This is a genomic window from Moorena sp. SIO4A1, from assembly GCF_010672065.1.
Lineage (GTDB): Bacteria > Cyanobacteriota > Cyanobacteriia > Cyanobacteriales > Coleofasciculaceae > Moorena.
The window spans coordinates 1-57,671 of the sequence record NZ_JAAHHX010000031.1 but is presented as its reverse complement, the minus strand read 5'-3'; the positions used below and the strand labels follow the sequence as shown (position 1 = coordinate 57,671).

Annotated in this window: 54 protein-coding genes (1 of these 54 running past the window's edge); 24 read left to right on the top strand and 30 right to left on the bottom strand. The window is 43.1% G+C overall.

Features of this window, described 5'->3' with window-relative positions; translation table 11 throughout:
- Positions 1-1,129, bottom strand: the 5' portion of a protein-coding gene (locus F6K53_RS20630; RefSeq protein WP_293070985.1) for an aspartate aminotransferase family protein. Its footprint begins 230 nt before the window's first position; only the first 1,129 of its 1,359 coding nucleotides appear in the window; it begins with the start codon at positions 1,127-1,129; its stop codon lies beyond the left edge, outside the window.
- A gap of 337 nt (positions 1,130-1,466) precedes the next feature.
- Positions 1,467-2,369: an ATP-grasp domain-containing protein gene (locus tag F6K53_RS20625; RefSeq protein ID WP_293081854.1), complete on the bottom strand. Its 903-nt coding sequence runs from the start codon at positions 2,367-2,369 to the stop codon at positions 1,467-1,469.
- Positions 2,370-2,707: 338 nt separating this feature from the next.
- On the opposite strand from F6K53_RS20625, the gene F6K53_RS20620 reads away from it, so the two are divergent.
- The 14 genes from F6K53_RS20620 (at position 2,708) to F6K53_RS20555 (ending at position 15,754) form a co-directional block, all read left to right on the top strand.
- Positions 2,708-3,844: an alpha-hydroxy acid oxidase gene (locus F6K53_RS20620; protein WP_293021038.1), complete on the top strand. Its 1,137-nt coding sequence runs from the start codon at positions 2,708-2,710 to the stop codon at positions 3,842-3,844.
- 251 nt (positions 3,845-4,095) lie between these two features.
- Positions 4,096-4,971, top strand: a complete 876-nt coding sequence (locus tag F6K53_RS20615; RefSeq protein ID WP_293021037.1) for a transporter substrate-binding domain-containing protein — start codon at positions 4,096-4,098, stop codon at positions 4,969-4,971.
- 97 nt (positions 4,972-5,068) lie between these two features.
- The gene (locus F6K53_RS20610; RefSeq protein WP_293040349.1) at positions 5,069-5,935 is read left to right on the top strand and encodes a M48 family metallopeptidase; all 867 of its coding nucleotides are present in this window, start codon (positions 5,069-5,071) and stop codon (positions 5,933-5,935) included.
- A gap of 28 nt (positions 5,936-5,963) precedes the next feature.
- Entirely contained in the window at positions 5,964-6,287 is a 324-nt protein-coding gene (locus F6K53_RS20605; protein ID WP_293081849.1) for an alpha-hydroxy acid oxidase, read from the top strand.
- A gap of 499 nt (positions 6,288-6,786) precedes the next feature.
- The gene (locus tag F6K53_RS20600) at positions 6,787-7,332 is read left to right on the top strand and encodes a hypothetical protein (protein WP_293021033.1); all 546 of its coding nucleotides are present in this window, start codon (positions 6,787-6,789) and stop codon (positions 7,330-7,332) included.
- 44 nt (positions 7,333-7,376) lie between these two features.
- Entirely contained in the window at positions 7,377-7,694 is a 318-nt protein-coding gene (locus tag F6K53_RS20595) for an alpha-hydroxy acid oxidase (RefSeq protein WP_293021032.1), read from the top strand.
- A gap of 553 nt (positions 7,695-8,247) precedes the next feature.
- A complete protein-coding gene (locus tag F6K53_RS20590) occupies positions 8,248-9,153 on the top strand; it encodes a hypothetical protein (RefSeq protein ID WP_293081846.1) in 906 nt (301 codons plus the stop codon).
- Positions 9,154-9,198: 45 nt separating this feature from the next.
- Positions 9,199-9,651 (top strand): phosphatidylserine decarboxylase, encoded by a 453-nt coding sequence (locus F6K53_RS20585; protein ID WP_293021030.1) that lies wholly within the window; start codon positions 9,199-9,201, stop codon positions 9,649-9,651.
- Entirely contained in the window at positions 9,651-10,124 is a 474-nt protein-coding gene (locus tag F6K53_RS20580) for a CDP-alcohol phosphatidyltransferase family protein (RefSeq protein WP_293021028.1), read from the top strand. The genes F6K53_RS20585 and F6K53_RS20580 overlap by 1 nt, the downstream gene beginning before the upstream one ends.
- Before the next feature lie 465 nt (positions 10,125-10,589).
- The gene (locus F6K53_RS20575; RefSeq protein ID WP_293040362.1) at positions 10,590-10,784 is read left to right on the top strand and encodes a hypothetical protein; all 195 of its coding nucleotides are present in this window, start codon (positions 10,590-10,592) and stop codon (positions 10,782-10,784) included.
- Positions 10,785-11,262: 478 nt separating this feature from the next.
- Entirely contained in the window at positions 11,263-12,282 is a 1,020-nt protein-coding gene (locus F6K53_RS20570) for a DUF3179 domain-containing protein (protein WP_293040358.1), read from the top strand.
- Positions 12,283-12,480: 198 nt separating this feature from the next.
- Complete coding sequence (locus F6K53_RS20565) at positions 12,481-13,245, top strand: glycosyltransferase family 2 protein (RefSeq protein ID WP_293081842.1); 765 nt, start codon at positions 12,481-12,483, stop codon at positions 13,243-13,245.
- A 13-nt stretch (positions 13,246-13,258) separates the two neighbouring features.
- Complete coding sequence (locus F6K53_RS20560) at positions 13,259-14,842, top strand: glycosyl transferase family 2 (RefSeq protein ID WP_293081840.1); 1,584 nt, start codon at positions 13,259-13,261, stop codon at positions 14,840-14,842.
- 60 nt (positions 14,843-14,902) lie between these two features.
- The gene (locus F6K53_RS20555) at positions 14,903-15,754 is read left to right on the top strand and encodes a DUF547 domain-containing protein (RefSeq protein ID WP_293081837.1); all 852 of its coding nucleotides are present in this window, start codon (positions 14,903-14,905) and stop codon (positions 15,752-15,754) included.
- Between the two features lie 191 nt (positions 15,755-15,945).
- Here the strand turns inward: F6K53_RS20555 and argJ are convergent, their stop codons facing one another.
- Together argJ and gatB are read right to left on the bottom strand one after the other, a co-directional pair.
- A complete protein-coding gene (argJ, locus tag F6K53_RS20550) occupies positions 15,946-17,187 on the bottom strand; it encodes a bifunctional ornithine acetyltransferase/N-acetylglutamate synthase (RefSeq protein ID WP_293071834.1) in 1,242 nt (413 codons plus the stop codon).
- A gap of 314 nt (positions 17,188-17,501) precedes the next feature.
- Positions 17,502-18,989 carry an Asp-tRNA(Asn)/Glu-tRNA(Gln) amidotransferase subunit GatB gene (gene gatB, locus F6K53_RS20545; protein WP_293021016.1) on the bottom strand — a complete coding sequence of 496 codons (1,488 nt, stop codon included), beginning with the start codon at positions 18,987-18,989 and terminating at the stop codon, positions 17,502-17,504.
- 742 nt (positions 18,990-19,731) lie between these two features.
- Here gatB and F6K53_RS20540 point away from each other — a divergent pair.
- Positions 19,732-19,947 carry a hypothetical protein gene (locus F6K53_RS20540; protein ID WP_293021015.1) on the top strand — a complete coding sequence of 72 codons (216 nt, stop codon included), beginning with the start codon at positions 19,732-19,734 and terminating at the stop codon, positions 19,945-19,947.
- A gap of 218 nt (positions 19,948-20,165) precedes the next feature.
- On the opposite strand, the gene F6K53_RS20535 is transcribed toward F6K53_RS20540, so the two are convergent.
- Complete coding sequence (locus F6K53_RS20535) at positions 20,166-21,389, bottom strand: LL-diaminopimelate aminotransferase (RefSeq protein WP_293081834.1); 1,224 nt, start codon at positions 21,387-21,389, stop codon at positions 20,166-20,168.
- Positions 21,390-21,494: 105 nt separating this feature from the next.
- Between F6K53_RS20535 and tnpB the strand changes: the two genes are divergently transcribed.
- Entirely contained in the window at positions 21,495-22,703 is a 1,209-nt protein-coding gene (gene tnpB / locus F6K53_RS20530; protein WP_293021012.1) for an IS200/IS605 family element RNA-guided endonuclease TnpB, read from the top strand.
- A 225-nt stretch (positions 22,704-22,928) separates the two neighbouring features.
- Here tnpB and F6K53_RS20525 read toward each other — a convergent pair whose 3' ends face one another.
- The 5 genes from F6K53_RS20525 to F6K53_RS20505 form a co-directional block, all read right to left on the bottom strand.
- Positions 22,929-23,255 (bottom strand): thioredoxin domain-containing protein, encoded by a 327-nt coding sequence (locus F6K53_RS20525; RefSeq protein WP_070394815.1) that lies wholly within the window; start codon positions 23,253-23,255, stop codon positions 22,929-22,931.
- Positions 23,256-23,620: 365 nt separating this feature from the next.
- Positions 23,621-23,974, bottom strand: coding sequence for a DUF1257 domain-containing protein (locus F6K53_RS20520; RefSeq protein ID WP_075902645.1), 354 nt, complete (start codon positions 23,972-23,974; stop codon positions 23,621-23,623).
- A 155-nt stretch (positions 23,975-24,129) separates the two neighbouring features.
- Positions 24,130-25,656 (bottom strand): AAA family ATPase, encoded by a 1,527-nt coding sequence (locus F6K53_RS20515; RefSeq protein WP_293021007.1) that lies wholly within the window; start codon positions 25,654-25,656, stop codon positions 24,130-24,132.
- A 117-nt stretch (positions 25,657-25,773) separates the two neighbouring features.
- Entirely contained in the window at positions 25,774-26,121 is a 348-nt protein-coding gene (locus tag F6K53_RS20510; RefSeq protein ID WP_075902649.1) for a hypothetical protein, read from the bottom strand.
- A 676-nt stretch (positions 26,122-26,797) separates the two neighbouring features.
- The gene (locus tag F6K53_RS20505; RefSeq protein ID WP_293081831.1) at positions 26,798-27,532 is read right to left on the bottom strand and encodes a DUF2993 domain-containing protein; all 735 of its coding nucleotides are present in this window, start codon (positions 27,530-27,532) and stop codon (positions 26,798-26,800) included.
- Between the two features lie 162 nt (positions 27,533-27,694).
- Between F6K53_RS20505 and F6K53_RS20500 the strand changes: the two genes are divergently transcribed.
- The gene (locus F6K53_RS20500; protein ID WP_365939959.1) at positions 27,695-28,450 is read left to right on the top strand and encodes a pseudouridine synthase; all 756 of its coding nucleotides are present in this window, start codon (positions 27,695-27,697) and stop codon (positions 28,448-28,450) included.
- Between the two features lie 31 nt (positions 28,451-28,481).
- The gene (locus tag F6K53_RS20495) at positions 28,482-29,270 is read left to right on the top strand and encodes a RodZ domain-containing protein (protein WP_293021004.1); all 789 of its coding nucleotides are present in this window, start codon (positions 28,482-28,484) and stop codon (positions 29,268-29,270) included.
- Positions 29,271-29,696: 426 nt separating this feature from the next.
- On the opposite strand, the gene malQ is transcribed toward F6K53_RS20495, so the two are convergent.
- From malQ to F6K53_RS20475, 4 genes are all read right to left on the bottom strand, one after another.
- Positions 29,697-31,211: a 4-alpha-glucanotransferase gene (malQ, locus tag F6K53_RS20490; RefSeq protein WP_293081827.1), complete on the bottom strand. Its 1,515-nt coding sequence runs from the start codon at positions 31,209-31,211 to the stop codon at positions 29,697-29,699.
- 73 nt (positions 31,212-31,284) lie between these two features.
- Complete coding sequence (locus tag F6K53_RS20485) at positions 31,285-31,422, bottom strand: hypothetical protein (protein WP_293021001.1); 138 nt, start codon at positions 31,420-31,422, stop codon at positions 31,285-31,287.
- Positions 31,423-31,467: 45 nt separating this feature from the next.
- On the bottom strand, positions 31,468-33,825 hold the full coding sequence (locus F6K53_RS20480) for an NACHT domain-containing NTPase (RefSeq protein WP_293020999.1): 2,358 nt from the start codon (positions 33,823-33,825) through the stop codon (positions 31,468-31,470).
- 204 nt (positions 33,826-34,029) lie between these two features.
- Positions 34,030-34,311 (bottom strand): hypothetical protein, encoded by a 282-nt coding sequence (locus F6K53_RS20475; RefSeq protein ID WP_293020997.1) that lies wholly within the window; start codon positions 34,309-34,311, stop codon positions 34,030-34,032.
- A gap of 174 nt (positions 34,312-34,485) precedes the next feature.
- Between F6K53_RS20475 and F6K53_RS20470 the strand changes: the two genes are divergently transcribed.
- Complete coding sequence (locus F6K53_RS20470) at positions 34,486-34,812, top strand: hypothetical protein (RefSeq protein WP_293020995.1); 327 nt, start codon at positions 34,486-34,488, stop codon at positions 34,810-34,812.
- 243 nt (positions 34,813-35,055) lie between these two features.
- Positions 35,056-35,442 carry a hypothetical protein gene (locus F6K53_RS20465; RefSeq protein WP_293047109.1) on the top strand — a complete coding sequence of 129 codons (387 nt, stop codon included), beginning with the start codon at positions 35,056-35,058 and terminating at the stop codon, positions 35,440-35,442.
- A 184-nt stretch (positions 35,443-35,626) separates the two neighbouring features.
- Here F6K53_RS20465 and F6K53_RS20460 read toward each other — a convergent pair whose 3' ends face one another.
- From F6K53_RS20460 to iscB, 3 genes are all read right to left on the bottom strand, one after another.
- Entirely contained in the window at positions 35,627-36,436 is an 810-nt protein-coding gene (locus F6K53_RS20460) for a hypothetical protein (protein ID WP_293020993.1), read from the bottom strand.
- A 254-nt stretch (positions 36,437-36,690) separates the two neighbouring features.
- On the bottom strand, positions 36,691-37,491 hold the full coding sequence (locus F6K53_RS20455) for a type 1 glutamine amidotransferase (RefSeq protein WP_293020992.1): 801 nt from the start codon (positions 37,489-37,491) through the stop codon (positions 36,691-36,693).
- A gap of 81 nt (positions 37,492-37,572) precedes the next feature.
- On the bottom strand, positions 37,573-38,859 hold the full coding sequence (iscB, locus tag F6K53_RS20450; protein ID WP_293071583.1) for an RNA-guided endonuclease IscB: 1,287 nt from the start codon (positions 38,857-38,859) through the stop codon (positions 37,573-37,575).
- Between the two features lie 552 nt (positions 38,860-39,411).
- On the opposite strand from iscB, the gene lgt reads away from it, so the two are divergent.
- Positions 39,412-40,290: a prolipoprotein diacylglyceryl transferase gene (gene lgt, locus F6K53_RS20445; protein WP_293021074.1), complete on the top strand. Its 879-nt coding sequence runs from the start codon at positions 39,412-39,414 to the stop codon at positions 40,288-40,290.
- A 434-nt stretch (positions 40,291-40,724) separates the two neighbouring features.
- Here lgt and proX read toward each other — a convergent pair whose 3' ends face one another.
- The 6 genes from proX to pstS all read right to left on the bottom strand — a co-directional run bounded on the left by proX (position 40,725) and on the right by pstS (position 49,514).
- The gene (gene proX, locus F6K53_RS20440) at positions 40,725-42,746 is read right to left on the bottom strand and encodes a glycine betaine/L-proline ABC transporter substrate-binding protein ProX (RefSeq protein WP_293020988.1); all 2,022 of its coding nucleotides are present in this window, start codon (positions 42,744-42,746) and stop codon (positions 40,725-40,727) included.
- A 164-nt stretch (positions 42,747-42,910) separates the two neighbouring features.
- Positions 42,911-44,128, bottom strand: a complete 1,218-nt coding sequence (locus tag F6K53_RS20435; protein ID WP_293020986.1) for a glycine betaine/L-proline ABC transporter ATP-binding protein — start codon at positions 44,126-44,128, stop codon at positions 42,911-42,913.
- Between the two features lie 117 nt (positions 44,129-44,245).
- Entirely contained in the window at positions 44,246-44,962 is a 717-nt protein-coding gene (locus tag F6K53_RS20430) for a Uma2 family endonuclease (RefSeq protein ID WP_293046751.1), read from the bottom strand.
- Between the two features lie 724 nt (positions 44,963-45,686).
- Positions 45,687-46,508, bottom strand: coding sequence for a Uma2 family endonuclease (locus tag F6K53_RS20425; protein ID WP_293071584.1), 822 nt, complete (start codon positions 46,506-46,508; stop codon positions 45,687-45,689).
- Between the two features lie 4 nt (positions 46,509-46,512).
- The gene (locus F6K53_RS20420; RefSeq protein WP_293081824.1) at positions 46,513-48,465 is read right to left on the bottom strand and encodes an iron uptake porin; all 1,953 of its coding nucleotides are present in this window, start codon (positions 48,463-48,465) and stop codon (positions 46,513-46,515) included.
- 29 nt (positions 48,466-48,494) lie between these two features.
- Complete coding sequence (pstS, locus tag F6K53_RS20415) at positions 48,495-49,514, bottom strand: phosphate ABC transporter substrate-binding protein PstS (RefSeq protein ID WP_293071956.1); 1,020 nt, start codon at positions 49,512-49,514, stop codon at positions 48,495-48,497.
- A 456-nt stretch (positions 49,515-49,970) separates the two neighbouring features.
- Between pstS and F6K53_RS20410 the strand changes: the two genes are divergently transcribed.
- A complete protein-coding gene (locus tag F6K53_RS20410; protein WP_293071955.1) occupies positions 49,971-50,468 on the top strand; it encodes a hypothetical protein in 498 nt (165 codons plus the stop codon).
- Positions 50,469-50,482: 14 nt separating this feature from the next.
- Here the strand turns inward: F6K53_RS20410 and F6K53_RS20405 are convergent, their stop codons facing one another.
- Both F6K53_RS20405 and F6K53_RS20400 read right to left on the bottom strand, forming a co-directional pair.
- Positions 50,483-50,653 (bottom strand): hypothetical protein, encoded by a 171-nt coding sequence (locus F6K53_RS20405; RefSeq protein ID WP_293020977.1) that lies wholly within the window; start codon positions 50,651-50,653, stop codon positions 50,483-50,485.
- A gap of 49 nt (positions 50,654-50,702) precedes the next feature.
- Positions 50,703-51,182 (bottom strand): substrate-binding domain-containing protein, encoded by a 480-nt coding sequence (locus F6K53_RS20400; RefSeq protein ID WP_293071954.1) that lies wholly within the window; start codon positions 51,180-51,182, stop codon positions 50,703-50,705.
- A gap of 461 nt (positions 51,183-51,643) precedes the next feature.
- Here F6K53_RS20400 and F6K53_RS20395 point away from each other — a divergent pair, with 461 nt between their 5' ends.
- Both F6K53_RS20395 and F6K53_RS20390 read left to right on the top strand, forming a co-directional pair.
- Positions 51,644-52,141 (top strand): hypothetical protein, encoded by a 498-nt coding sequence (locus tag F6K53_RS20395; RefSeq protein WP_293071953.1) that lies wholly within the window; start codon positions 51,644-51,646, stop codon positions 52,139-52,141.
- A gap of 9 nt (positions 52,142-52,150) precedes the next feature.
- Entirely contained in the window at positions 52,151-54,301 is a 2,151-nt protein-coding gene (locus F6K53_RS20390; RefSeq protein WP_293071952.1) for an NACHT domain-containing protein, read from the top strand.
- A 23-nt stretch (positions 54,302-54,324) separates the two neighbouring features.
- Here the strand turns inward: F6K53_RS20390 and F6K53_RS20385 are convergent, their stop codons facing one another.
- The 5 genes from F6K53_RS20385 to F6K53_RS20365 all read right to left on the bottom strand — a co-directional run bounded on the left by F6K53_RS20385 (position 54,325) and on the right by F6K53_RS20365 (position 57,514).
- Positions 54,325-54,507, bottom strand: coding sequence for a hypothetical protein (locus F6K53_RS20385; RefSeq protein ID WP_293071951.1), 183 nt, complete (start codon positions 54,505-54,507; stop codon positions 54,325-54,327).
- Between the two features lie 34 nt (positions 54,508-54,541).
- On the bottom strand, positions 54,542-55,162 hold the full coding sequence (locus F6K53_RS20380) for a hypothetical protein (protein ID WP_293071950.1): 621 nt from the start codon (positions 55,160-55,162) through the stop codon (positions 54,542-54,544).
- A gap of 439 nt (positions 55,163-55,601) precedes the next feature.
- A complete protein-coding gene (locus tag F6K53_RS20375; RefSeq protein WP_293071949.1) occupies positions 55,602-55,727 on the bottom strand; it encodes a hypothetical protein in 126 nt (41 codons plus the stop codon).
- 60 nt (positions 55,728-55,787) lie between these two features.
- On the bottom strand, positions 55,788-57,143 hold the full coding sequence (locus tag F6K53_RS20370; protein WP_293071948.1) for a serine hydrolase: 1,356 nt from the start codon (positions 57,141-57,143) through the stop codon (positions 55,788-55,790).
- A 230-nt stretch (positions 57,144-57,373) separates the two neighbouring features.
- On the bottom strand, positions 57,374-57,514 hold the full coding sequence (locus F6K53_RS20365; RefSeq protein WP_293071947.1) for a hypothetical protein: 141 nt from the start codon (positions 57,512-57,514) through the stop codon (positions 57,374-57,376).
- Positions 57,515-57,671: the final 157 nt, after the last annotated feature.

The window sequence follows — 57,671 nt, the reverse complement described above, 5'->3', positions numbered from 1 at the left end:
TATTCAAAAATGTTGGTTGAACTATCAATTCTAAATTCTCACAATTGCGAATATAGTCCGCCGCGTAGCTAGCGAGTTCAAACAAGCGGTCAACTCTTGCTTCATAACCATTTTGGCCATAGTATTTCCAGGCTAGCCACAGCTTAAGGGCATCTACTTTCCGCCCACACTGCAAGGACATAGTTCCCAGATTATAGGCACTATCTTCGTCATCGTGGAAGATATAGTGAGTACCTTGACTAGAACAAGCTTCCAATAAAGTCCCTGGTTGTTTAACTAGAATAGCTGAACAAATCAAGGGCACGCCCATGAGTTTGTGAGCATCCCAAGTAAAAGAATCTGCTAAGGAGCTACCTTGCAACAGATGCTTGTGCTGGTTGCTGAACAAAACCGGAGCACCCCAAGACCCATCCACATGTAGCCAGAGTCCATATTTGCTGGTAATTTCTGCAATTGAGGGCAACGGATCGAATGCACCGGCAACGGTAGTGCCCGCAGTAGCTGTCACAAAGAAAGGTGTTTTTCCTTCACTTAGGCTTTGTTGAATAGCAACGTCTAATTGTTGCGGGCACATGCGCTGATCGCCATCGGATTTGACTTTAACTACATTGTCTATGCCCATGCCCAACAAATTTGCGGCTTTGAAAAAGGAATAGTGAGCCTGATCGGATATGAATGCTACTAGCTGGTGATTTCCCAATCCCTTGTTTTTGGCTTCGGGTAGGAGTTTGTGTCGCGCACAAAGCATGGCGACCAGATTAGCATTACTCCCTCCTGTAACCATCAACCCCTCACCTTGAGGAAAGCCGATCAAGTCGTTGAGAGCCTCAATCAATTTAATCTCGATCAGCGTGGCTACTGGAGCAACTTCATAGGTATACATAGAAGTATTAGCAGTACTAGTTACCATTTCTGCTAATAATCCAGTTATTTCAAATCCACCCCAAAGCTGGTTGAAAAATTTGTGGCTACTAGTCCGCACGCTGTGGTCGAGGTACGATTCAATAATCGGAATTAAATCGGCTAAGGGAACTCCGTTTTCTGGTAAGCTTAAATCGAGTTTTTCCTTAAGGGTTTGAGGGTTTTTATAATCTATTACCTTGGTGTCGGTATTTTGATTTTCCTGCAAATATTTAAGGAGTTTATCAACAGTTAAGTTGATTATTTTTTCAAACTCGATCTAAATTTAATATTTAGTATAATTGCTGATTTGGTGGAATTGATAAGGGTGCATATCCTAAAAGCTGTTTGACCCGGTGGGTGGAATGGGCATCTTGCCCGTTACAATTTTCGGGCGTGCTGTCCCAACGGTGACGACGAAGCATAAAATGAGGGATCGCCCGTCCCTAACGGGTGCATCTCATTTTTGCTGTTTGAGCTAGTGGTGCGTTACGGGACGGACTATCCGAACAATGGCTACCGAGAAAATGAGGGATCGCCCGTCCCTAACGCACCCTACCCAAGTATCAAAGTGATACCAAAACTTCGGCAAGTTTCCTCTTCGTGCTAGCGAATACTTGATGTTGTTGATTGTCCCAAATGCTAACACGAGAATTAAGCTCGATGATTTTCGGTTGACCGTTAACTAGGGCAAGATCAATGCCATAAAACCTGGTACCGTACTGTACCATATGTTTTTCAATTTGTTCGACTAGATCTAAGACAGTGCTAGGGATAAGCTCTATTTCTACAACACGCATCTCGCCTCCTTCAGTCACGGATGCTACTAATTTTCCTGAAGCTGGAGTACGTACTATAGAGTGAACAATTTCCCCGTTGAGGAGTGCTACACGAAAGTCATGAACACCATTGACAATACCGGGTATACCTGAGCGTGAATCGAGAAACTCTTGCACTAAGAAGGGATAGGGGCAATCCTGCTTCTTTAAGAACTCATCGTCTCCAATGTGGACATTTCTGGCTTCAAGACCATCTAATGGCTTGACAACTTTATATTGCCCTGGTATATTAAGGAGCGCATCAAGAAACTCTTCTTGGCTGTTAACAAGATAGGTTTGGGGAGAATAGTCACTAAACAGCTGAAAGGTTTTATATTTGTTGGTGCAAATTTCGTTAATTTCCTGACAGTTAAGAACTGGGATAGTTCCATCAGAGCTAAACAATCCTTTATCGAAAATGACATCAGCTTTGACAGGACCGGTTTCTATCACTTCTCCATCTCGTAATTCCCAACTCTGGGCAAATTCTCCTGACCCTAGATAGGAAGATTGGTGACGAACAACACGAAAATTGGCACCACAGGCTTCTATTGCTTCACCAAGTTGGGCAATGTGTCGTATGTACTTTTTTTTAGTAAATGGGTAGGCAAAGGTGCCAGCTTCATCAAAAAAGACAGCAACAGTTTTCAAGGTTTACCTCAAACTGGGCATCAACCAAAAATTATAGCAATTTTTATTTATTGTCTTGTGGAATTGAGCTAAAAGCCTGTAAAATTAATCCCACAGCCGGTCAGGTGCATTACTGACAAGGGTGCCAGATGTCAACCTACCCTTTTGAATTAAGAATTTAGAATTAAGAATTTAGAATTCAACCTTCAACCTTCAACCAACCTCCAACCTTCAACCAACCTCCAACCTTCAACCAACCTTCAACCTTCAACCAACCTCCAACCTCCAACCTCCAACCTTCAACCAACCTCCAACCTTCAACCAACCTCCAACCTTCAACCTTCAACCAACCTTAAACCTTGAATCAACCCATTAATCTATTTGAATACGAAGCCCTAGCGCCGCAGTATCTATCTCCCATGGCACTGGATTATTACGCTAGTGGTGCTTGGGATGAAGTAACACTGCGAGACAATCGTGCAGCGTTTGAACAGATAAAACTCCGTCCTCGGATGTTGGTGGATGTTAGTCAACGAGATTTAAGCACACAAATCCTAGATCAGTCTCTGCCCATACCGATTCTGGTTGCTCCGATGGCATTCCAGTGTCTGGCCAATCCAGAGGGTGAATTGGCAACAGCAAGGGCTGCTGCTGAGGTAGGGGCAATCATGGTGTTGAGTACGATGTCCACCAAACCGTTAGAAGCTGTAGCGCTAGCTGGGAAACATCGACAACAGGAGAAAGGCAAAAAGGCAGAGGGGGAACAGACCGATATCCAAAATCCCTCATGGTTTCAGCTGTATGTCCATCGCGATCGCACTCTCACCCGTAGACTGGTGGAACGGGCGGAGGCAGCTGGTTTTAGTGCCCTTTGTCTGACCGTAGATGCACCAGTGTTGGGGTGTCGAGAAAGGGATCGACGCAATCAATTTACTCTACCGGTAGGGATGGAACTGGCTAATTTAGCGACAATGACCGGTCTGGAAATTCCCAAAACTGCAGGAGAATCGGGTTTATTGAGCTATTTTGCCCAGCAAATTGATCCAACACTGACCTGGCGGGATCTGGAATGGTTACAATCGATCACTACTCTACCGGTGTTGGTCAAAGGCATTTTGCGAGGAGATGATGCTCTCAAGGCATTGGACCATGGAGCAAAAGGAATCATTGTATCGAATCATGGGGGTCGGCAACTGGATAGTGCGATCGCATCCATCGATGCCTTACCCGAAGTGGTCGCAGCCGTGGGAAATCATCTACCAGTATTAATCGATGGGGGTATCCGTCGAGGAACTGATGTGCTCAAAGCTTTAGCCTTGGGTGCATCAGCGGTGTTGGTAGGTCGTCCGGTATTATGGGGATTAGCTGTAGCAGGAGTTGCGGGAGTACGCCATGTCTTGCAATTGTTACGGGATGAATTGGATATAGCGATGGCGTTGAGTGGCTGTACTAAGGTCAAGGATATTGACCGTAGTTTGGTGAAAATTAAAGATTGACTATATGATTAATAAATTAATCACAGCTTATAATACCTGATGACTAAGCCAAATAGCTTAGGAATATCAATCAATTGGCTGAAGTTATAGCAAGACTGCGTATGTTAATTTTCATAAAAAAGGTTATTATTTATTGGTAATACTTTGATACTATTCCCCTAAATTCCTAGCACTTATCAAGGTTAGCGTCAGGGTTAGATAAGCTTTGAGCGATTTATCAAGCAATTATTAGTCTGAAATCCGAAAAAGAAATGAGTAATAAACTAGCCACTATCACCGTTAGTATTATCTTATCTTTAACGTTTACCTCAGCCAGTTTAGCTGAAACAGTCTTGTCAGAAATTAAGCGCACTGGTGTTTTAAAAGTAGGAATTAGAGAAGATGCCGCTCCCTTTGGTTTTCTAGACGACCAAGACAAATTGCAAGGCTACTGCATGACTAAAATGTATGTTCTAGCCAACTATTTTGGTGAAGTACTCAATAGACCTGTTCGGTTAGAGCCAATTCCATCTGTTCTAGACGAAGACTCTCCTAACAATCGTTATGGGATGGTAGCCAATGGCAAGGTACATCTAGATTGTGGACCCAATACGATCAAAAGTGCTCCACCACTATCAGGAGTTACTTACTCCACTGCTTTTTATTTTTCCGGGACACATTTTCTAATCAGACCCGAAATGAAGGGTATATTCAATCCTGAAACTTCCCTAGCTGGTAAAAAAATTGGTGTCCTTCCTGGTTCAAATACACATCCCTTAATCTCCAGTACCTACCCATTAGCTGAAATAGTAGACACTCGTTACAGAGGCTCTAACGGTCGAGAATTGGCTCTGAGAGATGTTGTCGAACGGGATATTGATGCTTTTGCCAGTGATGGCATGCTTTTAATGGCAGAAGCCTTAAGACAAGGGCTGACATTCCAGGATTTTACCTTAATTCCTGACCGACCGTTAAGTTGTGATTTTTACGGAATAATTTTACCGGATCAGGATATAGAATGGAAGACAATAATTGATAAATTTATTACTAACTTAAGGTGGGAGATAATTTTGGAAAAATCCTTGGGTGTTGAATCTATTTATTACCAAGGTCTACGACAAGCTGCTTATGAAAAATGTGCTAACTAAATCGCTGACTGCTGAAAGCTGACTGCTGAAAGCTGACTGCTGAAAGCTGAATAATGAATACTTACAAGCCTATTTTTGATTATTCAAATAGACGACTATGTTAAACCCATTCTCTTGGATTAAGCGTGCTTCCCATCGTCGATGGTTTTACCTGCTGATTCTGGTAGTTGTGGGACTGGGTCTAGGGGTAGGGTTACCCAATACCTCATCAGCATTTGGCTCATGTGGGTTAGATGGTGATGCAGGAATTGAGATAATTCAGTTAATCACCATTTCTGATCAACAAGAAGTAGAGCTGGGTAAGTGTTTGAATCAACAAGAAGTTGATCAAGGGCTGGAGATTTATAGCGATCGCAAAATCACTGAATACGTCCAAGACATTGGTCAGAGATTAATCCCCTATAGCGATCGCCCCAATTTTCCCTATACCTTTCAAGTAGTCAAGGACAACACTATAAATGCCTTTGCCTTGGTGGGTGGCTTTGTTTATGTTCATACTGGCTTGCTGAAAGGGGTAGAAAATGAAGCTGAGTTAGCTGCAGTGATAGCTCACGAAATAGCTCACATTACTAGCAAACACAGTATCGAGAAGCTGCGCCAGATTATCAAAGACAACAACTTTACTGAAATCGAGTATGGGACAATTATAAATCTTCTTGAGGATATCGCCTTCTCTCTTCCCCGAGGAAGGCAGCAGGAATATGAAGCGGATCGCAAGGGATTAGAAATGTTGCACGGTGCTGGCTACGCTTCCTCAGGCATGACTGGATTTCTCCAAAAATTAATAACCATAGAAAAAAAATCCACCAATCAACCTGCAATGTTAAGAACCCACCCAGAAACAGTAAAACGCCTTGATACCCTAAAAGAAATAATCAACAGAAAAGGTTGGGATCCCAATGATGGTGATGGCTTAGACAGTGCTGCTTACAAACAGAGAATCCAATCTCTAGCAATCGAGTAGGTGAGCTAGCTATACTGACTGACTGTAATTGAATCATGGGGGTCGGCAATTGGATAGTGCGATCGCATCCATCGATGCCTTACCTGAAGTGGTCGCAGCTGTGGGAAATCATCTACCGGTATTAATCGATGGAGGTATCCGTCGAGGAACTGATGTCCTCAAAGCCCTAGCCTTGGGTGCATCAGCCGTGTTGGTAGGTCGTCCGGTATTATGGGGATTAGCTGTAGCAGGAGTTGCGGGAGTACGCCATGTCTTGCAATTGTTAAGGGATGAATTGGATATAGCGATGGCGTTGAGTGGCTGTACTAAGGTCAAGGATATTGACCGTAGTTTGGTGACAATTAAAGATTGACCAGAGTAATTAACCAATAACTAGTCACCAACTAATTAATGACTAATAATACATTTGGCTTAGTAATATCAATGACTTGGCTGACATTATAGAAATAATAGGTATGCTATCTTTGATTAGAAAAATCACTATATAAATTACTATTTATTGGGAATATTTTGATACTATCTCACTAAATTACCGCCACTTATCAGGGTGATGATAAGAGTTATATAAGGTTTGATATTAATCGATTTATCTATTGGAAACTGAAATATAGCAATTCTCTATGCCATGAGGTACAAAGGGATCCCCCGTTGGTCCCCCTTATCAAGGGGGACTTTGAGGTTTAAAAGCCTACCTCATAGCGAGGATAAACGCTTCTTGATGCAGTCGCTCATGGGGGAAACCCCCAAGACCGCGCTGCATCGCTATAAATCCAGAGCTATATCAATTTTTGATCAGAATAAATAGGGTGCTATTACCAAAACACTAAAATCCTCAAAATGCCGAAAAATTAATGAAACTACCGAACTTATTAAGCACCCTTGGTTTAGCATCCATTATCACCACTTTAGCCGTAGTAGATATTCCCAAACCACTGGAAACCTTTGCCTATACATCTCCTAGTCAGGAGACCAGTGAAGGGATAGGTCAAAGCAATGATGTTTTGATTGCATCTGGACGTAGTGCAAACTTTGAGAATGGAATATTTTCTGTACGCCTTCCGGAAACAGGCACTCTCGGACAAGAGCTTGATAATTTCATATCTGCTAATCCTAGTTTCAATGTTGAATCAAAAGAGAAGTGGGTTAGTAACATCAAAGTCTCTTCTCTGAGCAGAGGTTCGATTAGTAATGGAAGTGTACCAATCACTGCTAGATGGTCTGTTCGATTATGTTGGACCAATACTTTTGCCTTAAAGAAATGCGTTGGCGGCTGGATAAACAAAAGTGAGGACTTTGAAACGTCATGCTCTATCGGGGTACAACCACGCTATCTTCGTTGCAGAATGCCAGGTAAAGTTAGCGAATTGGTAAGAGAAGGTAGCATTTTAGTTAAATAAACTGTCTATATTATCTTGATTTTACTAATTAAAAACTGAGCTGTTTGTCATCAAAGCAAATCCCAAGCTCTTTCGCATCCATCGATGCCTTACCTGAAGTGGTCGCAGCTGTGGGAAATCATCTACCGGTATTAATCGATGGAGGTATCCGTCGAGGAACTGATGTCCTCAAAGCCCTAGCCTTGGGTGCATCAGCCGTGTTGGTAGGTCGTCCGGTATTATGGGGATTAGCTGTAGCAGGAGTTGCGGGAGTACGCCATGTCTTGCAATTGTTACGGGATGAATTGGATATAGCGATGGCGTTGAGTGGCTGTACTAAGGTCAAGGATATTGACCTTAGTTTGGTGAAAATTAAACATTGACAATATAATTAATAAATTAATAATAACTTATAATACCTCAACACTAAGCCAAATAGCTTAGTAATATCAATGAATTGGCTGAAGTTATAGCAATACTGCGTATGTTATAGTTAGCCCACTAGTATTTTGAAAGTAGTAATTCGAAAAAATGTCTCTCCCATTGGTTTTGTAGAGCAAGACCAATAGCAAGGCTAGTGCATGACTAACATGTATTATCTAGCCAACGCCTCAAGAACTCATTGGCTATGTTTAAGCTTCTGAAACATAGCACAGTAACAATGGTCAGTGATACAGCGTTTCTAGCTCCTGTGAGGTACAGATTCAGGAATGAAACCCCTATCTTCTAAGACTCAGGTGTACCTCACAAACCATGGGAACGCTGTATTAAATTAGTAGCTTAGATTTTACGATGTTTATGTATTATAATCTGGGGGATAACTAAATATTTAATAAGGCTATATTTCAATTAATAAATATAATAAATATTTTTGATAAAAATTACGATAATTAATTAATTAATTATCAAAAATTTTAAACAGCTGAGTTATTGAATATGTTCAGACATAGTAAATATCCTCTAAGACCTCTGATTACTTTTTGTATATTAGTTAATTTACCATATATATTTTTACTTGTTACGTATTTTACTTTTGGTGAACCTCCATGGATTAATGATATAGATTGGCTCAAAAAGCTGCCAAATCCTAGTTTAATTTTGTTCTTATTAGAAATGCTGACACTAACATTAGTTGTAATAACCTTTTCAATAATTCAAGTTACTAGAATACTTCGTGAAAGAAAATTAAGTAGGCTAAATGTAGTTGATTGGTTAATTATTGGTATTATTTTAATATTGACTGTAGTTTATGCTTTTGTCAAAATTATTGCTGATGGTGATCATCCTGTAATTAGGTTATTTTATGCTTTATTTTCAGCTTTTATAATAACTTTTTGGATTCACAATGCACGTCATCTTCTTTCTAAATCCCAAGAAAAACTGTTAAATATACTTCGTAAGTTAGACGAAAACCCTGGTAACGTATTCTCTTATGGTCGTCAGCTTTCTTCTTCAATTAATTCTACATCTTTATCAGTTACTTGGCTATTATTTCCTTTTTTATTCTGGCTGCCAACACTTTTGAGTGGTTTAATAAGTCCCAAAGATATTGCTTTTTCCATAGGAATAACTTTTGGAATTTTGCTATTTCTGTTGCCTGTTTATGCTCAGATAAAGCTATCCAACGTGTTGAATGCTAGCTTTAAACAACTTGATGAACATATCGCTGGTGAAATAGTAAAACAACCAACTAATAAGGCAGATTATGAGCGCCTTAAGGCATTGGTCGATTTAAGAGAAACTCTTACGAAATCAGTTAAGTTTTCAACTCAAGAGTTTATTGTTTCAATTGTACAATATTCAACAATTATTACAGCACTTATTGCGGCAGCTAAGATATAATATTTACTTAATAAACAATTAATAAGAATTAATGGAGAGTAGTAGTTGAAAGTTTATGCTCCATCATCAGGGATTATTGTTCATCTTAAACAGTTGGTTACTATGAAAAATAATGCTTTAATTCGTGTATTTATTTCTCCACTTCATCCCCACACAGTTTATTCACCAGTAAGAGGTAGTGTTTCTGAAATTCAATCAAGTAAAGGCTGGCGAATTCCTGCTTTTTTGCCGATGGCTGTTAAGTATAATCCTAAGGTTAAAGTTGTTTTACAAGGTTATAGCGGAGCAAAACTATTAGTAACTGTTTTTGGAGGTTTGCTTACCTATAAACTGTTTCCATTAGTCAAGCAAGAACAACAAGTGTCTGCTCTTGAAAAAATTGTTGAAATCCGCTTTGGTTCATTAGTGGAGATTCAAGGCAAAATAAATTTTGATGAATCTTTGAGAGTCGGACAAGTTTTGAGTGCAGGGCAGAGAATAGGAGACTGGACTGAATAATGCAATATATTCCAAACTTCTTGAGCTTAGTTCGCTTAATTGGCTCCCTGGGAGTATGCGTACAAGTTAGCATTTACGGTGATTTAAGATTTGTAATAACTATGCTTGCTATAGGAATAGTTACTGATTTACTAGATGGCTATCTTGCAAGGCGCTTGGAGTGTGTTACGGTATGGGGACATCGCTTGGATATTATTGCAGATGTTAGTTCTTTTGCTCTTCTACCTTGCACCTATATCTGGTTAAGTGATAAATCGCTTTTAAAGCCATTTATAATTATTCCAATCCTTGTTTATGCCATTTATCGAATCCAAACTAAAGATTGGCAGTGCAAAGGTATTCCACTGCCCGTGGTAGGAATGTTTTTATTTGGAACTTTATTATTATTTGGACAAAGCTTTATTAGTTATTTTTTGGTGGGTATAATAATTACTTTTTCTTTTCTTTCTATAATTATAGAACGCTTATCATAATCACTATGTAAAATTATTGGGTTTTTGGGAGCAGGGAGCAGGGGATAGGAAACGGTAAAAAAATTGTGTGTGCCTCATTGTTATGAAAAACGCTGTACTATGTGACTGACTATAACTAATTTAATTTAACTTATTTAATTTAGTTTTCAGACGAGTGCGCACATATTTATATACTGTCGCATAGGGTATATCCATGCCACACAATTCCTTTAACCAAAGTTGCACTTCCCCATAACTACTAAATCCTTCCGGTTGTTGTAATTGAAATCGTAATTTTTCCTCAGTCCCTGCTCCCGACTCCCGACCATTTGTTACAAAATTTTAAAAATATGCTATAATATAATATTTTTTGTGCTATACTATAAAAGTGGGCGCTCAGACGCCCAGAGTCAAGAGCTAGCCCGGGAACAGTCCAATCTCTACGGGCTAGCTCTGGCTCCCCTATAACAAGGAGATACTTTAATGATGACCTATTCTGAACGCCTTCATCCGTGGGTGATCATTCGGCTGTTACCACAAATGCAGCGAGTTGTTGTTGCTCGCTTTCGCAATCGATCGGATGCAGAGGGACATTTATGGGCCCTGAAACGATTGATGCCGGATGCGGAATTTATAATTGTTTTTGATGTTGGTAATAATCGGATCGATGAGGAATCTTAGGGGGTAAATCTCATGTAGCGGTTTCGGACTTTAATCACCATTGAGTTTGATGATCGATTTTAAAATGCTATTGCTATGAATCCTTCATCAAATTCTCAGATATCACTCACCTTGGTTTCATCTTATCCCCTCACCCTAAGGTTAGGGATTCCAGCCACAGCCCCTGATGCTGGGGTTGGGCAAAAGCCCACCCTCACAAGGGTAGTAGTGCGTAGGGTGCGTAGGGTGCGTTAGGGACGTCCCGTAACGCACCACCCACGGAAAGCCTCTGATTTTCCGCCTCTGAGCGCCTGGGAGAGCCCGTCCCGTAACGCACCACCCACGGGCTCACACTCATTTTCTGCTTCGTCCTCAGCCTTGGGACAGCCCGTCCGAAAATTTTAACAGGCAAGATGCCCGTTCCACCCATTGGGTCAAACAGCAAAAATGAGATACACCCTTAGGTTAGCAGTGACATCTAGGCAGGGAAAGCACGATTATGAATAAATTACTTAAAATAGCCCTCAGCACTACTTCCTTAGTCGGGCTGTGTTTGATGGCACTAGTCGTACAAGCCGGAAGCTGGGATAATTTCAAACTCCGTTACTTCCATCTCACTGCCTATCTCCACAACCAAGACCAGGAAATCACTGACCTCCAAAAACAAAACCTTAATCCAGCAAAATCTACTCGCATTAATTTAACTGAACTCCTCAATGGTGGTCCCCCAAAAGACGGTATTCCTAGTATCGAGAATCCTAAGTTTGATACCGCTCAAACCACACCATTTTCTAAAACAGAAACTGTGATTGGTGTGGTAATTAATGGAGAAGCCAAAGCCTATCCTTTCGGGGTCATGAATTGGCATGAATTGGTGAATGACACAGTAGGTGGAGTTAATGTTAGTGTATCCTATTGTCCCCTTTGTGATACTATAGTTGCCTTTAATCGCAGCAATACAACCTACGGTGTTACAGGCAAACTTTATCAAAGTTGCCTAGTAATGTATGACCGTGCCGATGATACCCTTTACTCTCAACCTTGGGGGATGGGTATTATTGGTGCTAAAGTCAATCGTAATCTTAAAACAATTCCCGCTATCAAAACTACTCTTGGCGCTTGGTTAAGCAAGTATCCCAACAGTAAAATTCTATCCACTGACACAGGTTATAACCGGGCTTACTTCAGCTATCCCTATGGTAGCTACTATACCGATAAGCGAATTATTTTCCCAGTCAGGAATCAACAACGACTTACCCTCCATCCCAAAGCTATTGTTAGCTATGTGTGGGAAGCGGATCAACAAACCCCTAAAAACCAATTTTCTGGGGCTAGCTATCAATTTGTCCATGACCAATTAAAAAAAGTGGGCGAAAAAGTTGTAGAATTCAATGGTCGTCCAATTAGAGGACGTTGGGATAGCCAACTTCAAACTGTATTAGTAGAAGAATTCGATGGCACTCCCATCCCCAGTTCTACTGCTTTTGCCTTTGTGTATGCAGCTTACTTTGGTAAATAACCTTACAGACCAGACAATTCACCCAATTTAAAACTGCAATAACTCATGACTAATATAGCGGTTTCTATCCTAATTAGGTAAACATGATTTTTTCCCTGTTCCCTGTTCCCTGTTCCCTGTTCCCTGCTCCCTGCTCCCTGCTCCCTACTCCCTAAAACCCAAAGATTTGTAGCTCACCCAATTAAAACCGCTATAACTATGACTAATAACCACAATATCTTAGTAATTATCCCTGTTCTCAATGAAGAAACCACTATCACTGGGGTGATTAAGTCTCTTCAATCCTATAATTTGAACAATATTCGGGTAGTCGATAATGGCAGCACCGACAACAGTATTATAAAAGCAAAAGAAGCCGGTGCCGAGGTAATCAGTGAGCCTATTCCTGGTTACGGTCGAGCCTGTTGGCGGGGATTGCAGCAACTAGACCGAGATATTAATTGGATATTATTCTGTGATGGCGATGGGAGTGATGACTTAAGTTATTTACCCCAGTTTCTAGCTGAACCGCATAAGTATGACCTAATTTTAGGTAACCGCCGCGCCACAGTAGATGGACGTAAGGCGATGACCCCAGTGCAAAATTTTGGCAACTGGCTGGCTACCTTCCTGATCGGTTGGGGTTGGGGACACTGGTATCAGGATTTAGGACCATTGCGCCTAATTCGCCGTTCAGCTTTGGATGAAATCCAAATGCAAGATAGAGGATTTGGCTGGACAGTAGAAATGCAAGCCCGTGCCATCGAATGTGGTTTGCGAATCTGTGAAATTCCTGTTGGTTACCGTCGCCGACAAGGGGGACGCTCGAAAATATCTGGTACCCTTTCTGGTAGTGTCCAAGCAGGAACAATAATTCTAATGACTTTAGGTCGTCTATATCTACGTCGCCTTAAGCTTACCCAGGCAGATGGCACAATCGGTAAAAGTGTTAAAGATGGAATAGGGAATTTCCATCAATCCTAGTTTCACATCTCAAATGAAAACGCTATATATATGGCTTAGTTCTCTACTCCTGTTGTTAGGTTGTATCTTGATTGTGCCTCATGGGGATTTCCGAGAGGTGGGAGCTGTGCCTCGATTTTGGTTAGGTATCGGTGTGATTAGCTTAGGTTTTATGTTGTCTTGGGGATTAAGCGTCTATACTAGATATCCTGCGGAAGTTGGTAACAGCAAACTTGGGATTTCCCAACAAGCAAAAAGAATTAACAACAGAATTAACAACAGAATTAACAACAACAGTATCAAGACAAGATTTTGGCAAGAGGTCTACAGACGATTTACCAAATCTCTTAGTATCAAGTACTTCCGAAAACTCAAAACTCAGCACTCAGGACTAAATTTTTGGAGTACTACTATCCTAAGCAGGCTGCTGCTGCTACCAATGTATCCTGGAGATGATGTATGGCGCTATCTATGGGAAGGGTATATTCAAACGTTAGGGTTTAGTCCATACCATTTGCCACCTAATGCTGCTGAACTGATTCCCTACCATACCGAATGGTGGTCACTAATCAATCATCCTACTGTTTCTGCTATCTATCCACCAGTAGCGCAATTAGGTTTTCGGATCTTAGCGCTGATTGACCTTAAGGTTTGGTTGTTCAAAATTGCATTTATCTTAGCTGACTTATTAATCTGTTGGTTACTCAGTCGTCGATTTGGTTATCAACAGGCAATCTTCTATGCCTGGAATCCTTTGATAATTTACTCCTTTGCTGGTGGTGCTCATTACGACAGTTGGTTTATTTTACCCCTAGTTGCAGCTTGGTTAGTCGTTGACCAAAAAACAGAGAGTTTAAGGCGGACAAAAATAACAGAAATAGAGGAAAGGTTGGACAGTGGGACAGTAGCAGAATACTCCCCATTTACTAACCCCTTGATGTCTTCATCGGATCACTCCCTGACCTGGTGGCACTGGATTGCGTCGGCTTTGCTGGTAGGAATTAGTATGGCAGTGAAGTGGATGTCTTTGCCAATTTTAGGGTTTCTGACCTGGCAAGCTTTCCGAAAAGTAGGGGTAAAACTAGCAATAGTAGTGCTATTGTGCGGTTTCTTACCTTTTGGCATCACTGCTCTCCAATTTTGCTCTAGTGGAGAATGTCCTTTGATTCCTACTGGCTCAGTGTTTGTATCCCATGGTCGCAGTGCGGAATTGATTCCTTATATTGTTAGCGAATATTGGGAACCTTCTCGCTGGGTTAATTGGATTTATGCTTTTCCCCTAGGCTTAACGGTAAGTTGGCTAATTTTGCGATCGCGCAATTTTCAACAATTGACAGAATGGTACTTTTTTTGCCTACTAATCCTATCTCCGATTATCCATGCTTGGTACTTCACTTGGATAATTCCTTTTGCTGTTCCTTCTAGAAATCTGGGAGTACGTTTAGTCAGTATCTCTACTTTTATTTACTTTGTACTTCAGCATCGCATGGCTTTAGGTAACTACAGCTGGTATCTAACTCCTCAGGAGCGATGGTGGCTATGGTTACCCTTTGTTTTGGGTTGGTTTTGGAGCCATTACCACAATCCTAATGTTGCTCTCAACCAAAACTCAGATTGATTAGCTTTAATCAAAATTGCCTAGGTTAAGCATCTTATCGGCTAAATCATCTGAACCACTATGAATACATCCAAGAAATTACTAACCCTACTTCCAACTCTGATTATTCTGACAAGTTGTACACTTTCCGTACCGATAAATCAAGCACCAGCACAAGAGTCTCAAGTAGAAGTAAATAGAGCTACTGACACGAGTCTATTGAATTATGACGACTATGCTACTGTCCTAAAAACCCATGTCAACAAGAAAGCGCTAGTTAATTACCAAGAATTGCAGAAAAATCCAGAGCAACTGGAGACGTTTAATACCTCCTTAGGTGCTGTTGATACTAGCACCTATCAGTCTTGGGATGAAGCGGAAAAGATTGCTTTCTTGATAAATGCTTACAACTCCTTTACTCTAGAATCAATTATTGACCAAAACCCGCTCAAAAAGAGTATTCGGGATATTAAAGGAGTCTGGAAAGGACGCGAATTCAGCATTGCTGGAGAATCTAAAACCTTAGATAATATCGAACACAAGACACTGCGAACGCAATTCAACGAGCCCCGAATTCATATGGCTTTAGTTTGCGCCGCTATCAGTTGTCCTCCCTTAAGAAACGAACCTTATACTGGGGAAAAACTAGATCAGCAACTGGATGACCAGACACAGAAATTTATAGTTAGTCCCCATGGGTTTCGTATTGATCGTCAAAAAGATACCGTATATCTTTCTTCCATCTTTAAGTGGTTTGGCGAAGATTGGAAAAAAACCTATGGTGTCGATGACAAATTTACTGGTAACGCCAATCAACGGGCGGTGTTAAACTTTATCAGTGACTACCTTAGTTCAGAGGATCAGGAGTATCTTGAACAGGGGAATTACAAGATAAAATATCTGAACTATGATTGGTCTTTAAATAAACAATAACTAATTAACCATAACCAACAACAATAACCAATTAACCATAACTAGGTTGATTAATTGATTATTATAGGGATACGTGTAGGAATTGTGAGAATTTTTGTTCCCTGTTCCCTGTTCCCTGTTCCCTGTTACCTTTGCTATAAGGATTTGTTATGGTTTGTTATTGTTTAAAACGTTTTTGGTGACAAGGCTAATCAAGTGGTATATTCGGCATTAATCCGGACATAGTCATAACTCAAATCACAACCCCAAGCCTGACCAACACCATGACCATTGCCCACATTAACCTGAATTAAAACTGTATCTTCTTTAAGATAAGCACCAGCAGCAGCCTGCTTGAGATAATCACTAGCCTGTTGACGGTCAAACCCTAAGGGTTGACCATTGTCCATCAGCAAGACATCCCCTAACTGAATCCGCAGGTTTTCTTGCTCAAACGGTACTCCTGCACGGCCAGCGGCTCCGGCAATTCTGCCCCAGTTTGGGTCTCGTCCAAAGATAGCAGACTTAACCAAGGATGACCCAACAATGGTCTTAGCAATTTGACGAGCCCCTTTATCATCCGGTGCACCAGTGACTTGGACTTCAATCAAGCAGGTGGCCCCTTCTCCATCCCGTGCGATCGCTTTTGCCAAATGCTGACATACTGCTGTCAGCATCCCCTCCAACTTCACAGCGGCTGGTCCCATTTCTGTAATTGCTGATGTTCGGGACTGACCATTAGCCAAGGCAATTAGAGTGTCATTGGTGCTGGTATCCCCATCTACGGTAATTTGATTAAAACTTTTATCCGCTGCCCGCTGTAACATCTGTTGCCACAGGGAAGTAGAAACTGCAGCATCACACGTTACAAATGCTAGCATAGTCGCCATGTTGGGATGAATCATACCAGAGCCCTTAGCAATACCACCCATCCTGACCGGACGGTCATCAATCATGGTTTCCATAGCAATGGATTTAGTGACTAAATCCGTGGTAATAATCGCTTCAGCTGCTGCATCGGAACCAGTTTCGGATGCTTGTGCTACCAATGGGGGAATGCCTGACAATAGAGCATCCATCTTGATGCGTTGACCAATCACCCCTGTCGATGCCAACAAAATCGACTTAGGGGAAACATTGAGTGCTTCACCCAAAGCTTTAGCACTAGCTAGAGCATCTTGCCAACCCTGCTCACCCGTTGCTGCATTGGCTTGTCCGGCATTACACAAAATAGCACGAGCACTAGCTTTAGATTGTAAGCATTGACGGCAATAATCTACACAAGCAGCCCGGACATGACTGGTGGTGAAGACCCCAGCTGCGATCGCATCCACCTCTGATAATATCAACGCTAAGTCTGGCTGACCCGACGGTTTTAAACCTGCGGTAATGCCTGCTGCCTGATAGCCCCTGGGAGCTGTTATCCCACCACTAATCTCTTGCCAGTCCGACATGATTCCTCCATTTAACCATAATTCATGCCCGATCCGGGATTATATCAAGTCTTATGGACTTACGCACCAAGGGTATTGATCTGTAGCTTGATGTGTAGCCGTAATTTCCAGAATTGCTATAAAATCTCAAAACTTTACAAAAAAACAAAAAAAGGGGTTACACCCCTCATACAAAATAGTGTATATTTTGATATGTAGATGCACCCTGATGATCGGGAGGGTCACGACAGTGACTCTCCTTTTCTTTGTTATTTGTTATTTGTGGTTGGTAATTAGTGATTTAGTGATCAGCAACACCTGGCAAGCCCGTTGCCTCAATCACCCTTGAGCTTCTTGCCCAAAATTTGGTTAGTCAGCTTAGGATCAGCTCGTCCGCTAGTTTTCTTCATCACCTGTCCCACAAAGAAACCTTGCAGCTTGGTCTTACCATTGCGATACTGTTCGAGTTCCTTAGGATTGGCAGCCAGTACCTCATCAATAATGGTTGAGAGTTCATTTGGGTCAGAGATCTTAATCAAACCCTTACGTTCCACTAGTTCCCTAGCAGAACCACCTTGAGAGAGTAATTCTGGCAATATCTCCTTGGCAATCTTACCACTAATGGTGTCATCATCAATCAAGTTGATCAGTTCTGCCAGAGTCTCGGGTTTCAGAGCAATCTCTGTAATAGCCAGTTTCTCAGTCTTAAGATAAGCAGCAATATCTCCCATTACCCAGTTTGCGGCTTGTTTGGGATTAGCATTAGCAGCAACAGTTGTTTCAAAATACTCTGCCACTTGACGATCATCCGTCAACACCCGGGCATCATAGGCAGAAAGTCCCAGTTCACTTTCATAACGATGCCGCTTCTGGGCCGGAAGTTCTGCTAGCTCACTGCGCCATTGCTCTAATTGTTCCGTTGACACTTCAATCGGTGGTAAGTCAGGTTCAGGAAAATAGCGGTAATCGCTAGATCCTTCCTTAGTCCGCATACTAATGGTGCGTTGACTACCCTCTTCCCAAAGGCGAGTTTCTTGAATAATCGATTTTCCAGCTTCCACAGCTGCGATTTGCCGGTCAATTTCGTACTCAATCGCCTTCTGGATAGCATTGAAGGAGTTCATATTTTTGATTTCAACTTTGGTGCCAAACTCTTTCTGGCCTACAGGACGTACAGATATATTGACATCACAACGCAGGGATCCTTCTTGCATGTTGCCATCACTGACACCGATGTAGCGTACAATCCGACGCAGCTCTTGAGCGTATTCTGCTGCCTCTTGACCAGAGCGCAGATCCGGTTCTGATACTATTTCAATCAGAGGTACCCCAGCACGGTTGAAATCTACTAGGGAGTAGGTAGAACCAGCCAGTCGGTCACTACCAGCATGAACCAGTTTCCCGGCATCTTCCTCCATGTGTAGGCGAGTGATGCCAATGGTTTTACGGATAGGATTACCCTCATCATCGGACAATTCAATTTCCAGTGAGCCATGCTCAGCAATGGGCAAGTCGTATTGGGAAATCTGGTAGTTTTTGGGTAGGTCAGGATAAAAATACTGTTTGCGGTCAAATTTGCTGTAGGGAGCAATCTGGCAATTGAGTGCTAAACCCGCTTTGACAGCATACTCTAGTACCTTTTGATTCAGAACCGGTAACACTCCTGGCATCCCCATACAAATTGGGTCAATATTGGTATTAGGGGTAGCACCAAATTTTGTGGAAGAGTTAGAAAAAATCTTGGTTTCGGTACTAAGCTGACAATGGGTTTCTAAACCAATGATTGCTTCGTATTGAGTTTTAGCTGGTGCAGCAGTAGTCATTGGATGTTATAATTAGGGGTTAAGTTTATTGATGGAACTTAGGGCATTTTTTGTCCACTATTCCCAATAATGTACACTATTTAATTAGCTACAGCGTCAATCATTCCAATTACTGGCAGGATTCGATTTGACAGTTTTTCTGTAAGTTTTTGTCTTTTATAATTGGAAATTGTTAGACCTTTTTAAATACCATTATTATAGCAAATATGTCTTACGTTATAATGTCGTAATTGTACTGTTAAAGGGCTTTTTTTTACTAAATACTTACGTTTAATCCATAGGCTGGCTGATTAAAATTAGAGACTGTTTATAAAGTAAATCTTAAGACAGCTGAATAGTCGTGGGTTAGGGCGGGCAGCTCTGTTAACAGGTGAGCTTTGACAGTACTAGCCGCCTAACCCACCCTACGTCAGGATTTAAGGAAAGTTTAACAAACAGTCTCGCTTTGCAGCAGCTACGGAAATAATCAATCAGCTCATCATCTTTCCCTTTTGTGATCAGGAGTCTGCGAATATCACAGAATCATCCTAATGTCCAGATCACGTGGCTATGTTTTAGTCAGCCATTTTAGATTAATGTGACTAAAGATTCGACAGGTGCGACCCGTGGCGAATTTAATTCGCCAACGTAAAGCGCACCTAAGAAAACAAAGGTCTTTCATAAGCTAGGCGATGGACGCGCGTCCATCGCCTTTCATCAAGCAATCATCCAGTGATCTTATTAGGTCAAATCAGGGGTAAGCATGACTAATCAACAAATTCCGCTAACAGAAGACTACACTCGCCCTTGGGCTCTTATGCGTCTACTGCCTAAATGCCAAAGGTACACAGTTGCTAGGTTCTTTAATCGTCAGGATGCTCATAACCATCTCCGATTTTTGGATCGGTATATGCCAGAAGCAGAGTTTGAAGTAGTTTTCGATCTGCCTGTAAATCAGGATACTAATCAGCTGCTGTAACAGGTTAACAATCATTGACACTCCCCGCTCGTGCATAGACGGGGATTGTTGGATCAACGATTCGACTTGCTGCGGATGGTTTACACCAACCACGATACAGGTTAACTCACCCCGTCAAACCGCTGCAAAAGCCTATATCCGTCATGCCAGCCTCTTACGGTTTCTTAACACCTTGCCCTAATCCTTAACATTAATTCGACAGAGTAAAATGGTGCTTATTAATGAGATTTCAAAAATTCTGAAATTCTCTCCACTGCCCTTTCTAAAACCTCTGGTTCCTGTACTAAGGCAAAACGCACATAGCCTTCACCAGCCTTGCCAAAACCAGCTCCTGGAGAAACAGCCACCCCAGTGGCTTCTACCAAGCTAGTACAAAATTTTACTGAGTTCCCTGCCCAAGGTTCTGGCAATTTTGCCCAGACATACATAGTGGCTAGTGGCACTGGCACTGACCAACCAATGCGGTTTAAAGCATGGACAAAGGTATCCCGCCGCTGTTGATAGGTGGTGACTACAGGTTTAACAATGTCTTGAGAACCATTCAACGCTGCGATCGCACCATTGAGAATCCCCCTGTATTGGTTAAAGTCAATTGCCGCTTTCACCTGCCGCAACGCTCGAATCAATTGAGCATTACCGATAGCATAGCCAATCCGGAAGCCTCCCATATTGTAAGACTTGGAAAAGCTAAAAAACTCAATCGATACAGTCTTCTCTGGGTCTGCTTGCAAAACCGAGGGAGCAACAGAGTTGGGATTGAGGGTTTCTGGGATTTTCCCGATCTGCTCGCCATTGCCTCTGGTATCTTCAAAAACGATATCAACGTAGGGAAAATCGTGAACTAATACCAGGTTATGGCACTTACAAAACGCCACTGCTTCCTCAAAAAAAGACAAGGATGCGATCGCAGTAGTGGGATTATGGGGATAACTCAACACCATCATCCGTGCTTGAGCTAGCACTGCCTGAGGGATATCCTCAAATACAGGCAAAAAATTGTTTTCTGCCAATAGGGGCATGGGATAAATCTGACCACTGGCTAGGTGGACACCACCGGCATGGGAAGGATAGCCTGGGTCTTGTAGCAGAGCAAAATCCCCTGGATTAAGCACAGCTAAAGGTAAATGAGCTGTGCCTTCCTGAGAACCAATCAGTTGTAGCACCTCAGTTTCTGGGTCAACCGGAATACCAAATTTTTCAGTATACCAGCTAGCTGCTGCCTGACGAAACGCTCTAGTACCATGAAACAGCAAGTAACCGTGAGTGCTGGGCTCATACAACGAGGCTTCAATCGCAGCACACACATGGTTGGGAGCTGGTAAATCGGAAGACCCTAATGATAGGTCAATGATTTCTTTCCCAGCAGCTGCCAACGCTTTGGCCTGATCCATATCGGCAAATACATTTGCTTGCAGGGGTTGTAAACGTTGGGCAAACTGCATTTTAAAAATTCTCCGGGAAATTCCCCCACCGCCGCGTAGCAGGTGGGGGATGGATAGCGAGCATGGTTTGTGGTACAATTATATTAGAATTCCTCAATTGTAATAGTGCTCAAGGCATACAAGTTCAGACTATACCCAGACAACAGTCAGCACATCGCTTTAGCTCGTAGCTTTGGCTGTGCTAGATGGTTTTGGAATTATGCTCTTACTTTGTGTCAACAAACCTATCAAGATACGGGAAAAAGCTTATCCAGAGCAGCAATACAGGGACTGTTACCGGGTCTCAAAAAAGAGTACGAATGGCTCAAAGATTGCTATTCTCAATGTCTTCAGTTTGTAGCCAATAACTTATCAACCGCGTTCAAAAACTTCTTTGATAAACGAGCTAAATACCCTCGATTCAAATCAAAGAAGGGAAGGCAAACAGTGACTTATCCTCAACATTTCCACATTGAGGGAGATTACCTGAAGCTTCCAGGAAAAGTGGGTAAAGTTTACTGCCGTCAGCATCGTCCCATTGAAGGAGAATTGAGATCGGTAACAGTCTCCATGAATCCAGATGGTAAGTACTTTGCCTCAATTCTAGTTGAGGATGGAATTGAACCTCAACAACCTAACAGCCTTGGCCTTGCTATAGGTATTGATTTAGGATTGACTCATTTTGCGGTCACTAGTGAGGGTGAGAAGTATGATAATCCTAGACATATTGCTCAACACGCCAAGAATTTGAAGCGTAAGCAACAAAGTTTATCTAGGAAACAAAAAGGTAGCAAAAACCGAAACAAAGCCAGAATAAAGGTAGCCAAAGTTCAAGGTTTTATTGCCAGATGTAGAGAGGATTTTCTGCACAAACTATCCCGCAAGATAGTTAACGAAAACCAAGTTATTGTGGTGGAAAATCTCAATGTTAAAGGCATGGTTAAAAATCCTAATTTGGCTAAAGCCATTAGTGATTGTGGCTGGGGAATGTTCACAACAATGCTCACCTACAAAGCTGAATGGGCAGGGAAAATCTACGTTGAAATTGACAGATGGTTTCCATCATCGAAGCTTTGTCATGTTTGTGATCATCAACAGGTCGAGATGGACTTGTCTGTTAGAAATTGGACTTGTCCTTTTTGTGGCACTCACCATGATAGAGATATCAATGCTGCTATCAATATTAGAAATCAAGGCTTGCGGATATTGGAGTTAGGAACTAGCTCTACTGCCCTTGGAGGGGACGTAAGACAACCTGGGAAAACTTCTGTTGTCTCAGATGCAGTCCCCCATGAATTGGGAAGCCCCCGATTACGCGCAGCGTGTCGGGGGTAGTTCACTCTTAGTCTTTTTCTTTTGTCTATTCAGAGCTGATTCGTAAACTCGCTGTAATCTTTGTAGGATAAGGCTTGCGCTAAAATAGAACAATTGAACTATTTAATACCCAAAAGACAATCATAGCAATGCTTTCAGACTTCTTAAGATTTCCTTTACAAATCAGCTCTCATGCACGAGACTTTCCCATCTGCGCTGGCATTGCTCCCATTGCCCCTTACTGTCCTAATTTAAATTCTCATCCAGCATAGTTTTCAATTGAGCTTTGGTAATTGCTCCCTCATGGGATTTGGCCAGCTCACCATTTTTAAACAGTCTTAGAGCAGGGACACCCTCTACCTTGCACTTGGCAACGGCATCTTGATGTTGGTCTACTTCCATCTTAATGACTTTTAAGCGATCGCTATAATTTTTAGCAACCCAGTCCACTGATGGCGATACTAAGCGGCATGGTCCACACCAAGTTGCCCAGAAGTATACCAGTACTGGCTGCTGGGCTTTTAAAACTTCAATTTCAAAATCTTTATCTTCGATTGTAATCACATTACTCACAACGGTATCCCCTCAAAAGACTAGATTAGACTGCATTGACATAATCTATATATTAATTGCTTGAACTTCCCCCCAGCTCAAGCATGGGGGATTATAAACAATTGTTACGAGATGGGCGTCGAGCCGCATCTGGACACGTTGAGTATAGAATATTTTACTATGACTGAAAACATCATACCGTTTGCACCAGATCAAAACTCCCTTGTCAAGGAAGTTTAAATCAAGCCGTCGGAGTTCTCAGCCTTTATGGTTTATCGGCTTTTCTAAAATCGAAATTTATACAATTGCACAAAAATTTGCACAAAAAAACGGGTTAACCCGCTATACAATTGGTCAACCCGTGAGCTTGGGAACGCCTAAATGGACTACTTTTGTAGCACCAACTTAACGTTGGCATTGTTTAGCCCACGCTGCTTGACTTCTGCCAAGGTCTTGTTAACGGCATACTTCTGGTTGATGGAGTTGATCAACTCGGTTTGGTTGTGCTTCTTAGCCACACCCCAAAGGTCAGCAATCAGGTCAAAGGTGCCATCACTGTTGCGAGACCAACCTAGATCATATTCGCCTTCGAGAACGGCAACCAAGTCAGCGCGAACTCGTTGACCATTGTAGCCGCGAACATCAGCTTCTGTCTTAACATTGATTCCCAGGTCACACAGGGAAGTCTTCAGGATTTCGGCATCGGAGATTTTAGTGCGCAGAGTGCTAAAGTGAGACATGTGGATTTCCTCCAGAAAAGGTATCAGAGAAACGACAACGTAGCATTTTACTTTTATTGCTAGCCGCCCTCAACAATTACAAGCGGCTACTTATCAAACTGCTAGCAATGATGTTTTGCTAGCCTTTACTCCTGTTGGGAGCAGGAGAAAGCCTGTTAGAACTCCATACGCTGATATTCAGCTAGGGAGGATGCAGCAGGTCGCGCGCGTTGCCTAGCCCAGTCCCTCAGGGCTGCAACCTGCTCTGTCATCGTGCGCGATAGAGGCTGAGTTGATTTAATCGCGGCAATAATATCCAGTTGAGTAAACTCCCGGTCTTGAGCAAATGCCTCGTACATGGCTGCCACCATAGCTTGCTCAATCTCAGCCCCAGAAAAACCTTCAGAAACCTTAGCTAACTGTTCAATGTCAAAGCGGTCAATATCTCCACGCCGCTTTTTCAGGTGAATTTCAAAGATTTGCTGGCGTTCTTGGGTGTTGGGTAAATCAACAAAAAATATCTCATCAAAACGACCTTTGCGCAGGAATTCTCCTGGTAGGCGCTCCACTCGGTTTGCTGTCGCCATCACAAAGACTGGTGAGGTTTTTTCTTGCATCCAGGTCAGGAAAGAACCAAATATCCGACTTGAAGTACCCCCATCAGAGTCAGAAGAACCGCTGCTACCAGCAAACGACTTATCAAGCTCATCTATGAAGAGAATAGCTGGAGAGATTGATTCTGCCGTCTTCAAAGCATTGCGTAGGTTAGCTTCCGAGCGCCCTACCATCGAGCCATCGTATACTCGCCCCATATCCAGGCGCAATAGTGGCAGACCCCATAAACGAGACGTAGTTTTGGCAATTAGAGATTTACCACAGCCAGGAACCCCTAGAATCAACATTCCCTTCGGTTGAGGCAAACCATATTCTCTCGCCCTCTCGGTAAAGGCATTAGAGCGCTGCTTCAGCCAACGCTTCAGTTCCTCTAACCCTCCTATAGAATCGAGGGTTTCATCTTCTTCGATATAATCTAGGATCCCGTTGCGGCGGATGATCTGCTTCTTCTCGGATAGAACAATATCGACTTCAGCTTCGGTGAGACGACCAGCTTTAACGTAGGCTTTGCGATAAACCTTCTCTGCTTCATCGCGGGTCAAGCCTAATGCTGCTTTGAGCAGCTTTTCCCTAGTTTCTGTAGTCGTTCGGCGAGTTTTACTCTGATCCAGTTGGTGGGATAGGACTTGGTTAAGTTCCTTAAGGTTTGGTAGGGGAAAGTCAAGCACAACCACTTCCTTTTCCAACTCAATAGGAATCTGCTGCACCGGGGACATTACGATGATAGACTTTTTAAGAGACTTCTTTGCTTCCTCCCTAAAGCTTGCCATCGCATCCCGCAACCATCGGGTAGTTGCTGGTGCATCTATAAAGGGATGTAAGTCCTTAAAGATGTATATACCAGGCTCTTTTTGTTGAATTACCCACTGAACTGCTGCCTCAGGAGAGACCGTATTGTGCTGAGTGGTGTGGCGTGATTGACCATACTCAACAATCCCGTGAGTGACGGTCCAAACGAAGACTCGTTGCTGTTGAGACTTCCTTTGAGCAATCATTGCTATTGCCCTCTCTGCCCGCTCCTCCTCGGGAGTCACGAGGTAGATTAGAGGATATTGAGCTTGAATGAGAACGTTTATCTCTTCTTGCATAACTCTACCTAATATTAGAGACGGCTTACAACTGCCCAAACATCTTCAACTGAACCACTGAGCTAACTAAGTGTGCTCTGCGAGTAGATTAATTTGTCTACCTTAACTTTGGCTACCTTAACAAGGAACCAATTCCTCTTCTCCGTGAGAATCGGTACTGGAGCATACTTTTGCTGTTACCTTTTCTACTGGGAGTTCTTCCGATATCACACCAGGTTGGTTTTTCAGAGCAACTAATTTTCCCTCTGAGAGAACCAAGTCACTAGAACACTCAGGACAGGGGTATACTTTATGGGTTTGTCCATATTGGTCTACCTCTTCAACCACATCTTGATGTTCTATGTAGAATATAATCGCCCTCTCAACCATAGCTGACATTGATTCAGAATCAACAGCCGCTTTAATTTTGAGCCGGCGGTGCAATCCTGGTGGAAGATAAAGAGTAACTTTTTGCTTGTCTTGCATATATTTTTTATATCGTTGTACCCGGGTATGTATTTAACCTTATCGGCTTCCTCTCTAGCTGTCAAGACATTTAGCTGGTATAACCGCAAAATTGTTACATTACTTAATAATCTTACGGAAGGATGGATAAGGAATAGCATAAGGCGCGCCTGTAGTTGGCAACGTATGCAGCACGAAAAGGGAGCGATTGTGAAGCAAAAGACTTTCTCGACAGGGCTTACAGCGATGCAGCAAGGGAACAGGGGAGGCAGCGCCGACCTGCGGGGGTTTTCCCCGGAGACGAAACCTGATTACGTTGAGCCTTTATAGTTGATAGGCTATGCAGATGCATGGTTAAAACTTATTGATTAAGGCGAGCCTGTCTTACGGTAACTTCAAACCACTCGGGCTTTGCATGGCTGACAGGTGTGGACCCTTGCCTGGGCACACAGAACCCAAACCATCAGGAACTGCATCCAGAGGCGCGACAATCACGCGAATTTAATTCGACAACTGTAAGCGCACCTAACAAAAGCTGTTATGGGTAGGTTTTTTCCTTAAGGATGGAAAGGATGGTTTTATTACAGGTAATGACGCATTAATGACATAATTATGAATTATATAGCCACAATATCAACGCGCTTAAGCTAATTAAAAACAGCTAAAAGTATCATAAATAACGATTAAGGACTAACGACTAAGGCATTACCTTCAATCCTCCACGACATATCAGTTGTCCAGTTGTGAGGGTAAGTTCCTGAAGCTCCACCTCTGGTCCTAAATTGATTAGAAAGCCATCTAAGCTAATAGGGGGGGCATCATGATCTATCTGAACTTGCAAGGGGTTCAGTTCGAGTTGGTTGGGGGTCGCCAGTTGGATACCAGCACGAATTACTATCAGCTGGCTAGCAACATCAGGATTAGTTGAAATGCCTCTTAAGGTCAGCTGTCCTATATTGATATTAATCTTTTGCCAGCGTATTTGTGGCGATTTTGGGTCGTTACCGGGTTTAATGATATCATCTGATTTAAGGAATGTATATAATAACTCCGTCAAAGCGTTAGATAACAAGGGTGCTTCAAGAGATGATTGCAGGTCTGGTTCTAGGAGTAATAGCTGACCCACTACGGGAACTGGTTCTAAAAGACGTACGGGTTTACGCTTAATTATCTGACCCAGGTTGAGTCTAATATTACTGCCTTCGAGCTGAATTTGGCTTAGATGCAGTCCTTGATAAACTGCTTGGTTGGCAGCAAGGGCAACCTGAGGAATGTAACCAGTCAGGATTTGGCGATCGCATCCCACAATGTTTAGTTGCAATGTAGCAACTTCCTCTACTTGCGATCGCAGCCACAGCCGTAGCGCTGGGGAAATAACTTTGCTGATAATCTGACTTGGCTTTTGCTTCGAGGTTTTGGGAGTTTTAACCAAAAGAACACCTTCTTGTACTATTTGTACATAGTATTTTTGTACATAGTATTTTGAAGTCGTTGTCTAATGGAAATCAACTCCTGGGCACACTATAAGCATAAGACAAACTAGATTCAGCATCACCATAGTCCAGAAGACAAAGCTAAAGCCAAATGTTGGGTCATGGAGGAAAGAGTACAAAAAATTCTTTCACAGTGGGGTATTGCGTCACGGCGTCGAGCCGAGAAGATGATAGCCGCAGGACAAGTGCGCCTAAATGGTACGACTGTACATTTGGGGCAGAAAGCTGATCCAGAAACAGATGTAATCGAAGTGGATGGCAAACCGATCAACCCCTATCACCGACCTCAATCTATCTACCTTTTACTGAACAAGCCTGCTGGAGTAGTTTCCACTTGCCGAGATTCCCGTAATCGTCCGACAGTAATTGACTTATTACCGGATAAACTAACCAAGGGTCAGGGGATTCATCCTGTAGGAAGGCTGGATGCCGATTCTACAGGTGCATTACTACTGACCAATGATGGTGAGCTAACATTTCGCCTGACCCATCCTAGTCATCACATACCTAAGACGTATCAGGTTTGGGTACGGGGTAATCCCCCAGAATCGGTACTGCAAACTTGGCGTGAAGGTGTTAATCTGCTGGGTAAAAAAACGTTACCCGCTCAAGTTCGTGTACTTAAGCGTAAGGGTCAATCCACACTTTTGGAGGTAGTCTTAACGGAAGGTAGAAACCGACAGATCCGTCGTGTTGCTCAACTCCTAAGCTATCCAGTGATTCATCTACATCGTACTGCTATTGGCCCGATTAAATTAAATCTACCAGGAGAGCAAATTCTTCCTTGTGGTGACTACCGTGCCTTGAATGATGTAGAGGTGAGTTTTATTACCAGTAAATCCACCATTGTTCAGTAAAAATGCCAGCAGATGTCGAGGAGTACCGTGTATGAATGAAAACAAAGTCCCGTTGCAGCAACAACAAGAGAAGAAGCTGGCAGAAATGGGTTCATATCTGTGTCAGTTACGTACTCAACAGTGTAAAACCATTGAGGAAATTGCCGCTTGCACCCGAATTAATGCACGATTTTTGAGGGCAATAGAGCAAGGCAAGCTAGACCAATTACCAGAACCTGTGTATGTTCAAGGGTTTATCAAGCACTTTGGGGATGCACTAGGCTTAAATGGAGACGAGTTTGCCAAGGCTTTTCCCACTGGGGTAACTGTAAAAAGGTCAAAACTTTCCTGGGGTAACAGTAGGGTTCCTCAACTGCGACCGTTTCATCTTTATTTGTTCTACATTTGCTTGGTTATTAGTTCAGTGAGTGGCTTATCTGTCCTAATCAACCCTTCTAAGCCACAAATAACTGATAAGGAACCAAACTCGTCTCCAGCTCAATTGTTACCGACACCCGGTAATTTAGATCAAACTAACTCCCAAGCGCAGTTAGCCTTAACCAAGATACCGTCGGGTCCAAATAAGCCAGTTCAGGTGGATATCACTCTCAAAGGTAGATCTTGGCTTCTGATCGTGGCAGATGGGAAGAAAGAATATGAAGGCATCCTAGAAGAAGGAACCCAGAAGACTTGGGTTGCTAACGAAAAACTATTTGTTAAAGCTGGCGATGCTGGGAATGTAATTGTTGAGTTCAATAACCAACAGGCAAAGCAGATGGGGGCTCCTGGTGCAGTAGAAGCATTAACCTTTGCCGCTAAACCTAGACCCTCTCTCCAGTAGTCAAGCTTTCTAGGGGAAAAGGATTAAACTAATCAATATTAAACATTAAAAAAGCAGATAATTGGGAGCAAAAACCTATAGATTTTAATAAAAAAATCACAACCTATATTATTTCAAATTCAAAATATATGTATGAAAACCAATGCTGATTGACCATAACACCAAACAATTGTCGGCTCTCTTTCCTAATGTTACCTGTTAACTTTGTTAATCAATTAAAGTTGAACATATCAACTTAAAATACTATAGCAACGACTTAACTTATATAAAGCCCAGTTAATCCCTTGTATATAATAGGATTGTGATTTGACGATTGTAAATTAATAATTAACATTTGTCAAATTATAAACAACCAATAATGACTTAAGTAGGATTAATCTTAATAGGATTAATTGTTAAAACTATTCGAATATAATATGACTAGGCTTAATAGTCAGAACTGACGGGAGCACGACCGTAAGTGTGAGTGAGGATTTTGAGGCGATTAGCCAATTCTTCACTCAACGCATTCGGTCGATAGCGCCATTGCCAGTTACCTTCCACGGTACTGGGAAAATTCATTCGAGCATCTGTGTCCAGACCTAAAATATCTTGCACAGGAATAATCGCTTGGTTGGCAATACTACTGAGCGCTAATCGGATTAAATCCCAATGGATGCCTTCTTCGCTAACTGGTCCACAGTAATTAATTATAATCTGCTTATCTTCAGCAGAGAGTTTTTTAAACCAACCTACTGTTGTGTCATTATCATGGGTACCAGTGTAAACCACACAGTTGCGGACATAGTTAAACGGTAAGTAAGGGTTACTTGATCCCCCACTAAAGGCAAACTGTAAAATTTTCATACCAGGAAACTGGAACCGTGAGCGTAATGCTTCTACTTCTGGAGTGATGATCCCTAAATCTTCGGCAATAATTGGCAAATTTCCCAACTTGTCTTGGAGTACTTCAAAAAATTCTTTTCCTGGTGCCTTAACCCATTCTCCAGTGATGGCAGTTGTTTCTCCTTGCTTGACTTGCCAGTAGGCTTCAAATCCCCGGAAATGGTCAATCCGCACAATGTCTACATACTCCAAGATGGTTTGGAAGCGTTGTATCCACCATCGGAAGTTATCTGCCTCTAACTGTTTCCAGTTGTATACTGGATTACCCCACAACTGACCTGTGGCACTGAAATAGTCCGGAGGCACCCCAGCCATGAGTGTGGGTTCGCCAGTTTCGTGATCAATGGCAAAGATTTCCCGATGAGCCCAGACATCAGCACTATCGTGAGCCACATAAATTGGAATATCACCAATAATCTGGATCTGGTGATGGTTGGCGTACTGTTTGAGAGCTGACCACTGGCAGAAAAACTCAAACTGTAGGTATTTGTAGAAATAAATTTCATCCTGCAATTTCTGCCGCCAATACTCAACTGCTTTGGGTTGAGCCATAGCAATGTCTCGTTCCCAAGTATGCCAGCTACTCTGGTCAAACGCATCATGAACAGCCATAAATAAAGCATAGTCTTCCAACCAGCTGGCTTTTGCTTGACAAAATTCTGTAAATTTCTGGTGCTGTTGGGGTGAGGCGTTGGCACGGAAGCGATCGCAAGCTTGGTACAACAGGGGCATCTTGGTTTGAATTACCTGATCATAATCCACTGAGTCAAGGGGAAACTCTGGTAGATTGGCAAAGTCTTCATCCTTGAGCAGTCCCTGCTTTTGCAATTGTTCTGGGCTAATGAGCAGGGGATTGCCTGCCATGGCTGAGTAAGAGTCATAGGGAGAGTTACCATACCCAATCGGACCAAGGGGCAATATTTGCCAGTATTGCTGGGCGCTTTGTGCCAAAAATTCAATGAATTGATAAGCCTGTAAACCTAAGTCACCAATACCAAAGGGACTAGGTAGGGATGTCGGATGGAGCAAAAGACCACTAGATCTCGGAAAAGGCATAAAAAAGCAATCAACAATAGTAAGTAAGCCTGACGACATTATCACCGTAGCACGGGTCAAAAAGGCTTAAGGGTTAAGGGTTGAACGCGCACGCGTGGCCATTCGCGTAGCGTGGCCCATTCGCGTAGCGTGGCCTTTTGGCCAAGGCCAAGGCCAAGGTTGTTCGCCCCGTATTCGGTTTAGGGTAGGTTAAAGCTTGAAGGGGTGACAACCTACTTGTCACCCCTTCAGGTCAACATCGACCGTGAGGGATCAATTACGAGTGGCACAGGGGCAACAACAACGTATCTTCTATTTCTTTGCGCACCGTCAGACTCAGCTGACAATTACTATTGAGGCACTCTACTAGCAAGTGATTAACACGACTATACTGCTCTAACCAATCTTGGGATGTCTTGGTCAAATGCCATTGGTGACCAATATTGCGATGCTCTATCATCAAGGCTCTTAATTGTGATACCCATTCCGCACCATGACTTTGCCACCATTCTTGAATACTATCTCGGTCGTCATCATCTAGGTCAGGTAGCTGATTTTTAAGCTTCTCTAGATAGTCTCCTATAGACTCAATCCCAGTCAGGTGATTCAAATCAAGGGCAAGGTAAAGAGCACTGAGTCGGTCGTAAACTAGTTCTGCTGTCATAGCTTGGGCAACAGCTAAAGCATGATCTAAAGCTAAATCTAGGGCAAGTTCACTACCCAACTCTCCTCCTAGTCTGTGATCAATAGCCAAAGCTAAGGCTTGATTCCGGGAAAGAGGATGGCTAGGAGGAAGGGCAAGGGTCATGTAAAAAGCACGGACTGCTGCTGGCTTGTAGGGAGTATAGATCTCGAGGGATTTGATCTCGATCCAGTTCAAGAACTTTGTCAAGTTATCATCTAAAGCCATAGCGCTTGGTGTCAGTTTGACTGAGTCAAGCACCATTTCTGAACAGACTAACCGATTAATCTGTTGCTTGATCAGCAACAATAGCTGATCAGCATCTGGCAACATTTGTGCTGTGAGTAAAAATACTTCCCGCCAACGTTTCTCCTGTAGGTGTTCGACTAGCTGTGACAAAGACATCCCAGTGCCGATCACAATCGCTCTGGCGGTAAAATACTCTTGAAATGTCAGATGCGAGAATGAGTAGATTCGTCTTGCCCGCTCTACCAATAGTCCATGCTGCACCTCAATAGATTTGAGTACTGCTAAGCTATCTAATTCTAGAGCTGCCTGGTTGCTTTGAGTTGCTGGTAATTTCCGTAAATAATCAGCAATTAATTGTTGCAGCCGAATTTCTTCAAAGAAATACTCCCCTTGCTCAAAGGTGATAACTGCTAATTGAGAAAGTAATTCTAGCTTGTGGGGCAAGGATAAATTACGATAAATATCATCTCGCTTAACACCCCGGGCTTCATCCCAGCGAATCAGTAGTAAGTCTAGTCCTTGCTGGTAAAGATCAGAGCGTTTTACAGGAAAGTCAGCTTTGGTTTGAAAAACCAGACAGGCTAGATTCAGCAAGACTGGTGTTGTTGCTAGTTCTCTAATTTGCTGATTTTCTGGCAGCTTCATCTGCTCGATAAACAGAGATGCTTTCTCCAAACCTGATTCTGGGTCATTCCTTGCTACCGCCACAAACCACTTTTTAGCAAAGTGTTGAATTTGTGCTGGTTTGAAGTCAGCAATCTCAACCTCAGTAAATCCCTGAAATCGATACTGTTGAGCTGCAATGCGACATGTGATAATCAGCTGATTTTTGTAATACTTTTCTGAAATCTTACGAATTTGTTGAATAACTTGATTACTGGCACTTTCCGGGACTTCATCCAAGCCATCCATTAAGATCAAGGCTCTGCCATAGCTGAGGATAGTTTCAATATCTTGTTCTGAAATACCACAACTTTGAAGCTCTTGATTAATGTAGTTAAATAGGCTGAAACTACATTCGATCATAGCATCCTCGGCAAAGTTTTTCAATCGAATCAACATCGGAACCCGATCCGATTGAAAATTTCCTTGATTGCACTGAATAGCCAGATATTGCAAAAAGGTGGTTTTCCCAGAGCCAGGTTTACCTAGCACCATCATTTTAGGATAGCGTTCTACCGCTTGCAGTCCTGGTATGCTTTCCCGGCGCACTTTGCCTATACCCAAGCGGTCAAATTCCTCCGCTGGGAAGCCTTGCAAATCGTCAATTTCCAACCATCGTTGACTAGTGATTTCTTCGAGAATATTCACATCCACGTAGATGTGATCTAAACTAACCGGTCGAGCAATATCTAATAGGCGTAGAGTGCCACACTGATTTTGAATTTTGTCATGGTAGTGCGATCGCACTTTGGTGACGATGGCATCAACTCTACTTTTGTCCTCAGCTGCTTTCTTTTCTGCATCTATCTGAGCATCTTCTGGTATAGCGACAATGTCTTCCATCTCCAAATCCAGATGAAAGCAGATTTCGCTAAAAACGCGGCGGTCAACGGGTTTACCGGCAAAAAACTTCCAAATCGGTTGGCGAGTTTCTATGCCGATTTCACCCGCAAAATATTCTTGTGTCCATCCCTTGCGTTCAAAAGCCTGTTTGGCTTTTTTGATGCCGTCTGGAGATGCCTGGAGAGATCGCTTTGCCATAGCTCAAGCTTAATTTACTGAAAAATCTTTCGACACTCATCTATAGATTTCCCGAAAAATAGGTCAAGAGCCACAAGGAACGGATCACAATGGGAAATTTTTGATCAGAGGGGGTGATGGGGTGATGGGGTGATGGGGTGATGGGGTGATGGGGTGATGGGGTGAGAAGTATATAGAAATCCTCAATCATTTGTGAAAAAGAACCTATGGTGAGATTCTTACTTCTGTTCCTCCACTTCCGGTCTGAGGTTCCTCTGCCCCTTTTCTGGTGTTTGACAACTCAAATCGGATTGCTATATTTTCTTCTATCCCACTCTCAAGGGTCCGACCGTTGATTGTTCTCGGACAAAAGATGACGTTAAACGTGAGGCAAGAGGATATCCATGTTGCCTGCAAGCCTTTTTCCTTTTCACCCTCTCCCATTTCTGGTGAGTCATTGGTATACATCAACTCAAACACAACAAAAACGCAATCGCAAACATCCAAACTTCATCCTGAAACTATAGCATCAATTCAGTTCAGTAATTTTTCGTACACTTTAGGCGTTCGGTGAAGAGGACTGTGAACCATGACTAACGGTATGATAACGACCTTCATTGATTACTGACTTGGTGTCATACTAAGGCTTATTTCTATATCTCAATCAACTTAACTCTACTTATGAACCATCGTTATTGGAGAACCTTTATCGAAGCAGCTGCTGTCACTACCTGCCTGATGTTTGTCAATGGGATTCCCCCAATGACTGAAAATTTTATCTCTGCAACCCTTATGAATAATAAGTTTTTCCAGAATTATAAGGATGGCGTTAAGGAAGTAGTCGCTCAAGAATCTACTTACCCCTTGAATAGTTTATCACTATCATCCTTAGGGAGTGTGGAAAGTTTACCTGAAAAATTATGGAATGTCAAGTTTAACCAATTAACAGCATCAACGGTTAGCCAGAAATATTTCATTGATTCTGCTTTTAGCTTAGGGAGTTTTTAATGATGCTATTCATAGGTTTATTACACTATAAATAGATAATCAGGAGTTAAAATGTTACAAGTGTGTCTACAGCAACCCTGGCCCCTGGATAAACCAATTAGCAAAATTGTATTTCCAGCAATTTTACCAAGCAGCTTGGGAAATTTTGCCACATTATGCTTGATGTTATCCCCACAGGAAATTCAGTATTATCTATTCAGCAAGCCCCACAGTCAATTTGTCTTCATCAATTCGCCTCATCCTATGCTACTATGGGTTACTGTGCTTGAGTCTACAGCACAGGACTCTCGGTTACTCCCTTGCTATCTAGACTTGAAAACCTCGAAAGTTCAGACCATTACTCGTTGCTTAGCAGATAAAGGCTTCTATCGACTACTGTTGTTTTCCACTGAAGAACCACAACGCTGTAACCAGGTAATGACCGTAACGCTTACACCCCAACAATGCCACATGTTACAAGAGTCGGCTAATACTGGTCAAACCTCACAACCTATAGCTCAACCCATAGTCAGCAGACGCATACTAAAGATAAAATTTGAACAACTCAAATCCCAAGTGTTGAATAAATGGGATGCTCTGGACAGGTTTAATTCCCCAACCCAGGCAGAACTTGCTCATTCCATTTCCTAGTTTCCAGCTTCTTCTAACCTTAGGTATTATCATATCATTGCTAGTATGATATAATTCACCTTTGAATACTTATCATTCTGGGAAGCTGGCTGATTAGTCATTGGTGATTGGGTAGATATGACAAAGAACAAATTGCTAATTATTAATAATGACTAATTAAAATTTATTCACGATCGAGATTTTCCTAATTGTTCACAATTGGCAAGAACTCCTTTCTCTGTGATGAATATTCCCAGGCAATTCCGTCTGGATCTTTACTTTGACTCCATTGTGAAAAGTCGGCATCAGATTTACGTTTACCAACTGTGCTGGAATGAACATTCAGTCGCTTCGCTAATTCGGCTTGGATCAGAGGTTGATAAACTTTCTTATCCTGCTTCTTTTTGACCGAGTTTTTTTGATCACCTGAAGCATCAGCAGTAAAGGCAGCTAGTTTTGAGGCAACAGATTCTTGTGATCGTGGAGTTTCTACCAATTTTGGGATTTCACTGGTAGAGAACTCATCTTTTTGGACCTGTAGTTCTAAAGACGGGGTTGGTTGACTGGTGTTGGATTCACTCTCAGGCTCGAAGGAGGATTCACTTTCAGGCTCGAAGGATGGTTCACTCTCATCAAAGATACTACCGAGAGCGCTAGCAGTCAGAAAGTAATAAACAGTGCCAATGTCATCATAGGTTCGACTCTGAGCTCCAAACTCCTGTGCCTTTTTCTCTAAATACTGTTTCGCTGCAGTTCCAGAAATATCTGCCTTGATCGACAAGTCAATGGGTGTCAGACAACCTTGGTTATCTTTAATCAGTTGATTGAAGAAGGGATTAACTTTCCGAGTCCACTTCTGCCATTGATATTGCTGCCAAAGCCTGATGATGATAATCAAGATTAGCATTGCCAGTACGATCGGCCATGCCTTTAGCAACAGAACCATCACCAATGCGAAGGGGATGATCAGAATGAGAATTCCAGTGGCACTGCTATCGATTACTTTTCCAGTCATCTGACTTCACGGGGTAGGGAAACCGCGTCTTTTTAAAGCGCGGAGGAACTACGACAAAGCGCGGTTTTAACCGCACCTTATCCCTCGCTCAACTGCTTGGGAGGGGGTATACTTAGTAGTTTATTCGTTTACGAGCCATTAAGGGGCTATCCACTAAAGTCGGGACTGTGGATTATTAGTAATTAGTGGACATTTCTACCAATCCCGATTACCCATTACCCGTAATAGTCACGGCTTCTTGCTAGTAGTCTTAGTTAACTCAGGTTAGTCAGAGCAAGACGTTTAAACATCGCTATCCGTGCCTTGGTTGCTAAGGTATCATCCAGTGGTTCTAATGACACTGGTATATGATACTTTTGCTTGAGGGCAGTTTGGATCAGCCAATCAGCAATAAAGGGGTTTTTCGGTAACAGCGGACCGTGGGAGTAGGTTGCGATCGCATTTCGATAAAATGCCCCTTCTGTGCCATCTTCCCCATTGTTACCATATCCTTTTACCACTTGAGCTAGGGGTTCGACATTACCTAAATAGGTACGACCACCGTGATTTTCAAAACCAATCACTACTGGAGTTTTCCCGAGCATAGCCTTTAAGTCTTGGGCTAGGGGTGATGCAGTAATCTCAAATACCACATTACCAATGCAACGGCGAGCATCTACGCCAGGATGCTTGCTGACCAAATCCAGCAACCCTAATCCCTGAATCCGCTTACCTAGAGCAGGTTCATAGTAGTGACCTAGCAATTGAGGTGAGCCACAGGTAAATACCCCCGGTGTACCTCCTTCAATTTTTTCTTGTAGGGCATTGGCTTTGCTACCTTGTAAGTCTCGCATAACAATTTCTTGCTGTCTATCTTGAGCACCACCACCCATGAAGATATCCACTTGATAGAATTGCTCAGCAGGGGTTTGCTGATCCAGGGGGATTAGATTGACTCTAATGCCTCGCCACTGGGTTCGTTGTTGTAAGCAGATCACATTACCGCGATCGCCGTAGGTACTCATTAGGGTAGGGTAAAGCCAGCCTATAGTTAATTCTAGTTGTTCGGAATTCATCTTGGGTTGAAGGTGATTTGGTTGTTCGCCTTATACTGTCTGTATGTAATAGGAGGACTATTTCCAGATAATTCTTGGTATTTATCGGCAAAACCCATAAGTATAACCATCCTTTCTGTGAACTCTGAGTAAATTCTTGACGTGCAAGCTTATCGCCTTTTTTCCGGGAACCGTGTAATTAAAGGAGTTGCTTTTGCTTCTGGGATTAACCCTCCCAAACTCCCCCGTCAAAAGGTTTTTAGCTATATCACCACTAGACCAACCTTTGATGGGTTTCAATGGGTTATGTCTAATGGGGTAGCCATATTTATTGAGCGCAGCTTTTTGCCTGCCTCCCTGTCCTTTGCAGGTAACTACTAGCGGTTGATAGGTTCTCAACACCAAAGCTTCAACGTCTCCAACACAAGCTGCATCAATCCAATGCTGCTTGGGTAGTCCCAACTTAGTCCGGTTGTATTTGGTCTGAGCACCCGTGCCAGTAACCACAGGTTTTATTTCGTTGAGTACCTTTACTACTTTGTTCCGAGTTGTATTGACCGCTGCTGCATCTCTCAATGGCGAAAGCGCCTTGTTTTTGATTTTTTGTAGCAAGCCTGGTTTCTTTTTTAGGAATTCTTCAATAGGTCTATTGCCTTTTCGTTGATTACATTTTTCACAAGCTAGACAAAGATTGCTGACCCGTTCGCGTAGCGTCGGCTTTGCCGAATCACTGCCTCCTTTGGATTTTGGGTGAATGTGCTCAATCTGTAGGGGAATATTTTGCTTGCCACAATAGGCGCACTCCCTCCCCCACTTCTCAAGTAAATATTCCCTCACCTCATACCCGGCTAGTTCACCTTGTTGGTATTCCACCCCATTGATTTCAGGATCCTGCATTTTTTGAGTGTCAAACTTGACTATTTCAATCCAAATCTCATTGACTGGACAAAACTTAGTTAGTCGTCTTACCCAGGTTTCAATAGTCAAAACCCTGTGTTCTAGACTGGGAGGAATCCAACCCTCTGGACGCTTACGATTAAGAAATCTTGGCTTCCTGTAACGGGTATTGCGATTACGCCTCCCACCCCTAACGCCACTTCTAGATTCTAGTTTTTTCTTTATCAATCCTCCTCTGTGTTCTAGCTCCATTCCCCAAATAACTTGGTCGTCCTGGACTAGAGCAAACCCAGTCACCTTACTGCCTGGATCTATTTTGATTTGACAAGGGGAGATAGTCGGATTGGCGATTGCAGCCTTGAGGATAATCGTGAATGGATACATCCTAAAAACCGCAGCTTTTCCTTTATCTAACAATCGACGCGCTTTCTTGGGGGATATGGGGTTTAATGGTTGTTTGTCTGTGTCAATAACTAATACATAATTCTGCATTTTTAGTGCGTCTCAAATCGGTAATGTTTTCCTCGACCATGTTGTAATGGCTTGTCGTGTCAACCACACATTTTGCCTTCACCTTAATGGTTGACGATAGAGCTGGGAGCTGGAGTTCACTCCCAGGTATCATGACCAAAACAACGTAGGAAATTAATCCTTGGTCTGCAACCTAGTTAGGTAAATTTCCGAGTTTTGCCGGAAATTACCAAGGCTTTTACTAGGTGCTGAGCAGTTATGGGAGAAGCTGATCCAAGCTTTTGCTTCGCACCATTGCACTCCAGATTAGAGAATGCTAGAGACCTGGTCAAGTAATAGAAGTTGACAAGCGATGCAGTGGCCTGAGGGGGGTTTCCCCCACTCGCGCTTTGCATGGCTGACAAAGTGCGATACCTCGACCAAGCACTTGATCAAGATATTTCTATTACCATTACACCCCATCATCCCATCCTCTCATCACCCCATTATCAATTGACCTAGTTTTCTGATGACTTAACCGATGCTGTAGGAGACTACAATGAAACTTGTGGTTTGCTGCCTATGGATAAATCAATGCTGCAAGCAATCTCTGCTCTAACCCTAGGGTTCCAATTTAGTTCTCCTGGGCCAATAATCGTTGAACTCGGACCCCTAACAATCCGCTGGTACGGACTATTGATTGCCTCAGCAGTGTTAATTGGAGTTAGCCTGTCCCAATACCTAGCCAAGGGTCGTAACGTTAACCCAGATTTGTTGGGCGACTTAGCTATCTGGCTGGTGATTTCTGCGATTCCTGGTGCCAGACTTTACTATGTCTTGTTTCAGTGGGAACAATACGCCCAGCGTCCAGACCAAATTATTGCGATTTGGAATGGTGGCATTGCCATTCATGGCGCTATCTTGGGTGGTATCTTAGCTGCAACAATTTTTGCCCGCCTTAATAAACTTTCTGTCTGGCTGTTAGTTGATCTAGTAGTTCCTTCCCTGATATTAGGTCAAGCAATCGGACGTTGGGGTAATTTCTTTAATTCCGAAGCCTTTGGGGCTCCCACAGATTTGCCTTGGAAATTGTATATTCCACCACTACAGCGTCCCCCAGGGTTTCAGAATTTTGACTATTTCCATCCCACCTTTCTGTATGAGTCTGTGTGGAACTTATTGGTCTTTGGGTTACTGATGACTCTGTTCTTTCGGGATTTACGCCGCAAACCCCATCTGAAGGTAGGGACGATGGCTCTAGTTTATATGGTCGCCTATAGTACTGGTCGCTTCTGGATTGAGGGATTGCGGATGGATAGTCTGATGCTCGGTCCATTACGCATTGCTCAAGTGGTCAGTTTGGTTGCGATCGCATTGGGAGTTGCTGGTTTAGGGTGGCTGTATTGGATGGGTCGGTCTTTGCCAGATGTTGTTCCAGCCGATAATCAGCAGTGGGATACGGTATCTAAATAAAAAAAAGCCCCAGAGTTTAGCTCTAGGACTTCACCAGGGTGCATCTACCACTTTATTTTTACTGGGTAGATCAGGTTAATCCGGACAATTTTGGAATATGGCAATCTGTGATAAGTTGTGATATTGGAAAGATCGCGCGTAAGCTATCAGCTATCAGCTATCAGCCAACGGCTTAATGCTTACGATCGCGCAACGGATGATTCGAGGGCATGTTACCTATAGGTGAGTCTCTGGTATAGCAGTCCCCAGGGCAGGCGCGGACATGACAAAAGTCTCAAACCTAAGTAAGCGCAAGAGTTTGACTTCTGACTTCTGACTTCTGACTTCTGACTTCTGCTATAACTCGGGATTAATCACAAATACCAATTACCCTTTACCAATGACCAATTATTCAAGTTTGACAATATTCATGTTCTCGTAAATTATAGGAAACCTCAAATTCCAGAAGTTTCTCCAACGTTTCTAGCTTCTTCAACCCAGCTATCAAACAACTTTTGATTCTTTTTAATCCATTCTTGGCTATGGCGACGGATATCTGCTGGGCTATTTTCCCCCTTTTCGGCCCGTAGGCTTTCAGCATTAATATCCTCAATCGACATCTTAAATCGCTCAAACAATTTTCTGGCGGCTGGGTTGGCTGCTATAAATTTTTTGTTGGCCACAAAGCGAACCCGATCCACCGCAAATCCGAGATTTTTACCATCGATTGAAGTATGTTTTTCTGTCAACCCTTTCTGGGCTTCTGGTAGATTGGTTTGGGCAACTTCTAGCCAAACCACATCCTCACCTGGTTTTAATACCGTAGCCAGCCACAGGGGAGTCCAAGTGTAGTATAAGACGGGTTTTCCTTGTTTGTAGCGAGCAATGCTATTCGCAATTAGGACGCTATATTCTCCTTGGTCGTGTTCGACAGTATCCCTGAGCCCATAAGCATCTAAGTGATGCTCAATAACTAACTCACATCCCCAACCGGGAATACAACCGGCTAAATTTGCCTTACCATCTCCATCGGAGTCAAAGAGTTTGGCAATTTTAGGGTTTTTGAGTTGTTCCAAATTGGTGATATTGTATTTTTCAGCAGTTTTTTTATCAATCTGATACCCTTGCAACAGATCAGAAACAATAACTCCAACTCGCTCTAATTTCTTTTCGCCACCATTTTTTTCAAAGAATTCTGTGTGTAACTTTTCCCAGTGGCTAGCGGTAAAATCGAGGTCGTTATTACCCAAAGCGATGTGGCTGGTGGTTGGTTGGAGTTGTTTGGGTTTTTCAATCTCGTAACCGAGCTTTTCCAGAGCCGTGTTAACGATGTGTGTCATGAATTGTGAATCGGCTAGATAACCATAGGTAGAGCGTACCTTCACCCCTTTCCCAGGTAGGGCTATTTCTGATGCAGTTAATTCGGTTGTAGCTTGGGGAATTTGTTGCCAGCTGATGAAACCCACAAGCAATGCCACTAAAACCGTTACAGCAACAGTAGTCCCAGTCCGTGGTTTACTGGTTAACCTCAAACGCACAAAACCAATCGGTCCTCGCTCTAGCCAAGGGATTTGGTTGTTGCCTTGACTCACCACTTGAGTGATCCGGTCGAGCATCACCGCAATCAGCACGATGCTTAATCCTCCCACAGCAGCTAGTCCGACATTCACCCGACCGAGACCTTGTAAGACCATCTGTCCCAGTCCCCCGACACCAATCATAGAAGTCACCACCGACATCGATAGTGCTAATAATATGGCTTGGTTGACTCCAGCTAGGATAGTTGGCATTGCTAGGGGAATTTGCACTTCCCAAAGCATTTGTATTGGGGTTGAGCCAAATGCGATCGCAGCTTCGACAACTTCTGTAGATACTTGTCGGATACCTAGGTTGGTCAGGCGAATCAAGGGGGGAACAGCAAAGACTAGAGTAGCGATTACTCCTGGCACTGCACCAATGCCAAATAGCATTACTACTGGGACAAGATAGACGAATGACGGCAGGGTTTGCATGGCATCAAGCAGAGGTCGCAGGAATTTCTCCACGCGATCGCTACTAGCACAGGCAATGCCAAGGGAAATGCCAATCACCACGCAAAAGACTACAGCTGTCACCACTAGCGCCAGGGTAGTCATGGCTTGTTCCCAAGCTCCAAAAAAGCCAATCAAGGTCAAGGCAATAAGGCTATAAATAGCAATTTTACCCCCAGCAATTTGCCATACTATCAAGCCCATAATAATCAGGAAAATTAGGGGAGGAATCGATAGGAAAAGCGATTGTATCCCTTCCAGAGTCCAGGTAATGGGCAAGCTAATTGCTTGAAAGAAGGGACGGAAGTTGTCAACTAGGAAATTAACTACTGCGGTAATCCACTCGTCCAGGGGTAAGGTATAAAGCTCAAAGGGATTCAAGATAATATCTAGACCGACTTGGCTTGTTGCGATATTATTAAGGGATAGAATTAAAGAATTGAACACAATACTATTCCGAGGAACCTTCTTATAGTATAGATTGTCGATTTATCTAGATATTTTCTTTGTAAGCATTCAGCATTCAGCTATCAGCTATCAGCTATCAGCTATCAGCTATCAGCTATCAGCTATCAGCTAAAGCGCTACTTGAGATGCTACTTGAGGTGCTATCAGCTGTTGTCTTGGACAAGCTTTTGAGGTTTGCCAATACTAGCGATCAGATCAGACTGTTCCACCATTCCTTTGAATGTACCGTCAGTATCGACTACAGCAACAGGAAGTCCATCTCGGTAGAGGTGAAATATATCTTCTAGGTGGGTTAAAGCGTTGACTGTGGGGAAGTCCGTTTCCATCACTTCAGTAATGTCTTCGCTTCCTTTTTGGAGGACTGCTTCGAGCCATTGTTTCTTGACAATTCCAACTGGTTTGCTGTGTTCATCGACAACATACATTTGTTGGAGGTGATGGTCTATCATCTTTTCCAGTCCAGCCTTAGCAGAGTTTTCTTTAAGAACTAAGGCAGGGGTTTGACGAGCTATTGACCCAGTTTTTAGGACTTGGGCGCGGTTAACATCTTGGATGAATGCACGGATGTAGTCGTCAGCTGGTTGGTTAACCAGTTCTTCTGGTGTGCCAGTTTGGACGATATAACCGTCTTTCATCACTGCTATGTGATCGCCCATCTTCAGGGCTTCTTGAATATCATGGCTGATAAATACAATGGTTTTGTGCAGTTCTGTCTGGAGTCGCAGTAATTCATCCTGCATGTCCCGCCGAATCAGAGGGTCGAGGGCGCTGAATGCCTCATCCATAAGTAAAATCTCGGCATCTGTGGCTAAAGCCCGGGCTAAACCTACCCGTTGACGCATGCCACCACTGAGGGATGAAGGTAAATAATCTGCCCATTGGGATAAACCTACCACTTCTAAGGTTTCCAAGGCTTTTTTGCGGCGTTTGGCTTGATCTATCCCCCGGACCTTTAGACCATACCCGACATTTTCTGCAACTGTTTTGTGGGGAAATAATCCAAATCGCTGAAACACCATTGATACCTTGCTCTGGCGAATCTCTCGCATCCGCTTCTCATCAACATGGGCAATGTCTTCATCATCGATATAGATATTGCCGCTGGTGGGATTAATTAAGCGGTTAATACAGCGAGCTAGGGTAGATTTTCCGGAACCGGATAACCCCATGACCACAAACAATTCTCCTTGATTGACTGTCAGAGAAACATCAGCAATACCTAAGACTTGACCAGTTTTTTCTAAGATAGAATCCCTACTCCCACCTTGGCGAAACAGTTTGAGGGCAGCTTGGGGTTTTTCGCCATAAATTTTAATCAGATGTTCAATACGAATTTTGGGGTTTGAATTAATATTATTCATTAGAAATTGGTTATTGGGGAAAAGGTCATTGGGGAAAAGGTGATTCGTCAAAACTCCTAGGTTCTAACAGTTAATCAGTAAGCTCCACACTTTTTATTATTTTTATGACCATTCACCTTAAATTTCATCTGGGTCAATCCCTGCCTGTCGCAGTCTCTCTGCTAATTGCTCAGCTCGTTGCTCAGCTACTTCAGCTCGTTGCTCAGCTGCTTCAGCTTGTTGCTCAGCTACTTCAGCTCGTTGCTCAGCTGCTTCTTCTGGTAAGGGAACTAGATTCCCATCCCGGTCATAAAAGCGCAGCCATACTGCTGAGGTTTCCTCAATGGTTCCAGACCATGCTCCTAACCACAAGCCTAAGGGCTGACACCATAGCCACCCTTGTTCATTTGGGGTTAGCTCCTGGTAGCCATTGTCTATATCTAAATACCATCCTTGCAATGAATCTGGGTCAAAGGGTTGGTAGACAAAATAATTTGGAGTTCGGAAGGTCTGGCAGTAGATGCTCTTCTTTTTACCTGTGTCAACTTGCTTTGTGGAGGGGGACATCAGCTCGATTATTACATCTGGGTAGCGACCCTGTTCTTCCCATACTACCCAGCCCTGGCGTTCTCGACTACCGTCTACATTCAAGACTACAAAGAAATCTGGCCCGCGAAAGTCCCGGTTTCGTGCTTGTTCACTACTGAAGTAAACAAACATATTGCCCCCAACAAAGTAATCGTCTCGGTCAGCTAAAGCAACGCGCAGTGAACGGATCAGGGCGTTCATGGCTATGCGGTGGCGGTCACTCTCCAAAGGTTCTCCATCATCAAAAATTAAATCGGTTGGTGGCATGGGGGGCTCCCAATCCACACTATTGGTTGCAGTTGGGGATACTGTTTCGGTCTTGGTTATGCTGGTCACAACAAATCTACGGTCACGTTTGGAAGCCTGGTATCTAATCACTGGGAAAGAAAAACGCACTAAGAGCGCGGTGTTAACCGCCGATACGAACGTCTTTCCCCTAGACTAGTATATCTGTTCTGTGAACCTGATGCGATCGCAATCCTAAATCGTTTGTCAAAAATACTTCGGTTGAAAATAAGTAGTCGGACAAAACTAAAATTAACTCTTTAAATAGGGAGCAGGGAGCAGGGAGCAGGGAGCAGAGGGACTTTTGGCAACTTTACACAAATTAATACAGTTAGGTTTATTTTTGTCCAGGTACTTAGTGCTGAGTCCTCAATACAGAAACCAGAGTAAAAACTGTTACTGTTGACTAGTCAACAGTGTTTAAACTTATAGTATAACTTGACAGAAAATACTTGATTGAAACATTTTTTAGCAAGACTACATAGACTAACTCTTTGCTAGTCTAAATCTGAAGAGATGTTGCAGTTACAGCAGTTTTAAATTGGCTGAGATACAAATTATTGGATTTTAGGGAGCAGGTAAGAAGTAAAAAATGCTGTGTACCCGATAGCTATGAAAAACGCTGTGATCAATTAGGCTTTTTTTATAAAATAAATTACTATTGCTGCAAGGCCAGGCAAACGCCCCGATTCAATAAATTTATGGCCTACAAAACCGTATCCGGATCAATTCCCCGTTCTTGTAATAGCGCTCTCAGACGTGCCACTTCAGCTTCCGCCTTTTCAGCTCGTTCTTGTCCTGTCAGCAATAGATTACCTTCACTATCCCACCATCGCAGCCAGATTTGGGTTTGATTCTGGTAGCTTCCTGACCATTTTCCCAGTTCTACTTTTAACGGAGCAATCGGATAATGACCCCGTTCGTTCGGTGACATCTTCTGATAAAATCCATTTACGAGATTGTAGACTTCTAGTTCATTGTCCTTGATCAAAAATATGGCGTAGTAGGGAATCCTCATCACTCGTTCGTAGACCCAGAATTTCCCAGGACGCTGACCCTTTTTCTTATCCTTGGTCTGAGGGGTAACAGTTGCTAGCTGAGCCAGTGATGTTTTGTCCCGTTCCTCACTCCCATCCCTGCTTGCCAGTTCGATAGCAATCAGGGGTGGAATGTATTCCCTACGAAGCACGTAGGAGCGACGAATCTGACCATCAAGCTTGGGGGGAACATCTGGAATATAGAACCAATCAGGAGCTTCGGCTCCTGTCTCTGGGGGGTCGGTTTCTCGCCAGTAGATGCCGCAATCTTGACCAATGATGTACTGACCATCAGGGTGAAGCTGTTGCAGTACTGAACCAATTGAATCGGTTAGGAGCAGAGTTTGGGGATGCTCTTGAAAGTTTTTGCCTACGGCACGCTCCGCGAACACAAAGGTGCCATCCGACTCTGGTAATTGGGTGTGGTCGGGAAAGGGTTGGGAAAAATCTGGGTTGGGAGTGAGGGTTTTCGGTTGAATATTTTGAACCATCCCACTAGAAATTAAACTGGGTTCGCAGCAGTCCAACCCCAATGGTATCATTTTCATCATTGTGTTCTGGATCGATAATCACCAAAACACCAGGAGTGATAAAGATTCTATCAGTGAGTGGGTAGCGATAAGACAGTTCGAGATGGTATGATACATCGCGATCGCGACGACCAGCAACATCATTACTAGCTAGTCTCGGAGGCATGCCAACAATTAGATTCAACTGGCTGCCTAGTTTTCCGATGTCTGGGAAAGCGGCGGTAATTGCCCAGCTCCAAATATCTGCTTTTGATCCGGTTGATCCATCGAAATCATTGTTGCGGGGTGAGGATTCTGCGATCGCATTGCTATAACCAACCCAACCCCCTAGGGTAAAGCGATCGCTAAATCGATAGCTAGTCGATACACCCAAGCTATTTGATGAGGTGGCTGTATTTGAGCCAAAGGGAGATTGAGCGAATTCGCTACCGAGAAACGATGCAGTGTTGGCTGTTTCAGGAGAGTAGTACCGGACATAGGTCAAGGCCATACCAAAACGATCAGAGGGAGTGAGGGTCACCTGAGCCAAAGCACCAAAGGCACCATTGAACAGTCCAAAGTCTGAATTAGAGGCAGAACCAGTGTAATAGGCTGCTCCAGTAGCAATCACGTCATTGAATTGATAGTATATTGCAGCACCAGCGCCAAAACCCAAGTCGTAGATGTAATTATTGAATCCAAAACTGGAAATGGTAAATACTGGATTGAGGGTGGGAATCAAAGCACTTGCTCCCTGACCTGCTGCTGTTATAGATACCAGACCTTTATTACCTAGGGGAAACCGATAGAACAGCTGGTTTAATTTAACATCATTGCCGGTATTAGTGGCAAAACCAAACTTTGTCATGGCTGTGCCGGTGAAACCAGTGCTAAAGTTACTGGTATTCCCTGCCCGAAGTCTAGTGCGCAAAAGGTCTCGACCAGTGAAACTGGTGTCAAAGTTGAGAATTGCCCGGCCTCCCAACAGAGTATTAGTATCATCAAAATCTTCTGTTGGGCTTTGACCAGAAGGAACTGCTTTTTTCCCCCCAAAGCCAGTAGCTAGAGCAATATCTACACTCCCACGCAAGATAGTAGTAGTAGAAAACTGATGGTCTTCGAGGAAAGTAACCCGCCCTTCCAAGTTATCGACCCGAGCCTGTACAGTAGCCAATTCATCACTGAACTCTTCTTGTAGCCTTTGCATTGCTGCTAAATCAGCTTCCGTTACCAAGTTGGCTGTTTTCCCAATAATCATGGCATTCACCCGATTTAGGCAAAAATTCAAGCCAAACGCAAACTCGTAGCGAGTCAGGGCGCGGTTACCGCGATAGGTGTCATCCTCGTAACCAGTCAGGCATCTATAGCGCTTCAACAAAGACTGTAGTGCTTCGTAAGCCCAATCCGTAGGTTGGACATCAGACAGTTCATAAACTGGTGTTACCCGCTCCATTGGTCCATTACTCAACGGATCTGTCACACCTAAGTTTTGGGATATATCTAAACTATTATCTGGACTATTATCTAAACTATTATCTAGACTATTGGAGTTAGTCTGAGTAGATGGGATGTCTAATAGTTTGGAAATCGGTGCTACCTGACCCATAAAGGGATTACTCACAGTGTCTGCCACCTCTAGGTCTGGCGGTGACTCCAGACTAGTCAAGCTAGCTGTCGATATCCCAGAATGGGGAATAGACGTAGTAGTCTTAAACTCTAGTTCATGGTGGAATTGGTCGGTTAACTGAGGAGTTTTTGGGGGAGTTTTTAAGTACTCTCGCGCTAGATATTTCGGGTTGGGGTTAACATCTGACCAATCTGCTGTCAAGGTTTCTAGTTTGCTCTCAGCCATGGCGGGGGTAATGGTTACCAAATGGACACCAAGTACTATCGGTGTCAGTGGTAATGCACCGCAAAATTTTTTCACAAATCTCCTCACACAACAAAAATAAGTTGAATTTTGTCCTTCTATGGAACAACCCTGATGTTGTTATTCACAGCTTCGATGGCTCGGTTAGCAACATCTTCCGGTATCCGAGTGTACTGTAGATCTTCGTTCAAGTCTTGACCGTCAGTCAGAATCCAATTTATCAGGTCTTTAACCCCTTGGGCTAGTTCTGCTTTAGGATACTTTTCGTAGACAAACAGCCAAGTTATACCTACAATTGGATATCCCTCTTCTGGGTCATCTATATTTTCGATGGTGAAGTCATCATTGAACTGCACATTGTCTAGGGCTTTATTCGCTTGATCAACCGTAGGCTTGACGTAGCGACCAGCTTGGTTTTCCAGCCTGGCCATTGGTAGGTTAAGCTGTTTAGCATAACTCGCTGGTACATAGCCAATGGCACCGTCAATTCGCTTAACTTCGCTAGCTACTGGTCCATTTCCCGGAACACTAGAGAAGACCTTAAAGCCCCAATTAGGTTTTCTACTGGCTCGGATTCTGCCATTAGTAATTTCATTCAAATATTTAGTAAAAATAAAGCTAGTACCGCTACTACCTGAGTGGACAACTACTTGAATCTTACGGTTTGGCAGGCGGGAGTTAACTTGCTTCCAATTAGAAATTTGACCTGTGAAGATTTTACCTAGAGTTTCTCGGGATAGCTTAACATCGGTGGTTATTCCTTGAAGATTATAAACCACAGCCAAAGATCCTCCAGCCGTTGGTACCATCAACAAACCCCGTTTCATTGAGTTTCTCTCTACAGGAGTTGGAATTACATTGCTCGCTCCGAAGTCAACGGACTGATTCAGAAATCGTCTAATCCCACCACCACTGCCAATGGCACTGTATTTGAGCTTTACATCGGTTGTTTGTTCTTGGTATTCTCTAAAGTAACGCCGATAAAGAGGTTCAGGAAATGTAGCTCCCGCACCAGTCAGGGATTGAGCGATCGCACCACTGATAGAACCAAAGCCAACGGTAACGGTTACCGCTGTTGCTGTTAAAACCTTTTGCCAAAAAACTTGATAGCCAATCATTAATGTATCCTTAATTTATTCTAGTATTACAATTTTTAGTATTCTTAATCCTATAGATTACGCGATCGCTGAAAGCGGGACTTCGTCCATCGCGTCAATAACAATGTAAGCATTCAGCGGTCAGCCGTGAGCTGTCAGCCTTCAGCTAAAAGCTCACGCTATGGAACCGTCAGCTGATGTAACAGAGATTAAACCAATGCTTACTTGTTTTATTCAAAAGCACCTCATTAGCTGATAGCTGATAGCTGATAGCTGATAGCTGATAGCTTACATAACAATATAATTTATATGACGACTATTTCAAGTCTAAAGTTTCGCCAATTTTACTGGCGTTATAAGTGGGCAATCAATAGTGGGCAATCAAATTTATCTCATCAGAGAGTTTACTATAAAACTCTAAGCCAAGTTTAATGCTATTTTACAAGAAAGGAAACATTTTTTTGGTGTGACATGGAGATGAGTTTACTGCGAAAATTTAGCTTGACACTGGTTTCATTCCTTGCACTTAGTCTCCCAGCTGGCAAGGCATTTGCCCAAAGCTTTGGGGGGATATATCAGGAGATTTCTATCTCTGAAGTGCCAGCTCCTGCTATCACTGCGGCCACTGTTGCTGCTGGTGTCTCACCCACGGATGCAGCAATCGAGATTGGGGGTGATGGCAAGCTAATCTATGGACTGAGTGGTCAGAACTCCCAGGGCAACCGCTTTGAAGTGGATGTCAATGCCATTGGGGAAATTCAGCAGGTTGAAGAAGAAATTGACCAAAGTCAGGTACCCCCAGAAGTACTCAAAGGTCTAAGAGTCTGGCTACCTGACTTCCAGCCTACTGTGATAAGAAGGAGCGTCCGGGCCACAGACGTTATATACGAATTCAATGGTAAGGATGTGCAAGGCAACAACCTTCAAATTGAAATGCCGTCCAAGGGTGGGAGGTTGATGCTCTTTACCTATTGAACCAGGGACTAACTCTACCTAGGTTTTAGGGAGCAGGGAGTAGGGAGTAGGGAGTAGGGAAAAGGGAACTTTGGATCAGGGAAAAAATCCTGTGTACCTCGGCAGTCTTGATGCTGTCGCTCATGCTGGAAACTATAGCAGTTGTTGATGGGGGGAACCCCCGCCTGAAGGCACTGCCTCCCCAAGACCGTGCTAAATCGCTAGTTCTCTGCTCTCCTAACGACGGAAGTATGGTTATTCAACCGAATTTGATATTACTCTTCTGGGCAGGTAAGTGTTAACTTGCTTCCAATTGCCGATTTGACCTGTAAAGATTTTGCCTAGAGTCTCCCGAGATAGTCTGACAGAGGAGACTACACCTTGGAGATTGTAAATCACTGACACAGCTCCCCCGGCTGTGGGCACCATTTGTAAACCCCGTTTCATCTGACTTTTCTCCTCATCGGTTGGGGGCATATCAGTGCCAGCGAAATCAACAGACTCGTTAATGAATTGCTCAATGCCAGTAACACTGCCAATGGTGCTGTAATTTACGTTAACGCTGGTTTCTTGTTGGTATTGAGAAAAGTAACGCTGGTAAAGGGGTTGGGGAAATGATGCACCGGCACCAAACAATGGTATTGCACTTGCTGCCTTGAGTGAAATCAATACAATGGCAACTGTAACTGTTAAGGTTATCAATGTCCGACGGGACTTGATTACAGCTAAATTCATTTGTCTATAAGGATTCAGGATAATTTAAGAGTACAGATAGTTGGTTGGTAATTGATCAGCTATCAGCTATCAGCTATCAGCTCTCAGCTCTCAGCTGATCGGGGAAAGCATGACGTTTAAATTTTTGTTAAGTGATTTAGGATTAGCTGCTCCAGCACCTGAAGTGAAGCAGGGATAACCGTTCAGGAGTTTTGCGATTGGCCTTTGGGCCACGCTACGCGAACGCATCCTCCTCCTCTACCAGATGTTCGTGATGGGGGAAGAAATAACAGCTGAAATTATCAAAAAGACTGCCATGTCCAGTAAGCGATGGTAAAGATTAGTGAAGTATATCCTTTCAGGACTGAAGTTTTCCTAATGATAGGTACTAGTTTGTCTTTGAATCTTTATTAATATAAACAATATAGCGACTACAGCATCCTAGCTCTTAGACAAACACACAAGTTGAACAGGTAGGTATTATGACAAACAATCCCGGTGGATTTTCTGTAGGTGGTTCCGTAGGCGGTAAGGTCAACAACCTACAAGGCGACAATAGTCAAGGTATTCAAGGTGACAATAGTCAACGTGTTCAAGGTAAAAATAACCAAGGTATTCAAGGTGACAACAATCAAGTAACCCAAAGTCAAGGTACTGCATCAACCCAAGAACCGCTAACAAAAGAGCAGGTTATTGAGTTATTAGTAGAGCTGGATAAATTAGTACGAGGGGCAGAGCTACCAGAAGATACCAAAGAAGAAGCAATCATGTATCTTGGTGCCGCCAAAAAAGCCACAGAAAAGGAAGAACCGAAAAAAGAATTGGCACTCGCCAACCTGGGAAGTGTAGCAGAAACCCTCGAAACAGCTGGTAAAAAAGTTGATGCAGGTAAAACGCTCTGGGACAAAGCCAAGCCTATCCTTCTTAAAGTGGCAGATTGGTTCGGTGCTGCTGCTGCTTCACGCATTATAGGTGTGTAGAACTAACTCATGAGCCAGTCACCTAATCAGAATTATGACTCACAACAGCCTGATGTGAATTCATCTGAGCATCAGGTTGAAGCTTTTCAAGTTGGTGAGGATATGTCAGTTCTCCAAGGTGATAACAATCGGGCTATCCAAGGAGATGAAAATCAGGCGGTTCAAGGAAATGAAAATCAGGCAATTCAGGGAAATAGCAACCAAGCCATTGAAGGGAATAACAGCCAGATTAACAACATCTTGTTTAAGATTTTTAATCAGCAGCAATCTGTTCCAGGAACCCAATTAACTCCCCAAGAATACCGCAACCGTCAGGCATTACTCACTAAAGTCAAGAACTATTGGGTCAAAGGCGTTCTGGAAAAATCCCTCTATCACCAGGTACTGATGGAGTTGGGATTAGAAGAGAGACCCGATGTCATTACTAATCCTTTGAGCGAAATTATCGAAATCGGTGACGACTCACCTCAACTCCTCCCCGAAGGGACTAAAGTAATTGATGTTTTTAACCAAATTGGGACAGGAAGAACCCTACTAATTTTAGGGGAACCAGGGTCAGGAAAAACCACAACTTTACTCGAACTCGCCCGGGATTTAATCGCTCGTGCTGAACAAGACACTAATCAGCTAATTCCCGTAGTCTTTAACCTCTCCTCTTGGGCAAAGGAACGGCAGACGATAGCCGATTGGTTAGTAGAGGAATTGGGTAATAAATATGACGTTCCCAAGGAAATTCGAGAAACTTTAGTAAAGAAACAGCGACTACTACTATTGTTTGACGGTTTGGATGAAGTTAAGGCAGACTATCGAGACGAATGTATCGTAGCATTGAACCAATTCAAGCAGGATTATGGTGCCGAGTTAGTAGTGTGTAGTCGGATTAAAGACTATCAAGCCCTATCCAACCGTCTGAATTTTCAGAAAGCAGTTTATATAAGATTACTGACTTTAGAACAAGTTTGTCATTACTTGAATCGTGTCGGAGCTGATTTAACAGGATTGAAGACATTAATTGCAGAAGATACAGTATTACAAGAGTTAGCCCAGTCGCCCTTAATGCTCAATATTATAACTCTAGCTTATCAGGGAGTAGCAGTTGAGGATTTGCCCAGAACTGACGTAGTAGAGGAACGGCGCAAGCAGCTCTTTGATGCATATATCGAGAAGATTTTTAAGCGTCGTAAGACTAATCATAGATACGAGAAAGCACAAGTAAAGCACTGGCTAATTTGGCTGGCTCAGAGGATGGTTAAGGAGTCTCAAACAGTATTTTTAATTGAAAAAATGCAGCCATCTTGGTTAATAAATAGAAATCAAAAACAAACTTATAGGCTGATGGTCGGGCTGATGGTCGGGCTGATGGTCGGGCTGATGGTCGGGTTGATGGTCGGGCTGATGGTCGGGTTGATGGTCAAGCTGATGTTCGGGCTGATGTTCGGGCTGACGGGAGGGCTGATAATCGGGCTGACGGGAGGGCTGATGGTCGGGCTGGATAAAGAAGCAAGGAAAGAAATCAAAACAGTTGAAATACTTGATATTAATTGGAAAAAAATCTTGATTAACCGGCTGATGTTCGGGCTGATGTTTGGGCTGATAGCAGGACTGATCGGAGGGCTGATGGGAGGGCTGATGTTCAGGCTAACGGCCTGGGTGTTCGGAGGGCTGATGGTCAGGCTGACGGAAGGGCTGATGGGAGGGGTGTTGATCGGGCTGATGTTCGGGCTGATGGTCGGGCTGATGGGAGGGGTGTTGGAAGGGCTGGAGAGTTCAGAAATTGAAACAAAAACAAGTCCAAATCAAGGAATTTGGAAATCAGCTCGTAATGCTATAACTGTATATCTGATGGTAGCGCTGATGTTCGGGCTGATGGAAGGGCTGATAGGAGGGATGTTGTTAGGGCTGATGAGAGGGATGTTGTTCGGGATGTTGTTAGGGCTGTTGTTCGGGCTGTTGTTCGGGCTGTTGAGTGGTGGTCTAGCCTGCATCCAACACTTCAGCCTCCGCCTTGTCCTCTACCGTAACAATTGCATCCCTTGGAACTATGCCCGCTTCCTGGACTATGCTGCTGATCGCATCTTCCTACAAAAAGTAGGAGGGGGCTACATCTTTATCCATCGAATGCTGATGGAACACTTTGCCGATATGAAGCTTGAGAATTGATGCTATATACAGCGGTTTGCAATTCAGTTAGGTACAAAGTTCTGGGTTTTTAGGGAGCAGGGAGCAGGGAGCAGCGATGCAGCGCGGTCTTGGGGGTTTCCCCCATGAGCGACTGCATCAAGACGGGAGCAGGTAAGAGGGAAGTCGGAAGTGGGAAGAAGGAAAACAATCCTGTATACCTGATAGTTATGCAAACCGCCGTACATCGACAATTGCCAAAAGCTTTGCTTTATAATAGGATTAACTTTTTTCGATATTGGGGTAAAAATCCTCTCGGAATTTGGCAATTACTACACCTCTCATCATTTTTATCATCTGCATAAAAACTATACACAAGCATAGGCTTACTAAACTACCGATGATTAAAAAATAAAAAGCATAATCTCCACTATAATTGTTTTGGTAAGCTTTTGAAAACCCTCGCTGAAAAACATAACCAATATACAAAATTAAAAGTCTAGTTTTTAAACCCCTACTTTCTTCTTTATTTAAATACTCTGCAAAAGTCGAGTAAATCCTCCAAATTCCAAAGATGTTATATATGGGAATTAGGCATAGAGCTAGCACTTGTCCAGGTTCGATTGGGTAATAACTATAAATCCTATTCAAATCAACGTGTAATCGATAAAGCCAGACTAAACCTAACACTCCTACGACTAGTTTAACAATAAGATAAACAAAGTATTCTAATAAGATCTTTGGTCCTGGAAACTGTTGCTCTATAATTGGAAGTTTTAACTGTAATAAAACCCCAAGTAAAACCAGAATGATTAGTAGTATTATTTCCAGATAAATAAATTTGATTAATAGTTTACTAATTCCTACAGATCTTAGCCAGTTTGAACGATTATTAATAGCCATTGAATAATAAATTTTAATATTACAGAGGGATTAGAGCAGAATAACTAGCTTAAAATAGAGTCTAGGATTTATTAATCAATGAAGGGTTTTCTAGCAGTTTTCAAATGAGTTACCACAGTGAACACACCGTTGGTTACAGTAACAGCTAATTCTCTTGGAGCTCCATTTCCTTGTCGAGATTAATGGGTACTTCTAATTTTGATCGGAACTTGGAAGACACAGGGATGAGAGGCTTTATAAGCCATGGGTTTTACCTCTTGCTGCGATTCATTTCAATCAAGATATTTATAGAATGTCAGATAATTCCCTGGCTTCGCAGTACCCTTAAGGGTACCTTTTTTGTTAAGAATGATTAACGTTAAGTTATTTTAGCTATAGCATTTTCAGAAATGTATAGTTCATTTTATAATACATTGTTTCCTCATTCGCACGAAAATCCTTAACAACCAGTTTCATCCATAGTAGAATCTGAATAGATTGAAAATAAGAAAGCGATCGCCTTTGGCGCAGCGAAGCTGAACGCGGTAGTTTGTAATGGTGCGATCGCATTCATGGAAAACCTCAAACTTTAGCCACTATGGACTACAGGGATTGATCTAGAAGATTACATTAAAACTCTTTAATCTCAATCTACCCTAGGAGCAACGGTTTCCTGCCCGTTTTGCAGCAGCGTCACGCTTTCCACCGTGCCGTCTGAGCCTTGGTTAAAGACAACTCGCAAATCAATGACCCATGTAAAAAACTCAGTTTCGGAGGTAGGATAAAGGTTAAAGATAGACTGCCCTGTTCCCTGAATCCGCAATTGATTGGCTTGGGTGGTTATAGTTACCTGGAACTCAGGAGCAACCTGATAAGTTCCAATATAGCCCTCGTATACAGACGGATCTACCTCAGAAACTGTGGGTTTGGAGTAGGGTTCCCCAAACACAATTGCTGCCAAATCCTGGGAAATTTGCTCTATATTGGCGGTTTGTACATTACTGAGCACAGCAACACTCACATCCTGGTCTGGGTAGTATTCCAGATTAGTCACAAAGCCGTTAATTCTCCCACCATGACCAATGCGCTGATGCTTGGGCTGTTTGTTTATTACCAATCCATAGCCATAGAACAGATGGGGAGTTTCGTCAGGATTCATCGGTACTAAGGGAGAGGTCATAGTAGCGATCGCCTTATCCCTTAAGATCGTTTCATCTCCCACCCCATGGTCAAACAAAAACTGATTCCATCGAGCCAGATCCTCCAACGTGGAATATAGTCCTCCGGCTCCCTGTGGCACGAACATATTAATATACTCTGCCTTGAGATAGCCGTCATCAGTGAACTGATAACCATTTGCCAAGCCATCAATCACCGCCAAAGGATACTCGTAACCTGTGTTCTCCATCCCCAAAGGCTGGAGCAAATGCTCTTTTAGATAATTGCCATAGGACTGACCCGATACGGTTTCAATCACCTGGGTCAGCAGAACATAGCCTGAATTGCTGTAGCGAAACTCTTTTCCCGGCTCAAATTCCAAGGGGAGGTCTTGGAAGCGGGCAATCAACTCCTCAAGGGTCGTAGGTTTTGCCATCCATTGGGTTTTATCCTGAAAACTAGTTAGGTTAGGAATGCCCGCCGTATGGGTTAGGAGGTGATGCAAGGTGATGCGATTCCCATGGGGATAATCTGGCAAGTAGGTAGAAACAGGAGCGTGTACATCAACCAACCCCAGATCCTGGAGTTGTAGAATCGCAGCAGCAGTAAACTGCTTTGTCACCGACCCCAACCGAAATCTAGTCTGGGGGGTATTGGGTAGCTGGTACTCTAGGCTAGCCATGCCATACCCCCTGGTAAACATGGTTTTACCTGCCTTGAGTACGATAACCGCCCCTGAGAACCACCCAATTTCATGGTGGGCTTTGAGATAGGCATCAATTTCGGCAGAAATACCAGACATTTGGTGAGCAGCGAGTTTCATTACTGATTTCAATCGATACATTTGTATCTTATTAGAGAATAATCTGGCTTGGTAGTACCCTTAAGGGTACCTTTTCTGTGAAGATTAATTAACAGATACCTCTTGCAAAAGTATTTTTATGATAGTGTTTACCTCAATTATTGTCCACTGTTTCCTGTTCCCGACAACTGCCGCGAAGTCTATTAAGTTCTAAAGGGACGACGAAACAAACTGATAGCAGAGCTGATGTCCGCTGAATTAAGAATGTAGAATTAAGAATGTAGAATTGGGAATTGGAAATTTATAATTCTGACTTCTGCCTTCTGACTTCTGCCTTCTGACTTCTGCCTTCTGACTTCTGCCTTCTGACTTCTGACTTCTGACTTCTGTCTTAACCATTCAGCCTTAATCATTCTCAATTATCAATTATCAATTCTTAATTCTCAGAGGTTGTCTGAGAAGTCTCATTTGCTACATCCAAGCCCCCTAAATCCCCCAATTTTGGGGGACTTTTAGAAGCAAATTGACTCTTATTCCCCCCAAAGTTGGGGGGCTAGGGGGGCAAAATTC

Coding starts and splice junctions, on each gene's coding strand:
- F6K53_RS20615 (WP_293021037.1), top strand. CDS start 4,096: ATGAGTAATAAACTAGCCACTATCACCGTTAGTATTATCTTATCTTTA.
- F6K53_RS20610 (WP_293040349.1), top strand. CDS start 5,069: ATGTTAAACCCATTCTCTTGGATTAAGCGTGCTTCCCATCGTCGATGG.
- F6K53_RS20600 (WP_293021033.1), top strand. CDS start 6,787: ATGAAACTACCGAACTTATTAAGCACCCTTGGTTTAGCATCCATTATC.
- F6K53_RS20590 (WP_293081846.1), top strand. CDS start 8,248: ATGTTCAGACATAGTAAATATCCTCTAAGACCTCTGATTACTTTTTGT.
- F6K53_RS20580 (WP_293021028.1), top strand. CDS start 9,651: ATGCAATATATTCCAAACTTCTTGAGCTTAGTTCGCTTAATTGGCTCC.
- F6K53_RS20575 (WP_293040362.1), top strand. CDS start 10,590: ATGACCTATTCTGAACGCCTTCATCCGTGGGTGATCATTCGGCTGTTA.
- F6K53_RS20570 (WP_293040358.1), top strand. CDS start 11,263: ATGAATAAATTACTTAAAATAGCCCTCAGCACTACTTCCTTAGTCGGG.
- F6K53_RS20565 (WP_293081842.1), top strand. CDS start 12,481: ATGACTAATAACCACAATATCTTAGTAATTATCCCTGTTCTCAATGAA.
- F6K53_RS20560 (WP_293081840.1), top strand. CDS start 13,259: ATGAAAACGCTATATATATGGCTTAGTTCTCTACTCCTGTTGTTAGGT.
- F6K53_RS20555 (WP_293081837.1), top strand. CDS start 14,903: ATGAATACATCCAAGAAATTACTAACCCTACTTCCAACTCTGATTATT.
- argJ (WP_293071834.1), bottom strand. CDS start 17,187: ATGTCGGACTGGCAAGAGATTAGTGGTGGGATAACAGCTCCCAGGGGC.
- gatB (WP_293021016.1), bottom strand. CDS start 18,989: ATGACTACTGCTGCACCAGCTAAAACTCAATACGAAGCAATCATTGGT.
- F6K53_RS20540 (WP_293021015.1), top strand. CDS start 19,732: ATGACTAATCAACAAATTCCGCTAACAGAAGACTACACTCGCCCTTGG.
- F6K53_RS20535 (WP_293081834.1), bottom strand. CDS start 21,389: ATGCAGTTTGCCCAACGTTTACAACCCCTGCAAGCAAATGTATTTGCC.
- F6K53_RS20520 (WP_075902645.1), bottom strand. CDS start 23,974: ATGTCTCACTTTAGCACTCTGCGCACTAAAATCTCCGATGCCGAAATC.
- F6K53_RS20515 (WP_293021007.1), bottom strand. CDS start 25,656: ATGCAAGAAGAGATAAACGTTCTCATTCAAGCTCAATATCCTCTAATC.
- F6K53_RS20510 (WP_075902649.1), bottom strand. CDS start 26,121: ATGCAAGACAAGCAAAAAGTTACTCTTTATCTTCCACCAGGATTGCAC.
- F6K53_RS20500 (WP_365939959.1), top strand. CDS start 27,695: ATGGAGGAAAGAGTACAAAAAATTCTTTCACAGTGGGGTATTGCGTCA.
- F6K53_RS20495 (WP_293021004.1), top strand. CDS start 28,482: ATGAATGAAAACAAAGTCCCGTTGCAGCAACAACAAGAGAAGAAGCTG.
- malQ (WP_293081827.1), bottom strand. CDS start 31,211: ATGCCTTTTCCGAGATCTAGTGGTCTTTTGCTCCATCCGACATCCCTA.
- F6K53_RS20480 (WP_293020999.1), bottom strand. CDS start 33,825: ATGGCAAAGCGATCTCTCCAGGCATCTCCAGACGGCATCAAAAAAGCC.
- F6K53_RS20470 (WP_293020995.1), top strand. CDS start 34,486: ATGAACCATCGTTATTGGAGAACCTTTATCGAAGCAGCTGCTGTCACT.
- F6K53_RS20465 (WP_293047109.1), top strand. CDS start 35,056: ATGCTACTATGGGTTACTGTGCTTGAGTCTACAGCACAGGACTCTCGG.
- F6K53_RS20460 (WP_293020993.1), bottom strand. CDS start 36,436: ATGACTGGAAAAGTAATCGATAGCAGTGCCACTGGAATTCTCATTCTG.
- F6K53_RS20455 (WP_293020992.1), bottom strand. CDS start 37,491: ATGAATTCCGAACAACTAGAATTAACTATAGGCTGGCTTTACCCTACC.
- iscB (WP_293071583.1), bottom strand. CDS start 38,859: ATGCAGAATTATGTATTAGTTATTGACACAGACAAACAACCATTAAAC.
- lgt (WP_293021074.1), top strand. CDS start 39,412: ATGCTGCAAGCAATCTCTGCTCTAACCCTAGGGTTCCAATTTAGTTCT.
- F6K53_RS20435 (WP_293020986.1), bottom strand. CDS start 44,128: ATGAATAATATTAATTCAAACCCCAAAATTCGTATTGAACATCTGATT.
- F6K53_RS20430 (WP_293046751.1), bottom strand. CDS start 44,962: ATGCCACCAACCGATTTAATTTTTGATGATGGAGAACCTTTGGAGAGT.
- F6K53_RS20425 (WP_293071584.1), bottom strand. CDS start 46,508: ATGGTTCAAAATATTCAACCGAAAACCCTCACTCCCAACCCAGATTTT.
- pstS (WP_293071956.1), bottom strand. CDS start 49,514: ATGATTGGCTATCAAGTTTTTTGGCAAAAGGTTTTAACAGCAACAGCG.
- F6K53_RS20410 (WP_293071955.1), top strand. CDS start 49,971: ATGAGTTTACTGCGAAAATTTAGCTTGACACTGGTTTCATTCCTTGCA.
- F6K53_RS20400 (WP_293071954.1), bottom strand. CDS start 51,182: ATGAATTTAGCTGTAATCAAGTCCCGTCGGACATTGATAACCTTAACA.
- F6K53_RS20395 (WP_293071953.1), top strand. CDS start 51,644: ATGACAAACAATCCCGGTGGATTTTCTGTAGGTGGTTCCGTAGGCGGT.
- F6K53_RS20390 (WP_293071952.1), top strand. CDS start 52,151: ATGAGCCAGTCACCTAATCAGAATTATGACTCACAACAGCCTGATGTG.
- F6K53_RS20385 (WP_293071951.1), bottom strand. CDS start 54,507: ATGTACGGCGGTTTGCATAACTATCAGGTATACAGGATTGTTTTCCTT.
- F6K53_RS20380 (WP_293071950.1), bottom strand. CDS start 55,162: ATGGCTATTAATAATCGTTCAAACTGGCTAAGATCTGTAGGAATTAGT.
- F6K53_RS20370 (WP_293071948.1), bottom strand. CDS start 57,143: ATGTATCGATTGAAATCAGTAATGAAACTCGCTGCTCACCAAATGTCT.
- F6K53_RS20365 (WP_293071947.1), bottom strand. CDS start 57,514: ATGATTAAGGCTGAATGGTTAAGACAGAAGTCAGAAGTCAGAAGTCAG.